General features: G+C 59.4%; 53 protein-coding genes and 1 tRNA gene (2 of these 54 cut by a window edge). 20 read left to right on the top strand and 34 right to left on the bottom strand.

From position 1 onward, the window contains the following. Positions 1–139: the start of a bactofilin family protein gene (locus ACN0WW_RS12400; protein WP_417612932.1), read on the bottom strand. 284 nt of this gene lie to the left of the window's left edge; 139 of the gene's 423 nt are visible here — the first part of the coding sequence; it begins with the start codon at positions 137–139; its stop codon lies beyond the left edge, outside the window. Continuing rightward, positions 132–1,316, bottom strand: a complete 1,185-nt coding sequence (locus ACN0WW_RS12395; RefSeq protein WP_417612930.1) for a peptidoglycan DD-metalloendopeptidase family protein — start codon at positions 1,314–1,316, stop codon at positions 132–134. Before ACN0WW_RS12395 ends, ACN0WW_RS12400 begins: the two co-directional genes overlap by 8 nt. 234 nt (positions 1,317–1,550) lie before the next feature. Here ACN0WW_RS12395 and ACN0WW_RS12390 point away from each other — a divergent pair, with 234 nt between their 5' ends. The 9 genes from ACN0WW_RS12390 (at position 1,551) to ACN0WW_RS12350 (ending at position 8,703) form a co-directional block, all read left to right on the top strand. After that, positions 1,551–2,804, top strand: a complete 1,254-nt coding sequence (locus ACN0WW_RS12390) for a glutamate-5-semialdehyde dehydrogenase (protein ID WP_417612928.1) — start codon at positions 1,551–1,553, stop codon at positions 2,802–2,804. A gap of 10 nt (positions 2,805–2,814) precedes the next feature. Then, positions 2,815–3,456, top strand: a complete 642-nt coding sequence (locus ACN0WW_RS12385) for a nicotinate-nucleotide adenylyltransferase (protein ID WP_417612926.1) — start codon at positions 2,815–2,817, stop codon at positions 3,454–3,456. A 92-nt stretch (positions 3,457–3,548) separates the two neighbouring features. Beyond that, a complete protein-coding gene (rsfS, locus tag ACN0WW_RS12380) occupies positions 3,549–3,872 on the top strand; it encodes a ribosome silencing factor (RefSeq protein WP_417613067.1) in 324 nt (107 codons plus the stop codon). Between the two features lie 12 nt (positions 3,873–3,884). Further along, the gene (locus ACN0WW_RS12375) at positions 3,885–4,307 is read left to right on the top strand and encodes a 23S rRNA (pseudouridine(1915)-N(3))-methyltransferase RlmH (protein ID WP_417612924.1); all 423 of its coding nucleotides are present in this window, start codon (positions 3,885–3,887) and stop codon (positions 4,305–4,307) included. 5 nt (positions 4,308–4,312) lie between these two features. After that, complete coding sequence (locus tag ACN0WW_RS12370; RefSeq protein WP_417612922.1) at positions 4,313–5,509, top strand: murein hydrolase activator EnvC family protein; 1,197 nt, start codon at positions 4,313–4,315, stop codon at positions 5,507–5,509. Positions 5,510–5,636: 127 nt separating this feature from the next. Next, on the top strand, positions 5,637–7,001 hold the full coding sequence (locus ACN0WW_RS12365) for a S41 family peptidase (protein ID WP_417612920.1): 1,365 nt from the start codon (positions 5,637–5,639) through the stop codon (positions 6,999–7,001). A 9-nt stretch (positions 7,002–7,010) separates the two neighbouring features. Next, a complete protein-coding gene (locus tag ACN0WW_RS12360) occupies positions 7,011–7,496 on the top strand; it encodes a disulfide bond formation protein B (RefSeq protein ID WP_417612918.1) in 486 nt (161 codons plus the stop codon). A gap of 37 nt (positions 7,497–7,533) precedes the next feature. Then, a complete protein-coding gene (locus ACN0WW_RS12355; RefSeq protein ID WP_417613065.1) occupies positions 7,534–8,028 on the top strand; it encodes a demethoxyubiquinone hydroxylase family protein in 495 nt (164 codons plus the stop codon). A gap of 54 nt (positions 8,029–8,082) precedes the next feature. After that, a complete protein-coding gene (locus ACN0WW_RS12350; protein WP_417612916.1) occupies positions 8,083–8,703 on the top strand; it encodes a hypothetical protein in 621 nt (206 codons plus the stop codon). A gap of 6 nt (positions 8,704–8,709) precedes the next feature. Here ACN0WW_RS12350 and ACN0WW_RS12345 read toward each other — a convergent pair whose 3' ends face one another. From ACN0WW_RS12345 to ACN0WW_RS12320, 6 genes are all read right to left on the bottom strand, one after another. Further along, entirely contained in the window at positions 8,710–9,129 is a 420-nt protein-coding gene (locus tag ACN0WW_RS12345) for a hypothetical protein (RefSeq protein WP_417612914.1), read from the bottom strand. Further along, positions 9,130–10,881, bottom strand: coding sequence for a DUF885 domain-containing protein (locus tag ACN0WW_RS12340; protein WP_417612912.1), 1,752 nt, complete (start codon positions 10,879–10,881; stop codon positions 9,130–9,132). 91 nt (positions 10,882–10,972) lie between these two features. Further along, positions 10,973–12,502, bottom strand: coding sequence for a PH domain-containing protein (locus tag ACN0WW_RS12335; RefSeq protein ID WP_417612910.1), 1,530 nt, complete (start codon positions 12,500–12,502; stop codon positions 10,973–10,975). Then, a complete protein-coding gene (locus ACN0WW_RS12330; RefSeq protein ID WP_417612908.1) occupies positions 12,499–13,044 on the bottom strand; it encodes a PH domain-containing protein in 546 nt (181 codons plus the stop codon). Before ACN0WW_RS12330 ends, ACN0WW_RS12335 begins: the two co-directional genes overlap by 4 nt. 47 nt (positions 13,045–13,091) lie before the next feature. Continuing rightward, complete coding sequence (locus ACN0WW_RS12325; RefSeq protein WP_417612906.1) at positions 13,092–14,096, bottom strand: NAD(P)H-dependent flavin oxidoreductase; 1,005 nt, start codon at positions 14,094–14,096, stop codon at positions 13,092–13,094. Positions 14,097–14,207: 111 nt separating this feature from the next. Then, a complete protein-coding gene (locus ACN0WW_RS12320) occupies positions 14,208–15,476 on the bottom strand; it encodes an aspartate kinase (RefSeq protein WP_417612904.1) in 1,269 nt (422 codons plus the stop codon). Between the two features lie 68 nt (positions 15,477–15,544). Here ACN0WW_RS12320 and ubiG point away from each other — a divergent pair, with 68 nt between their 5' ends. Further along, a complete protein-coding gene (ubiG, locus tag ACN0WW_RS12315; protein WP_417612902.1) occupies positions 15,545–16,276 on the top strand; it encodes a bifunctional 2-polyprenyl-6-hydroxyphenol methylase/3-demethylubiquinol 3-O-methyltransferase UbiG in 732 nt (243 codons plus the stop codon). A 260-nt stretch (positions 16,277–16,536) separates the two neighbouring features. Next, positions 16,537–17,136: a hypothetical protein gene (locus tag ACN0WW_RS12310; protein ID WP_417612900.1), complete on the top strand. Its 600-nt coding sequence runs from the start codon at positions 16,537–16,539 to the stop codon at positions 17,134–17,136. A gap of 386 nt (positions 17,137–17,522) precedes the next feature. Here ACN0WW_RS12310 and ACN0WW_RS12305 read toward each other — a convergent pair whose 3' ends face one another. The 5 genes from ACN0WW_RS12305 to ACN0WW_RS12285 form a co-directional block, all read right to left on the bottom strand. After that, on the bottom strand, positions 17,523–18,194 hold the full coding sequence (locus ACN0WW_RS12305; RefSeq protein WP_417612898.1) for a glutathione S-transferase family protein: 672 nt from the start codon (positions 18,192–18,194) through the stop codon (positions 17,523–17,525). Positions 18,195–18,319: 125 nt separating this feature from the next. Then, positions 18,320–18,655 (bottom strand): VOC family protein, encoded by a 336-nt coding sequence (locus ACN0WW_RS12300; protein WP_417612896.1) that lies wholly within the window; start codon positions 18,653–18,655, stop codon positions 18,320–18,322. Positions 18,656–18,737: 82 nt separating this feature from the next. Then, a complete protein-coding gene (gene gltB / locus ACN0WW_RS12295; RefSeq protein WP_417612894.1) occupies positions 18,738–23,264 on the bottom strand; it encodes a glutamate synthase large subunit in 4,527 nt (1,508 codons plus the stop codon). Then, on the bottom strand, positions 23,261–23,974 hold the full coding sequence (locus ACN0WW_RS12290; protein WP_417612892.1) for a DUF2059 domain-containing protein: 714 nt from the start codon (positions 23,972–23,974) through the stop codon (positions 23,261–23,263). The genes gltB and ACN0WW_RS12290 overlap by 4 nt, the downstream gene beginning before the upstream one ends. 22 nt (positions 23,975–23,996) lie before the next feature. Next, positions 23,997–25,451, bottom strand: coding sequence for an NAD(P)-dependent oxidoreductase (locus ACN0WW_RS12285; RefSeq protein WP_417612890.1), 1,455 nt, complete (start codon positions 25,449–25,451; stop codon positions 23,997–23,999). Between the two features lie 284 nt (positions 25,452–25,735). Here ACN0WW_RS12285 and ACN0WW_RS12280 point away from each other — a divergent pair, with 284 nt between their 5' ends. After that, entirely contained in the window at positions 25,736–26,530 is a 795-nt protein-coding gene (locus tag ACN0WW_RS12280; RefSeq protein ID WP_417612888.1) for an undecaprenyl-diphosphate phosphatase, read from the top strand. Positions 26,531–26,568: 38 nt separating this feature from the next. Here ACN0WW_RS12280 and ACN0WW_RS12275 read toward each other — a convergent pair whose 3' ends face one another. Then, positions 26,569–27,516, bottom strand: coding sequence for a complex I NDUFA9 subunit family protein (locus ACN0WW_RS12275; RefSeq protein WP_417612886.1), 948 nt, complete (start codon positions 27,514–27,516; stop codon positions 26,569–26,571). A gap of 241 nt (positions 27,517–27,757) precedes the next feature. On the opposite strand from ACN0WW_RS12275, the gene ACN0WW_RS12270 reads away from it, so the two are divergent. Then, positions 27,758–27,844, top strand: a tRNA-Leu gene (locus tag ACN0WW_RS12270). A 111-nt stretch (positions 27,845–27,955) separates the two neighbouring features. Here ACN0WW_RS12270 and ACN0WW_RS12265 read toward each other — a convergent pair. From ACN0WW_RS12265 to ACN0WW_RS12250, 4 genes are all read right to left on the bottom strand, one after another. Beyond that, positions 27,956–28,585 (bottom strand): isochorismatase family protein, encoded by a 630-nt coding sequence (locus ACN0WW_RS12265; protein ID WP_417612884.1) that lies wholly within the window; start codon positions 28,583–28,585, stop codon positions 27,956–27,958. A gap of 151 nt (positions 28,586–28,736) precedes the next feature. Next, a complete protein-coding gene (locus ACN0WW_RS12260) occupies positions 28,737–29,570 on the bottom strand; it encodes a hypothetical protein (RefSeq protein WP_417612882.1) in 834 nt (277 codons plus the stop codon). 3 nt (positions 29,571–29,573) lie between these two features. Next, entirely contained in the window at positions 29,574–30,881 is a 1,308-nt protein-coding gene (locus tag ACN0WW_RS12255; protein ID WP_417612880.1) for an FAD-dependent oxidoreductase, read from the bottom strand. After that, on the bottom strand, positions 30,881–31,678 hold the full coding sequence (locus ACN0WW_RS12250) for a thioesterase family protein (protein WP_417612878.1): 798 nt from the start codon (positions 31,676–31,678) through the stop codon (positions 30,881–30,883). Before ACN0WW_RS12250 ends, ACN0WW_RS12255 begins: the two co-directional genes overlap by 1 nt. A gap of 122 nt (positions 31,679–31,800) precedes the next feature. Between ACN0WW_RS12250 and ACN0WW_RS12245 the strand changes: the two genes are divergently transcribed. After that, positions 31,801–32,100, top strand: coding sequence for an integration host factor subunit alpha (locus ACN0WW_RS12245; RefSeq protein WP_417612876.1), 300 nt, complete (start codon positions 31,801–31,803; stop codon positions 32,098–32,100). Positions 32,101–32,128: 28 nt separating this feature from the next. After that, a complete protein-coding gene (locus tag ACN0WW_RS12240; protein ID WP_417612874.1) occupies positions 32,129–32,515 on the top strand; it encodes a MerR family transcriptional regulator in 387 nt (128 codons plus the stop codon). Positions 32,516–32,557: 42 nt separating this feature from the next. Here the strand turns inward: ACN0WW_RS12240 and ACN0WW_RS12235 are convergent, their stop codons facing one another. From ACN0WW_RS12235 to ACN0WW_RS12220, 4 genes are all read right to left on the bottom strand, one after another. Then, positions 32,558–32,941: a hypothetical protein gene (locus tag ACN0WW_RS12235; RefSeq protein WP_417612872.1), complete on the bottom strand. Its 384-nt coding sequence runs from the start codon at positions 32,939–32,941 to the stop codon at positions 32,558–32,560. A gap of 133 nt (positions 32,942–33,074) precedes the next feature. Next, positions 33,075–33,617, bottom strand: a complete 543-nt coding sequence (locus ACN0WW_RS12230; protein WP_417612870.1) for a SixA phosphatase family protein — start codon at positions 33,615–33,617, stop codon at positions 33,075–33,077. Continuing rightward, on the bottom strand, positions 33,614–36,352 hold the full coding sequence (locus tag ACN0WW_RS12225) for an ATP-dependent DNA helicase (RefSeq protein ID WP_417612868.1): 2,739 nt from the start codon (positions 36,350–36,352) through the stop codon (positions 33,614–33,616). The genes ACN0WW_RS12230 and ACN0WW_RS12225 overlap by 4 nt, the downstream gene beginning before the upstream one ends. A 16-nt stretch (positions 36,353–36,368) precedes the next feature. Then, the gene (locus ACN0WW_RS12220) at positions 36,369–36,947 is read right to left on the bottom strand and encodes an NnrU family protein (RefSeq protein WP_417612866.1); all 579 of its coding nucleotides are present in this window, start codon (positions 36,945–36,947) and stop codon (positions 36,369–36,371) included. A 90-nt stretch (positions 36,948–37,037) separates the two neighbouring features. On the opposite strand from ACN0WW_RS12220, the gene ACN0WW_RS12215 reads away from it, so the two are divergent. From ACN0WW_RS12215 to ACN0WW_RS12205, 3 genes are read left to right on the top strand one after another with little or no spacing between them, the layout of a single operon-like run. Continuing rightward, positions 37,038–38,618: a lysine--tRNA ligase gene (locus tag ACN0WW_RS12215; RefSeq protein ID WP_417612864.1), complete on the top strand. Its 1,581-nt coding sequence runs from the start codon at positions 37,038–37,040 to the stop codon at positions 38,616–38,618. Beyond that, on the top strand, positions 38,615–39,094 hold the full coding sequence (locus ACN0WW_RS12210; RefSeq protein ID WP_417612862.1) for an asparaginase domain-containing protein: 480 nt from the start codon (positions 38,615–38,617) through the stop codon (positions 39,092–39,094). Before ACN0WW_RS12215 ends, ACN0WW_RS12210 begins: the two co-directional genes overlap by 4 nt. A gap of 37 nt (positions 39,095–39,131) precedes the next feature. Continuing rightward, positions 39,132–39,671 (top strand): DUF1003 domain-containing protein, encoded by a 540-nt coding sequence (locus tag ACN0WW_RS12205; protein WP_417612860.1) that lies wholly within the window; start codon positions 39,132–39,134, stop codon positions 39,669–39,671. Here ACN0WW_RS12205 and ACN0WW_RS12200 read toward each other — a convergent pair. From ACN0WW_RS12200 to ACN0WW_RS12190, 3 genes are all read right to left on the bottom strand, one after another. Continuing rightward, positions 39,668–40,729, bottom strand: a complete 1,062-nt coding sequence (locus ACN0WW_RS12200; protein WP_417612858.1) for a fatty acid desaturase family protein — start codon at positions 40,727–40,729, stop codon at positions 39,668–39,670. The genes ACN0WW_RS12205 and ACN0WW_RS12200 overlap by 4 nt on opposite strands. Positions 40,730–40,905: 176 nt before the next feature. Beyond that, positions 40,906–42,063: an acetylornithine deacetylase gene (gene argE / locus ACN0WW_RS12195; protein ID WP_417612856.1), complete on the bottom strand. Its 1,158-nt coding sequence runs from the start codon at positions 42,061–42,063 to the stop codon at positions 40,906–40,908. Positions 42,064–42,263: 200 nt separating this feature from the next. Then, positions 42,264–42,881 carry an HdeD family acid-resistance protein gene (locus ACN0WW_RS12190; protein ID WP_417612854.1) on the bottom strand — a complete coding sequence of 206 codons (618 nt, stop codon included), beginning with the start codon at positions 42,879–42,881 and terminating at the stop codon, positions 42,264–42,266. Positions 42,882–43,459: 578 nt separating this feature from the next. Here ACN0WW_RS12190 and ACN0WW_RS12185 point away from each other — a divergent pair. Further along, complete coding sequence (locus tag ACN0WW_RS12185; protein WP_417612852.1) at positions 43,460–45,115, top strand: hypothetical protein; 1,656 nt, start codon at positions 43,460–43,462, stop codon at positions 45,113–45,115. Between the two features lie 314 nt (positions 45,116–45,429). Here ACN0WW_RS12185 and ACN0WW_RS12180 read toward each other — a convergent pair whose 3' ends face one another. From ACN0WW_RS12180 to ACN0WW_RS12170, 3 genes are all read right to left on the bottom strand, one after another. Continuing rightward, complete coding sequence (locus ACN0WW_RS12180) at positions 45,430–47,262, bottom strand: DUF885 domain-containing protein (protein WP_417612850.1); 1,833 nt, start codon at positions 47,260–47,262, stop codon at positions 45,430–45,432. Between the two features lie 125 nt (positions 47,263–47,387). Beyond that, positions 47,388–48,089, bottom strand: a complete 702-nt coding sequence (locus ACN0WW_RS12175; RefSeq protein ID WP_417612848.1) for a prolyl hydroxylase family protein — start codon at positions 48,087–48,089, stop codon at positions 47,388–47,390. A gap of 9 nt (positions 48,090–48,098) precedes the next feature. After that, a complete protein-coding gene (locus ACN0WW_RS12170) occupies positions 48,099–49,379 on the bottom strand; it encodes an amidohydrolase family protein (RefSeq protein WP_417612846.1) in 1,281 nt (426 codons plus the stop codon). A gap of 262 nt (positions 49,380–49,641) precedes the next feature. On the opposite strand from ACN0WW_RS12170, the gene ACN0WW_RS12165 reads away from it, so the two are divergent. Beyond that, positions 49,642–50,268 (top strand): YceI family protein, encoded by a 627-nt coding sequence (locus ACN0WW_RS12165; RefSeq protein WP_417612844.1) that lies wholly within the window; start codon positions 49,642–49,644, stop codon positions 50,266–50,268. A gap of 129 nt (positions 50,269–50,397) precedes the next feature. On the opposite strand, the gene ACN0WW_RS12160 is transcribed toward ACN0WW_RS12165, so the two are convergent. The 6 genes from ACN0WW_RS12160 to aroQ all read right to left on the bottom strand — a co-directional run. Continuing rightward, the gene (locus tag ACN0WW_RS12160) at positions 50,398–52,290 is read right to left on the bottom strand and encodes a c-type cytochrome (protein ID WP_417612842.1); all 1,893 of its coding nucleotides are present in this window, start codon (positions 52,288–52,290) and stop codon (positions 50,398–50,400) included. A gap of 327 nt (positions 52,291–52,617) precedes the next feature. Further along, positions 52,618–53,493 carry a formate/nitrite transporter family protein gene (locus tag ACN0WW_RS12155; RefSeq protein ID WP_417612840.1) on the bottom strand — a complete coding sequence of 292 codons (876 nt, stop codon included), beginning with the start codon at positions 53,491–53,493 and terminating at the stop codon, positions 52,618–52,620. Positions 53,494–53,664: 171 nt separating this feature from the next. Next, positions 53,665–54,606, bottom strand: a complete 942-nt coding sequence (locus tag ACN0WW_RS12150; RefSeq protein ID WP_417612838.1) for an RcnB family protein — start codon at positions 54,604–54,606, stop codon at positions 53,665–53,667. Between the two features lie 335 nt (positions 54,607–54,941). Further along, positions 54,942–56,297, bottom strand: coding sequence for an acetyl-CoA carboxylase biotin carboxylase subunit (gene accC, locus ACN0WW_RS12145; protein WP_417612836.1), 1,356 nt, complete (start codon positions 56,295–56,297; stop codon positions 54,942–54,944). A 10-nt stretch (positions 56,298–56,307) separates the two neighbouring features. Continuing rightward, positions 56,308–56,790: an acetyl-CoA carboxylase biotin carboxyl carrier protein gene (gene accB, locus ACN0WW_RS12140; RefSeq protein ID WP_417612834.1), complete on the bottom strand. Its 483-nt coding sequence runs from the start codon at positions 56,788–56,790 to the stop codon at positions 56,308–56,310. Between the two features lie 20 nt (positions 56,791–56,810). After that, positions 56,811–56,876: the end of a type II 3-dehydroquinate dehydratase gene (aroQ, locus tag ACN0WW_RS12135; RefSeq protein WP_417612832.1), read on the bottom strand. Its footprint extends 372 nt past the window's final position; the window shows 66 of its 438 coding nt (coding positions 373–438); the start codon falls outside the window, past its right edge; the stop codon is at positions 56,811–56,813.

Raw genomic sequence — 56,876 nt, 5'->3', positions numbered from 1 at the left:
CCAGGGACAGGCATTTGACGTCACCGATCACTTCGCCGTCGATATGCAGATCGACTTTCGATTCGATATTGCCGGTGATGACAATGCCGTCACCGATGATCGAGAAACTGGATCCGCTGGTGCCGCTGCTTCTAGCCACGGTCGGCGCCTGACTCGGTGCGATTTGGTGATTTGGCACGTTGTCGCGCGATGGCTTTGATCTTGAGAACATCTGTGTTCGCCTCCAAAAATGGCCGGGGGTTGATGGCGCGTCCGTTGAGCCGCACTTCGAAATGCAAATGCGTGCCCGTCGAGCGACCGGTACTGCCCATCGCTCCCAATTGTATGCCCTGTTCGATTTTTTGCCCCTTAGTCACGCCGATCCGGGAAAGATGCGCGTAACGCGTCATCAATCCGTTGCCATGTGTGATTTCGACGGTTTTGCCATAGCCGGATTTCCATCCCGCATGCGTCACCTTGCCGCCGGCAGCCGCGAGAATTGGCTGGCCCAGCGGTCCTTTGAAATCGATGCCGCTGTGCATCGCACCGCCGCCGGTGAACGGGTCACGGCGATAGCCGAAGCTGCTCGAAATCATGCCAGTGCTGGAGGGTTTGCCGGACGGGATCGCGATCAAAGTCCGTTCCAGCGAATCCATCTGTTGCAGCGCCAGGTTAAGTCGTTCGAACGTGGGGTGGAGCTTTTTGTTCTTGTCTTTGAAGAGAGGAATCAACGGGCCGCCCATGGCATCGGTAGAACTTTTGCTCAGCTTGTCGGGATTGAGTCCGAATTTGCGAATCGCTTCCGCCGCCTGTTCGGTGCGTTGCTTGGCCGCCTGGGTAAGGCGCTGGGCAAAACGGATCTGTCGTGCTTCAAGTTTTGCGAGATGGGCCGCTTCCGGAAAGGCGGTGCTGATCTTGCGTGTGTTTTCCGATAATTTTTCTTCGCTCTGCTTCTGGTCGTCCAAGGCCGGTTGCTCACCGATAAACTGCTCGGTCATCTGGTCGAGCACGTCCTGACGCTGTTCAAGATCGGCAGCGACGTCGTCAATTGAAGCCTTGTAACTGGTGACCCGGCTTTCGGCGCTGTGGAGTTCCGCCTCTTTCTGGGCAAGCGCGGTGCGCTCTCCGCTGACAGTCAGCTGGTTGACCATCATTGCCAATGTGATCACCAACCATATGGCGAGTGCCGCCGCGGCCGAGTAAAACACGCGTTTCTGCAATGTCGCTGATATGGTGAGAAAACGGACCTGTCCGTGCGATCGCATGAAGAACTCGCGATCGGTAAACATATGGTCCAGCCGGGCTTTCAGCCCTTGTCTGGTATTGTGTTTGTGCATGACCCGCCGTTGTAATTCGTAATCCCCGGAACCCGGTAGCAGAGGGGGCCTCCCCAAGCGAATCGCAAACGGGTGACTCGTGACGAGTCGAACGAGTCGTGCGATGAGTTGCGCCGTGCGATGGAACTCATTGCGCATTTTGGCGTTTCGGCGGCGTAACGGGCTGCCATTTCGAGCCAAGAGATGTCGAGATTATGGGTTAAATTGGTTCTGCAGCCATGCTAGCAGCCGCCTATGACAGATTCTGCAAAACTAATTACCGACATGGGGCGCAAGGCGCGCTCTGCCTTTTCCCAACTGACTGGAGTGAGCGATTCGCAAAAGTCTGCCGCTCTGGCCGCGGCCGCACGCCATCTGCGCGCCAGCCAAGACACGATCATCGCCGCCAATCAGCGCGACATGGACAGTGCGCGCGAACGCGGCCTCAGCGATTCGATGCTCGACCGTCTGATGATCGATGCGGATCGACTGGAAGCCATTGCCTCAGCGGTCGATGATGTCGCGGTGCTGCCCGATCCGGTCGGACAGTTGATTGACCGCACCGAACGCCCGAACGGCCTGGTCATGGAACGCATACGGGTGCCGCTCGGCGTCATCGGCATCATCTATGAAAGCCGGCCCAATGTTACTGCCGACGCCGCTGCCCTGGCGCTGCGGTCGGGCAATGCGGTAATCCTGCGTGGCGGATCGGAAGCGATCCAGAGCAATGGTGCGATCTATGACGCGATGGTCGCAGGCGTGGTCGAAGCAGGATTGCCTGCGGACGCTATCCAGCTGGTGCAGACCACGGACCGGGCCGCGGTCGGGGCGATGCTGAAGGCCAGCGGGCTGATCGATATCATCATTCCGCGCGGCGGCAAGTCGCTGGTCAAGCGGGTCCAGGACGAAGCGCGCGTGCCGGTGCTGGCGCATCTCGACGGCATTTGTCACACCTATATCGCCAAGGACGCCGACCCCGACAAGGCGCTGGCGATTGCGGTTAACGCCAAGATGCGCAGGACCGGGATCTGCGGCGCAATGGAAACACTGCTGATCGATCAGGACTATCCTGCGCCCGGCCCTCTTGTTCGCGCGTTGCTGGAAGCGGGCTGCGAACTGCGCGGCGATGATTCGGTGCTGGAGCTGGACGAGCGGGTCGTTTCTGCTGACGCGGCCGACTGGGATACCGAATATCTTGCCCCCATTTTGTCCGTGAAGATGGTGAATGGTGCCGATGAGGCGCTGGCCCATATCGCTGATCACGGCTCGCACCATACCGACGTGATTGTCACCGAAGACGCGGAGATGGCAGAAGATTTCATCCTGCGTGCTGACAGCGCAATCGTGATGCACAATGCCTCGAGCCAGTTTGCCGATGGCGGACAATTCGGACTCGGTGCTGAAATCGGAATCTCCACCGGTCGCCTGCATGCACGTGGCCCGGTGGCGCTGGAAGGACTGACCACCTATAAATGGGTGGTGCGCGGCACCGGGCAAACACGCCCTTGAGCCGGACCCGGTGAAAACGACCGGCCTGCTGGGCGGCTCCTTCAACCCGGCGCACGGAGCGCATCGCTCGATCAGCCTGTTTGCGATGGAGCAGCTTGAGCTCGACGAATTCTGGTGGCTGGTTTCGCCGGGCAATCCGCTGAAAGAAGGTGCCAAGGACATGGCGCCCTTGCACGCCCGTCTGGCGTCCGCCCAAGAGATGGCGCGCCGCAGCAAGATCCAGCCGACGGCGATCGAACGGGATTTCGGTACGCGCTACACCTATGACAGCTTGCGCAAACTGGTCCGGCGCTATCCGAAACGGCAATTTGTCTGGATCATGGGGGCCGACAATCTGGCCCAATTTCACCGCTGGAAAGACTGGCGAAAGATAGCCCGATTATTGCCGATTGCAGTTATATCACGACCCGGCTATGATGACGATGCTTTTGCGGCTCCCGCAATGGCCTGGCTTCGGCGCTTCGTCCACCCCGCGAGCCAGCGTGGTAACTGGACCAGCTGGAGTACGCCGGCGCTGACATTCTTGCGCTATCGTCCCGACCCTCGCTCAGCCACCGCGATCCGGATGGCTCGGCCCCATTGGCATCAGCAATATGATGATCGCCGCGTCAGGGACGCGGTGACCCGTCGGCTGATTGGCCCAGAAGATTAGGATATACGTTGACGAAACCGAAGGTAAAAGCTTTGAAATCGGCCACTTCTGAGGAAGGGAAGGCCGAGTCTGACGCACTCCACGCGCTGGTCATGAAATCGCTTGACGATGATCAGGCGCAGGACGTCGTCTCGATCCCGCTGGCAGGCAAAAGCAATATTGCAGACCATATGGTAATCGCCGAGGGGCGTTCGACCCGGCAGGTTGCAGCCATTGCGCAGAAACTGGCTGAGCGGATCAAGCAAGCCGGTGGCACAGCCAGGGTCGAAGGTCTGGCCAATGCCGACTGGGTGTTGATCGATGCCGGTGATGTTATCGTGCATCTATTCCGGCCGGAAGTGCGCAGCTTCTATAATCTGGAACGGATGTGGGCTGTCGACGAGGAAGGCGAAGCGCCGGAAGTCGTCGAAGCCTGATATCGCCGGGCGATGAGACTGCATATTGTCGCCCGCGGCAAAATCGGCCGGAGCCCGGAGGCGGAGCTGGTTGACCGCTATATCAAGCGGATAGGCTGGGAGGTAAAGATCAGCGAACTCCCGGATCAGGGCGGAAAATCCCCCAAGCTGCAAGGTGTGACCAAGATAATCGCGATGGACGAAGCTGGCGAAAACTGGACATCGAGCAAATTTGCCAAATTACTGTCCAACTGGCGTGACGATGGTGTGCGCGAGGCGCGATTCCTGATCGGGGCTGCAGATGGCCTCAGTGCGGAAGAGCGGGCCAGCGCCGATCATTTCTTTTCCTTTGGCAAGGCCACCTGGCCGCACATGATGGCACGGGCGATGCTCGCCGAGCAATTGTTCCGCGCGACATCGATCATCGCCGGCCATCCCTATCACAGGGAAGGGTGAGCTTCATGGTTCGCTCTGTTCTTGCGCTGATCATGGCTGCCGGTTTGACAATTGCCGGAACCGCATTGCTCTCTGCGCAGACCAAGGGACCAACGCTTGCAGAACAGAAACGCAGCCTGATTACGGCGCGCGAACAATCCGAACGGGCCCGTCAGCGCAGCCTGGCCTTGCGGCGGCAGGCAGAAGCGGCCAACAATGATGCCGACCGGATCGCCAGCGAAGCGGCGGCACTTGCGGCCCGTATCCAGGCAGCAGAAGCCGATATCAAGGCCGCCCGGACCCGCATCGCTATCGTGAGCCAGCTGCAACGGCGGCAAAGAGAGCGGCTGGCGGAAAAACAGGGGCCGATGATCAGGCTGACGGCGGCGCTGCAGATGATGACCCGCAAGCCGACTGCTCTCGCGCTGGTCGAGCCGCGGTCGCTCGATGAGCTTATTTATATGCGTTCGATCCTGTCTGCCGTGATGCCGGAAATCGAACGGCGGACCGCGAGCCTGCGCGACGAAGTCCGCCAGGGAGAGCAGTTGCGGGAGCAGGCGGCACAGGCGGTCGCGTCGCTTGACCAGAGCCAGCGCCGGCTGACCGAGCAAAGAAAGCAATTGGCCAGAATGGAAGCGAGCGAACGGATCAACGCCGAGCAATTTTCCAACGATGCCGGGCTCGAGCAGGAGCAGGCGCTGGCACTTGGCGAAGAGGCGCGCGACATATTGGATCTGATGGACCAGATTCGTGAAAGCGGTGCCGTCCGCGAATCGCTCGCTGCACTGGATGGCCCGATGCTGAGGCCCGGGCAGGGGGCGGAGCCAACAGCTGCTGAGCCGCAGCAGGCTGAAGATGTCGCCACCGCCTATCGCTTGCCGGTGATTGGCGAGATTGTAACTGGCCTGGGGGAAATATCCGATAGCGGCTATCGCTCGCGCGGGCTGACCCTCTCCGTGGATCCCGGCGCGCAGATTGTCGCCCCGGCCGCCGGTCGGGTAGCCTATTCCGGGCGGTATCGCGGCTATGGCAATATCCTGATCATCGAACATGCCGCTGGCTGGACCAGTCTGATTACCAATATGGCGACCAGCAGTGTCGCGGTCGGCGACCAGGTGGTGCAGGGCGCGCCGGTCGGTCAATCGGGAGCCGACGATCCCAAGGTGACCGTCGAACTGCGCCGCAATGGCAGGCCAATCGACATTGCCGCCCTGATCGGCTGAATCGGGCTAAAAAGAGTCAAAAATCGTTGTTCGTCGATCGCGTGCGTCATTATTGGTTAAGCTGCTTGGCTTTACAGATGATTCCAGACTATATTTGGCACCGATCTATACCGACAGGACAGAATTGATGAAAAAGCCCGTACTGCAAGCCGCCGCCCTTGTTTTGACCGTCGCGCTTTTGCCCGCCACAACTTCGGCGATCTCCGCAGTGGATGCCAACACCTACCGTGAGATGGAGCAATTCATGAACGTGTTTGAACGGGTGCGGAATGACTATGTGGATCAGGTGGACGATGCAGATCTGATCAAGGGCGCGATTGAAGGCATGCTCGGCAGCCTCGATCCCCACAGCAGCTTTCTCGATGCGCGCGATTTTGAAAATCTGCGGACCCAGACCGACGGCAATTATGGTGGCCTTGGCCTTTCGGTGACGCTCGAAGACGGTGCTGTCAAAGTGATCGCGCCGTTCAAGGATACACCGGCGGACAAGGCAGGCGTAAAAGCCGGCGATTTCATCACCCATATTGATGGTGAGCTGATCTATGGCGGCACGCTCGACGAGGCGGTCGAAGAGATGCGCGGCAAGCCCGGTGAGCCGATCACCATTACCATCGTCCGCCCCGGTCGTGACAAGCCGTTCGATCTTTCGATGAAACGTGCGATCATCGACCTCAAGCCAGTGACCTGGGAGGTCAAGGACCAGATTGGTGTGATCAGCATCAACAGCTTCTCGAATGACACGGGTGCCGATGTCGCCGCTGCGATCACCGGCATCGACAAGGCGCTGGGCAAGAAACCCCTCGGCTATGTGCTGGATCTGCGGTCGAACCCCGGCGGTCTGCTCGATGAAGCGGTTTCCGTATCTGATGTATTCCTGTCCCGCGGTGAAATTGTGTCGCAGCGTGGCCGTGAAAAATCCGACATTGAGCGCTATTTTGCGAAAAGCGGTGATGCCGCGGCCGGGCTGCCGGTCATTGTCCTGATTGACGCGGGTTCGGCATCGGCATCCGAAATTGTCGCGGGCGCTTTGCAGGACCATCATCGCGGACTGGTGATGGGCGAGCGCAGCTTTGGCAAGGGTTCGGTGCAGACATTGCTGCCCCTGTCCAACGACAGCGCTCTGCGCCTGACGACCGCGCGCTATTATACGCCATCGGGCAAGTCGGTGCAGGAAGGCGGCATCGAGCCCGACATCATGGTGCCGCAATTGTCCGATCCTGATTACAAGACCCGGCCCCGGTTCCGGGAGTCCGACCTGCGGCGTCATCTGGTCAACGAGATCAAGCTGAAAGACGACGTGCTGGAGGAAGACGGAAAGGATGATCCACGCTTCCAGCAGACCGCTGAAGAGCTGAAGGAGCAGGGCGTCGATGATTTCCAGCTGCATTATGCGCTGCAGACCATTGGACGGCTTGGCCCGGACGGATTGAAAATGGCGATGAACAAGGCGGCGAAAAAGAACGCCAAGAAAACCGTGGTGGCGAAAAACTAGGGGCCTCTGATGGCAGCATTTCGCAGCGCCACCTGGCTGGCCTTTCTGCTTCCCGTATCGTTGCTTGGCGGCGCGCTGATCGGCCAATATGGCTTTGGGCTCTATCCTTGTGAAATGTGCATGTGGCAAAGATGGCCGCATCTTGTCGCGATCATATTGGCCTTTGCGGCTTTGCTGTTTCGCACGACAAGATGGGCAATGCCGCTGGTCGTCGCAGCGGCGCTGGCGATATTGGTCAGTGGTCTGATCGGCGGTTTCCATGCCGGTGTCGAATATGACTGGTGGGAAGGGCTGACGTCCTGTGCCACCAATATGCCGGCCGGCGGCGATATGCTGGATTCCATCATGAACGCGCCGCTGGTGCGCTGCGACGTCGCGCCATGGTCGTTGTTTGGCATTTCACTGGCCGGTTTCAATTTCCTCTTTTCCGTTGGCGGTGCTATCCTCATCGCCATCTTGCTGGCAAAGAGCCGAAGGAGCGCAGTTAGTGGCTGAAACAAAACTGGGACGAACGAAAGCCGATATCGCCTCGATGATACGCGTCAATCAGGCGGGCGAATATGGCGCTGCGCAAATCTACAAGGGGCAGCTTGCCGTGATGGGTGATGATGCTCCGCATAGCAGCGCGATCCACCACATGGCCGATCAGGAGCAGCGGCATCTGGATGCTTTCGATCAGATGATCGTGGAGCGCGGCGTTCGGCCGACGGCGTTGCAACCGTTCTGGAAAATGGCCGGCTATGCGCTGGGCGCGACGACCGCAGCCATGGGGCCGCGCGCTGCTATGGCATGTACGGCGGCAGTCGAAACCGAAATCGACCGCCATTATCAGGAACAGCTCGATGCCCTCGAATCGGAGGATGATCCCGAACTGACCGGTATGATTGCGGAGTTTCGCGAGGAGGAATTGGAGCATAAGGCAACGGCCATCGCATCGGGTGCGGAAGAGACGCCAGGCTATCCGGTGTTGAGCGCAGCGATCCGGTTGGGCTGCCGGGTTGCAATTGGATTGTCGAAACGAATTTAGGAAGCGTGATCCGCTTCAGCGCCGGTTCACGCCGGTCAGGACATAGGAACTGTTATGATGAAGAAATTTGTTATTTCCGCTGCGGCACTGTCAGGCGCGGGTTTGCTGGCCTTTCCGGCACAGGCGCAGGATCAGGCCGGTGATCGGGTCAATCAGCTGGTCATTTACGGGGACGACCCCTGTCCGCCGAGCACGGATAACGAGATTGTCGTCTGCGCCCGCAAGGACGAAAATGAACGCTATCGCATTCCCGAAACCCTGCGCGGGGGCGAACTGGGCGAAGCCAAGAACCAGGCCTGGTCGGAAAGGGTCAAATCCTACGAATATGTCGGAAAATCCGGAACGAGCAGCTGCTCGCCGACTGGTGCCGGCGGATTCACTGGCTGTACGCAGGAGTTGTTGCGTCAGGCCTATGCCGAAAAGGGTATTGATGACACGGTCAACTGGGGACAGCTGATCGAGGAAGAGCGCCAGAAACGCCTGTCGCGGATTGATGCGGAGGCCGATGCGGTAGAAGAGCGCGTCCTGGAAATCGAAGCCGACCGCGAAGCCCGCGAAGAGGCAGCGGAAGCGGCCCGTGAACGGCTGGATGCCGCGGATGCCGAGGAAGATGCGACCAATGATCTTGCCGTCCCGCCGGGAGCGGATGAGACGCCCGGCCCCGACGACGACTGAACGGAATCAGTCGGTTGATTCGAGCAACGTGTCGATGCTGTCGTCGATCTTGAAACTTGTGATGATCCATCCCGAAGACTTTTTGTAGAATGTCAGCTGCAGTCGTGTGGCATATTCATTCTGATAAATGATGTAGCTCTTCTCGACATAGCGTTGGGATGCAGATTTTGTCCGAACAAGGTCCCAGCCTTCAACCGGTCCATATAGATCCAGCAATGTCGCCAGATTGCTCTTTATCTGGGCGGCGAGCGTAGGGGTGTTGTTGAGCAGCGGGGATGCGGTGACCAGTTTGCTAAATTCGTCTGTATCGCCCTGCTTGTATGCCATCAGAACGTCATTGGCCAAAGCTTCCGGTGTGGCCTGCGCCAGCGAAGGTGTCGCCGTCGCGACGCTGATCGCCAGTAAAATTGCCTGAACTGAGCGCATCTATTTCTTCCCTTCAATCCAGCGGTTCACCTGGGCTTCCAGCATATCCAGCGGCACTGCGCCCTGACCCAGCACGACATCGTGAAATTCGCGCAAGTCAAACTTGTCGCCGAGCTCTTCGGTCGCCTTTGCGCGCAGCTCGCGGATTTTCAGTTCGCCCATCTTGTAGGCCAGTGCCTGGGCCGGCCAGCTGATATAGCGATTGACCTCGGCCTCGATATTGGCGGCGCTGAGCGCGGTATTGTCGGTCATGAAATCGATCGCTTGCTGCTTGCTCCAGCCCTTGCTGTGGATGCCGGTGTCGACCACCAGCCGGCAGGCGCGCCACATTTCGTAGGAGAGGCGGCCCATATTCTTGGCCGGCGTATCATAAAGATCCATCTCGATGCCGAGCCGCTCCGAATAGAGGCCCCAGCCTTCGACAAAGGCGGTGAAGAACGCGCCATATTTGCGGAAGTCCGGCATATCCAGTTCCTGCTGCAGCGCGATCTGCTGGTGATGGCCGGGCACGGCCTCATGCACGCTCAGGGCCGGGATTTCCCAGAACGGGCGCTGGTCCAGCTTGGATGTGTTGACATAATAGAAGCCGGCGATGCCGACATCGGGTGAGCCGGGATTATAATAAGCGGTGGTCGTGCCTTCTGCGGTTTCGGCCGGAATTTCCTTGATACCATAAGGCAGCCGCGCCAGCTTGCCGATGATCGAGGGCATTTTGCCATCGATCGTCTTGTTCACCCGGGCGACCTTTTCCATCAGCTCTTCCGGCGTTTTCGCATAATATTGCGGATCGGTGCGCAGATGCTCGATAAACGCCTCGCGCGTGTCATAGCCCGCCTCTTTGGCGACCTCGACCATCTCGGCGCGGATCCGTTTCACTTCGCTCAGGCCTATTTTGTGAATTTCGTCTGCGGTCTTGTCGGTGGTCGTCATCTGGCGGATGCGGAAATTATAATATTCTGCACCGCCTGGCTGCACCGATATGCCGGGTGCCTTGGCGCATTTCGGCGCATATTCTTTGGTATACCAGTCGAGATGCTTCTTCAGGGCCGGATTGATCAGCGCGCCAATGGTCATCATCGCGCTGCCTGCCAGGGCTTCAAATTCCTCCGGATCCATGCCCTCCGGCACTTTCCGCTTGAACGGCTCGAAAAAGCGGGATTCGCGAGGGTCCTCGGTGATCAGGCCGGAGATGCTGGTTTCATAGCCTTCCATCGACACACAGGGCTGGACATAGCCTCCGGCCAAGGCCTGGTTGGCCACTGCGATCGATTGATCGTTGACCCGCGCATATTGTTTCAGCCGATTGACGTAGGTCTGATAGTCCTGGGTGTTGCGGAACGGTAGGTTGTTTTGCATGCTGGCAAAACTCTGGTGCCAGCCGCCGCGATTGGTGAAATTGATCGTCCGCTGGCCATAACCGTTGGCTTCGATCTGCTCTGCCAGTGTCCGCCGCAAGATGCCATAGTTGGTCTTGTCTTCCTCGCTGAGCGTCTTGGTATCGATTGCGTCCAGTCGCGCTAGCCACTGTTTTGCTTTTGCCACGCGAGCGTCTTCGGCTTGCAGGCTGGCGTCGGTCACTCGGCCGATCGGGTCGTCGACTCCGAGCGAGGAGGCAAATTCGGGATATTGCTCCAGCTGATAGGCCCAATATTGGTCAACAATATCCTTGAGAGCGCTGTTGTCCTGCGCCGCCACCGGCGTTGCGAACGCCATCATCACTGCCGTTCCCGCAGCCCAATTCATCTTGCGCATATATTGCCCCTTTTTTTCGTTTTCACATCACCCGACGACGATGGCCATTCTCCAAGTGCCAAGCCTAATCGGTCCGCAACGCTCAAGCAACTCATTCTGCGGAAGCCGTCTGATCATCCTTTTGGTGGATTAGCTGCCGCCGCAGATCCATCGCCTCGGCAAATCCAATGGTCTGGATCATCACCGGCCGAATTGCGGATCCACCCGCGATACCGATGCTCACCGTCGCGAGATTCAGCGGGTGATCGAGCGGTGACTGGCTGACATCAACGGTCTGGATCTTGCGCCGCGGCAGAATCGTCAGCCGCCGTCGCCACCATCCGGTCTGGATGAACAATTGGCGATCGGTGAGCGCATATTGATGATGGCGCCATTCCAGAAACAGCAGCGGGCACAGCGGCAGGATCAGCAGTGCGATCGCAAAAAAGCCGCGATGCAGAAGCAACCCGGCAGCCAATGCGATCGCCGCAAACAGCAGCGATAGAAGGATCGCGCGCCGCCACCAGAAAGCGGCATTGACCGGTTGAAAAGCCAGATCGGAAGAGGGCGCGTGGATCGCTGATGCTGTCAGGATCGGGTCGATCTCCGACAGCCTGGCGCATGGCGCGGCGCTATGGTCAGTTTCGCCATGGGCATCCGCCGCCAGGGATATGAATTTCAGGTGGTGCCAGCCAAAGCGTTGCCGCACCGGACCGGTTTGCACGATCGCGGCCTGAACACGGTGGATAGGCATGACCATGTCAGTGAGCGTGAACAGTCCGCGCCGCCGCCGGAAACCGGGCTGGCCGCTCACGACCTTGTCCAGGCGAAAGCCATATTCGCGCACGAAGGTCCGGACGATCCCGCTGACCAGGCCGACGACGACCAGCGCGAGAATGGCGGCAATCGCACCGCCGATTCGTGCCCATGAACTATATCCATTGATGAAGTCTGTTCCTCGCAAAGCGTCCAGCCATTTGCCCGGGTCGAAAAAACCGTCGGGCAGCAGGAAGTCGAGATTCTGGGCGACAGCGCCAAGGATCGCCAGCAACACGAAGGAAAAGTTGAACAGGCCGGCGATCAAAATCCGGCGATTGTCCATCGCAAACAGGGGCGGTGCCTCTGCCGCATCAGGATCATGGGCCTGCTCGATATCGTCGGCCTTCAGCCCGTCTTTATAATCGCGGATCGTGTCGCGCAGCGTCTCCGCGTCGGCTCGCGCCAGTGCATCGAGTTTGCCATCTTCGCCGCCGCCGGAACCGGTTTCCAGCGCGACCGTGGCGAGACCGAGCAAGCGGCTGATGAGCTTCTGTTCAAGGCTGACATCCTGAATCCGGTCGAACGGAATCGAGCGGTTGTTGCGGTTGAGCAGGCCGCTCTTGATCCGGATTTCCTTCGCGGTAACCTGATAGGTGAAGCGCGACCAGATCAGCGTGGTCACTCCGACCACCAAGGTGATCAAAGCGGCGGCAGCCAGCCCGGTGTAAAGGATATTGCGGTCGAACAGGCTGAAATGCAGCACGAAAATCGCGAACAGATTCTGGCCCAGTGTGCCGATGGATTTCAGCACGATGCTGAGCGGGTGCAGGTGCTGGAACGGGGCGCTTGCTCGTGGCACCGGGTCGGCGAACGGGTCGGTCATATCATGTCTTGGCGGATATGGCCCTTGATCGTCTCGCGCATATCCTCGGCATCGGCGGTCGCGAGGCCGGGCAGGGTGACGATGCTGTTGTGGGTCCCGGCGGTGTGCACGATCAGGGTCGACAGGCCGAACAGGCGTTGCAAAGGCCCCTGTGCGACGTCGATATGCTGGATCCGGTTGAACGGGACAATCGTGTCGGTGCGCCAGAGAAAGCCGCGCAGCACCCGCAATTGCTCGTCGCCCATGTCATAGCCCCAGCGGCGGTAGATGCGGCCGGGCAGCAGGAAGATCTGGATCAGGGCGATCAGCGCAGCGGGTATCAGCACAAGGCCTGGCGCTGTTCCAAGCTGCACCCGCAGCGCGATTTCCGCTGCCAGTGCAAGTCCGAGCAAGACCAGCGAACGAAGGATCATATTGATCCGGATCAGTCTTTTCTGCGGGGGATGGAGCGGCGTCAGGCCCTGGTTATAGCTGTTTGCCGGCGCTGCTCCCAAAGCCGTCGACGGATCAGCAATGGAAGAAGTGGAAGCATGTTCGGTCATTTCGCCGCTATGCCCAAGGCGCTGTGGTTGGGCAAGGCGGTTGGCCGCTATCGGGCGAGCGCCGCTTCCGCCTGATCCATCAGGGATTTGATAATTTCGGCCACGGATTCTTCCGCCTTGACCATGCCGACTGACTGTCCGGCCATGACACTTCCATGCTCAATATCACCATCTATGACCGCTTTTCGTAACGCGCCTGCCCAATAATGTTCAATTTGCAGCTGCGCTTCGGCCATTTCTATCTCGCCGGCATCGAGCAGTTTGGCGACCTCGATCTGCTTGCGGGTAAAGGCCTCGGTACCCTTGTTCTTGAGCGCGCGTACCGGGATCACCGGCAGGCGCGGATCGACCTGGACGCTGGTGATCGCGTCGCGGGCGTTGCCGCGGATGAAGGCTTTCTTGAAATCGCGATGGGCGATCGATTCATGCGCGCAGACAAAGCGGGTGCCGAGCTGGACGCCGCTCGCGCCCATTTCGAGATAGGCGGCGATCATCTCGCCGGTGCCGATACCGCCGGCCACAAAGACGGGTACCTGATCGGCAATCTCCGGCAGGATTTCCTGGGCCAGCACCGAGGTCGAGACCGGGCCGATATGACCGCCCGCTTCCATGCCCTCGATGACGATGGCATCGACGCCCGAGCGGATGAATTTCTTGGCCAGCGCCATGGCGGGCGCAAAGCAGATCACCTTGGCACCGGTTTCCTTGATCGCTTCCAGGCTGCCCTTCGGCGGAAGGCCGCCAGCGAGCACAACATGCGTCACGTCATGTTTGCCGCAGATCGCAATGAGATCCATCAGATCGGGATGCATGGTGATCAGATTGACTCCGAACGGCTTGTCGGTGCGCTTCTTTGTCTCGGCAATTTCGGTGTCGAGCAAGTCCGGCGTCATCGCCCCGCAGGCAATCACGCCGAAGCCGCCGGCATTGGAAATCGCGCTGACCAGATGGCGCTCCGACACCCAGGACATCGCCCCGCACATGATCGCGGTTTCGCAGCCGAGAAAATCGGTGCCGCGTTGCATGAGATGGGACAGTTGGGACTGGGTCATTGCTTTTCTTTCTAAAGCCCTGCTCCCTTCCGGGAGAGGGTTGGGAGAGGGGGATGGTCACCTTGACTCCCCCGCCCTTGGCCCCTCCGCTGAACGGGAGGGAAAGTGTGATCAGGCCGCGTCTTCCGCATCGAGACCATAAGCCGTGTGCAGCACGCGCAGCGCCAGTTCGGTATAATCTTCCTCGATCAGCACGCTGACCTTGATTTCCGAGGTGGTGATCGCCTGAATATTGACGCCGCGATCGGCGAGCGCCTTGAACATCGTCGAGGCGATGCCGGCGTGGCTCTTCATGCCAACACCGACCACCGAAATTTTCGCGACATTGCTGTCGGGGATCAGGCGGTTGAAGCCGATACTCTCTTTTGCGCTGTCCAGCACCTGCATCGCATGGTCGAGATCGGGGCTAGGCACGGTGAAGGTGACGTCGGTTTCGCCTTTCTCGCGTCCGACGTTCTGGATGATCATGTCGACATTGATCGCGGCGTCGGCGAGCGGCGCAAAGATATTGGCGACCGCGCCGGGCTTGTCGGGCACGCGGGTCAGCGTGATCTTCGATTCATTCTTGTCATGGGCGATGCCGGTAATCAGTTGGCCTTCCATTTCGTCAATCTCCATTTCGTCTTCGCTCACGATCATCGTGCCGGGCAGGTCGTCTGCGGTCCAGTTGGTGTTCTCATCGGTGAAGGATGACAGCACCTGGATGCGCACGCCTTCTTTCATCGCCAGCCCGACCGAGCGGGTCTGCAACACTTTCGCACCGACACTGGCCAGCTCGAGCATTTCCTCGAAGGTCACGGTCTTCAGCTTGCGGGCGCGGGTCACAATGCGGGGATCGCTGGTATAGACGCCATCAACGTCGGTATAGATATCGCAGCGATCGGCCTTGACCGCTGCGGCGATGGCAACGGCGCTGGTATCGGACCCGCCGCGGCCCAGCGTCGTGACCCGGCCGTCTTCGCTAATGCCCTGAAAGCCCGGAATGATGGCGATCTCGCCGCTTTGCATGGCGGTGGTCAGTGCCTCTGCGTCGATTCTATCGATCCTTGCCTTGCTATGCGCCTCAATCGTGCGGATCGGCATTTGCCAGCCGAGCCAGCTGCGGGCTTTGGCACCGAGCGACTGCAAGGCGATGGCGAGCAGCCCGGAGGTCACCTGTTCGCCTGAGGCAACAACCACGTCATATTCTGCCGGATCATAGAGCGAACTGGCTTCGCGGCAGAAATTGACCAGCCGGTCGGTATCGCCGGCCATGGCAGACACAACCACCGCCACTTCATGACCGGCGTCGGACTGCTGCTTGACGATCTGCGCCACCCGGCGAATGCGTTCGATTCCGGCCATTGAGGTGCCGCCAAATTTCATCACGATACGTGCCATACTGCTGTCGGTAAAACTTTCGATAAAAAGGGCCTGAACAGGATTGAAAAGCCTGATAAAGAGGGGGCATGACAAAGGCAAGTAGCAGCACGATCAAGCCCGAAGAAGCCGCACATTTTGGTGCGATGGCAGCGGACTGGTGGGATCCGAAGGGATCGTCGGCGATGCTGCACCGGCTGAATCCGGTGCGTCTGGCCTATATCAGGGATGCCATTGACCTGCATTTCCACGGAGACAGCAGCCTGTTAAAACCGCTAGCTGGCAAGCGGGCGCTTGATGTCGGCTGCGGTGCGGGGCTGCTCTGCGAGCCGCTGGCGCGACTGGGCGCAAGCGTGACCGGTCTCGACGCCGCGCCGGAAAATATAGCGGCGGCGCAGGCCCATGCCCAACCGCAAGGGCTGGATATTGATTATCGCAATGAAGCGATAGAGGATTTTGCGGGCCGGGGTTTTGATCTGGTTACCTCTCTCGAAGTGATTGAGCATGTCGATGATCCGCAGAGCTTTGTCGCCGGACTGGCCCGCGCGATGGCGGATGATGGTCTGATGATATTGTCGACGCCCAATCGCACTGCGCTTTCGAAGCTGATGCTGGTGGAGCTGGCCGAGCTGACTGGCCGGATCCCGCGCGGCACCCATCACCACGAGCAGTTTATCACGCCGGATGAACTGGAAAAGATGCTGGGCGAGGCGGGACTGCAGGTGATCGATACCAGCGGCCTGTCTTATAGTCCGACCAGCGGCTTTTCCGTGTCCGACAATCTCGCGCTCAACTATCTGATGACGGTGGTGCGGGCTTGAAGCTTCAACCAAAAAGCCGTGATGGATTTGTGACTCTCCCAAAAAATTTGGTGTTGTAGAGCGGGAGATCAGGACACGTGGTGTCGCGGGGGGCAAGCACCAGAGGGAGACGACGAAGCTCTCATGAAGAGCTGCCTCAGCTAAATGTTAAGTGGTTTAATGGTATGCCCTTTTGGAAGTCGGATAATGCATATAGATATTGATTTAGCTTTTTGCTATATTGTATTGTAACGCAACAATATGAAAACAATGGCCCGGCAGTGATCAAAAATATTTCTTTGATATCGGGATTAATAGCCGCATTTGCACTCTTATATTTTGTAGTTTTTTTCGTTTTTGTGGAACCTCTTTTAAGCGATGATAATTTCGATTATTGGTCAATGCGTATCGCCATTTTTGGGATTTTTCTATCAATAGTAGGGTTCGGAGTCACTATATCTCAACTGGTAAGAGCAGCGTCGTCGGCTCGGGCTGCGGAGGCCGCAATAGGTAAGCTGAAAGGAGAGCTCGCATCTTTTGATGTTTCCGGACAGTTACGTGAAGGCAGAATTATCGCAGAGCAGACCAAGACTGGTTTATTGGGTAAGAATTGGCAGTACGGTTTATCAAATTGTGAGCGGGTCCGAACGATTTTGGCGGCGCTCGCGGTTACGCGCCAGCATTTGAAGTCGACTCAAAGGGAAGAAGCGAAGGATCACTTGGCAATTGTCCAAGACGCATGCCAAAATCTAGAGTCGAAAATTACCGACGATTCGTTTGATTTTGACGTCACAGTGCTTAATTCAAAACTTCGTGATATAGAGGTTTTCTTATTGAATTTGGAATCTGGGATAAGGGATAAAGCCGGTGTCGATAGCTGAGCCTCAATTGATTGAACTATTGGACAAATTGCTTGCGAACACGAAGAGTAGGAAGCTGCTTTGGGCGGAATCATCTGCTTATGGTCGGTTCCAGGCAAGGTCTGGTGATTTTGTTATCTATTTGGAGGGCGATCCGAATAGCTTTGAATCAAACAATACACTGACGACTGCGGCAACTTTCGGCGCCACTTCCAATGTCAGTCTGACTATAAAAAAATTGAATGGAAAAACCATTCATCAAATCGACCAGAAAAACACTTCGCTCTCATCGATATTGGGAAGGTCGTCTTCATCCCCTCAACTCATGAGAAAAATTAGTGAATTATATTCTCTAATATCAAGTCGAGACGACGATATAGATGAGTTACTGAAGTCTCTAGGCTAGTTCAAAAGTCGACTTTTTCATAATGCGCCGGCGGGGCAATCACTTCCATGCGTTCGGACAATAGAGGCCGGAAAGACGGTCGCGATTTGAACATCGCGTACCAGGCTTTGGTCTGGTCATGTCCGGCCCAGTCGATGGCTCCGAGATAGTCCGCGACCGAAATCTGCGCGGCGGCGGCAAGGTCGGCGAGGCTCATGGTCGCGCCGGCCAGCCAGCTGCGGTGGTCGATCAGATAGTCGATATAGTCGAGATGCTGGTTCGCCCGGCGCATTGCCTCGCGCAGCACCTTGGCGTCCGGCGGTTCGCGCCGGACCAGCCTCTTGTGCATCCGCTCGTGCAGCATCGGGGCAGTGACATCACCGTAAAATTGCTCGTCAAACCAGGCAACGAGTCGCCGGATCTCGGCCCGGTTGACCGCCGTGCCGTTGATCATCGGCACCTTTTCGACGGTTTCCTCGATATATTCGCAAATCGCCACGCTATCGATCAGGCAGACATCATTCTTGGTGTTTTTCATCACCGGTGTGCGGCCGGTCGGGTTCATCGACAGAAATTCGTCGCGCTGATTCCAGGGTGATTCGCGGACCAGTTCATAGCCCACGGATTTTTCGCCCAGCAGCAAGCGGACTTTGCGGGAAAACGGACATAGGGGGAACTGATACAACTGCCACATACAGCTCGTGTTAGTCGCGAATGAGATTTTGTGGAAGCGCTTTGATGCAGGACCGACCGATTGCTGGGCGACGGATCAATATGCTGTCCGGTGCCCTGGATCGGGGGCCTGTATCGGGATGAATGCTAGTCCGGCTGATAGATGCCCAGCCGGTTGCCCGCGGGATCGAGGCATTCGAACCGCCGTCCGCCGGGGTAGGCGAATATTTCGTTGACGATGAGACCACCGGCCGCCCTGACCTGCTCCAGAGAGGCTTCCAGATCATCGGTCTCGAACGTCGGCATCGGGGGAACCGGTTCGTTGCCAGCGGCCAGCCCGATATCTACCGGCCCGCCTTCGATTGCAGCATATTCCGGCCCATAATCGGTGAAGGCAAAGCCAAAGGCCTGCTCGTAAAAGGCCTTGCTGGCGGGCAGGTCGCTGGCTTTCATTTCGAGATAATTCGGGATGATCTTTGGCATGCTCGCATTCCTTGCTTGGCACCGACTCGGGACCCGGCGAGCATAGTGCGACAAAAGATCAAAACAAGAACATTTGGCCGGCTTATTCGGCTGCCGCGATCACCTCACTATCTGATAGCGGCTGCTCAATCCGGTTGACCATCTCCTTCGGGCAGACCTGCCAGAAGCGCCCGCGCCAGCGGTCCCAGTCGCGCAGGATCGATTCGGACCATTTGCTGTCGGTGGTCTGCTGATGCCGCTCGATCAGCGACAGCAGGTGGCCTTCCCAATAAGCGCTGTCGAGGCGTTGCCAGATGATGCTGTCGCCATTGGCCATTTTCTCGAAATCACCCTCTGTGTCGAGGACGAAGGCCATGCCGCCGGTCATGCCGGCTCCGAAATTGCTGCCCACCGGTCCCAGAATTACGGCATTGCCACCGGTCATATATTCGCAGCCATTGGCGCCGCAGCCCTCGACCACGACATCGGCTCCGCTGTTACGGACGGCGAACCGTTCGCCGGCCTGTCCGGCGGCATAGAGCTGCCCGGCGGTCGCGCCATAGAGCACGGTATTGCCGATGATCGTATTGTCCTGGCTGACCAGCGGCGAACTGACCATCGGCCGGACAATGATCTTGCCGCCGCACAGGCCTTTGCCGACATAGTCGTTGGAATCGCCGAACACTTCCAGCGTGATCCCCTGGCAGAGGAACGCGCCGAGCGACTGGCCGGCGGACCCGCGCAGACGGATATGGACATGGTCCTCGTTCAGCGTGCTCATGCCATATTTGGCGGTGATCTCGGCGGAGAAGCGGGTGCCGACAGCGCGGTGGGTGTTGCGCACGGTATAGGTGAGCTGCATCTTCTCGCGCCGCTCGAACACCGGTTTGGCATCGTCGATCATCTCGGCGTCGAGACTGTCCGGGACCTCGTTGCGCGGCGTGTCGATATGGAAGCTGCGCTCGCTGTCTCTTGCGTCGACCTTGGCGAGGATCGGGTTGAGGTCGAGATCGTCGAGATGTTCGGCGCCGCGGCTGACCTGGCGCAGCAATTCGGTGCGACCGATAATCTCGCCGAGCGAGCGGTAACCGAGCCGGGCCAGGATTTCGCGCACTTCCTCGGCCATATAGGTCATCAGGTTGATCACCTTTTCCGGCGTGCCGGTGAATTTTTCGCGCAGCCGCTCGTCCTGCACGCAGACCCCGACCGGGCAGGTGTTGCTGTGGCACTGGCGGACCATGATGCAGCCCATCGCGACTAGGCTGAGCGTGCCGATGCCAAATTCCTCGGCGCCGAGAATGGCGGCGATGACAATGTCGCGCCCGGTCTTGAGGCCGCCATCGGTGCGCAGCTTGACCCGGTGGCGCAGGCCATTGAGAGTCAGCACCTGATTGGCTTCGGTCAGCCCCATTTCCCAGGGCGTGCCGGCGAATTTGATCGAGGTCTGCGGCGACGCGCCGGTGCCGCCGGTGTTGCCGGAGATCAGGATGACATCGGCATGGGCCTTGGCGACGCCAGCGGCGATCGTGCCGATGCCGGCCGAGGACACCAGCTTTACGCAGACCCGGGCGCGCGGATTGATCTGCTTGAGATCGTAGATTAGCTGCGCGAGATCCTCGATCGAATAGATATCATGATGCGGTGGCGGCGAGATCAGGGTGACGCCGGGAGTCGAATGGCGCAGCTTGGCAATGAATTCGGTGACCTTGAAGCCGGGCAGCTGGCCGCCCTCGCCGGGCTTGGCGCCCTGGGCAACCTTGATTTCAAGCTCCTCGCAGGCCCCGAGATATTCCGAGGTCACGCCAAAGCGGCCGGACGCGACCTGCTTGATCGGGCTCGAGGCATTGTCGCCATTTTCAAAGGGGGTGTAGCGCCGCTTTTCCTCGCCGCCTTCGCCGGAAACCGACTTGGCGCCAATCCGGTTCATCGCGATGGCCAGCGTCTCATGCGCTTCCGGGCTGAGCGCGCCGAGGCTCATGCCCGGCGTGTTGAAGCGCTTGCGCACTTCGGTGATCGCCTCGACCTCGTCGATCGGCACCGGCTGCGGGGCATAGTTGAATTCCATCAGGTCGCGCAGATAGATCGGCTCCAGCTCGCGGACCGCCTGCGAGAACTGGAGATAGGTGGAATAGCTGTCCTGCGCGACCGCGGTCTGCAGCAGGTGCATCAGATGGGCGCTATAGGCATGCGCCTCGCCGCCATCGCGCTGCTTGTAGAAACCACCAACCGGCAGTCGCACCACCGCTGGCTCAAAGGCCGCGGCATGCTTGTCCTGGGCATTGATGAACAGGGACGCATAGCCTTCGCCGGATATCTTGGTCGGCATGCCGGGGAACAGGTCGTTGCACAAGGCGCGGGACAGGCCGACGGCTTCGAAATTATAGCCGCCGCGATAGCTGGAAATGACCGCGATGCCCATTTTCGACATGATCTTGAGTAGGCCGTCATCGACCGCTTTCTTGTGCCGGGCGAGACATTCATCGAGGGTCAGGTCGCCGAACAGACCGCGGGCGTGGCGGTCGGCGATCGCGGCTTCCGCCATATAGGCATTGACCGTGGTCGCGCCGACGCCGATCAGCACGGCATAGCAATGGGTGTCGAGACATTCCGCGGCGCGGACGTTGACCGAAGCGTAAGAGCGCAGGCCCTTGCGGACCAGATGGGTGTGCACCGCCGCGGTCGCGATCACCATCGAGATCGCCATCCGGTCCTCGTCGATATCCTCGTCGGTAAGGAAAATCTCGGTCTTGCCGGCGCGCACCGCCTGCTCCGCCTCTGCCCGGATCCGGGCCAGCGAATCGCGCAGCTCGATGGCGCCGCCGCTGATGCTCATCGTGCAATCGATTTCGGCCACCGCGTCGCCAAAGCCCAGTTTCAGCCGCTCCCACAGGGCGCAGCTGAGCACCGGACTTTCCAGCACCATGACGTCTTCATTCTGGCTGTCCTGCTCCAGAATATTGGCGAGATTGGAAAAGCGCGTGCGCAGGCTCATTACATGGCGCTCGCGCAGGCTGTCGATCGGCGGATTGGTCACCTGGGAAAAATTCTGCTTGAAGAAATGGCTGATCTGGCGCGGCTTCACGCTGATCACCGCCAGCGGCGTGTCGTCGCCCATCGAACCGACCGCTTCCTTGGCATCCTCGACCATCGGCGCGAGGATCATTTCCATATCCTCGAGCGTATGGCCGGCGGCGGTCTGCCGGCGGATCAGTTCTTCCCTGGAGAAGCCCATGCCCGAATTTTCAGGCGCGGGCGGCAGGTCGTCGACGCTCTGGAATCCCTTGACCAGATCGGCATAGGGTTCCTCGGCGGCGATCCGGTCCTTGAGTTCGCGGTCCTTGAACAGCAGCCCGGCGTCAAGGTCGACGGCGATCATCTGTCCGGGGCCCAGCCGGCCTTTCTCGACCACCTGGCTTTCCGGCACGACGACCATGCCGGATTCACTGCCGATGATCAGCAGATTATCCGCCGTCCGCGAATAGCGCAAAGGACGCAGCGCGTTGCGGTCGACACCGGCGACCGCCCAGTGACCATCGGTCATCGCCAGCGCCGCCGGCCCATCCCAGGGTTCCATCACGCTCGCCATATATTCGTACATCGCCTGATGAGCGGGATCGATGTCCGGGTTATTCTGCCACGCCTCGGGCACCAGCATGATCTTTGCGGTTGGCGCATCGCGGCCGGACCGGCAGATGGTCTCGAATACCGCATCCAGCGCAGCCGTGTCAGAGGATCCCGCCGGGATCACCGGCTTGATGTCCTCGCTATGATCACCGAAGGCCAGACTGGCCATCTTGATCTCGTGGCTCTTCATCCAGTTCTTGTTGCCGCGGATCGTATTGATCTCGCCATTATGCGCGAGGCAGCGGAACGGTTGCGCGAGCCACCATTGCGGGAAGGTGTTGGTCGAATAGCGCTGATGGAAAATCGCCACCCGGCTTTCGAACCGTTCGTCGAGCAGGTCGGGGTAGAAGACCGACAGCGATTGCGCGAGAAACAGGCCCTTGTAGATGATCGACCGGCAGGACAGGCTGCAGATATAGAAATCCTGGATCTGGGCTGCGATCACCTTTTTCTCGATCCGGCGGCGGATAAGATAGAGATTCTTCTCGAATTCGCGCGCGTCCTGCTTGTCCGGCATCGGCCCTGCAATCATGATCTGCTCGATCTCGGGGCGGGTGTTCTGGGCTTTCTGCCCAATCACTGAAACGTCCACCGGCACCTGACGCCAGCCGTAGATGGTATAGCCGGATTCGATGATTTCCGCCTCAACGATCGCCCGACAGGCTTCCTGCGCGTTGAGATCGGTGCGCGGCAGAAAGATCATGCCCACGGCCAGCCGGTTGGGGCGGACCTTGTGACCGCTGTCGGCAATCGCATCATCAAAGAAGCGTTCGGGCAGGTCGACGTGCAGGCCGGCACCATCACCGGTCTTGCCATCGGCATCGACCGCACCCCGGTGCCAGACCGCTTTCAGCGCATCAATGGCGGAGGCGACGACGCGCCGCGACGGCTTGCCGTCAGTCGCTGCGACCAGCCCGACACCGCAGGCATCGCCTTCAAATTCCGGCCGGTACATGCCTTCGCGGGCGAGGCGTTCATGTTCGGGGGTGGGATATTGCCGGGTCATTGGCTGTCCTGCTCCGCCTCTTCCTGCTCTTCCCCGGTGTCATGTTTGAGCGGCGGCGGCAGATGGGCGGTTGCCTCCTCCACCTTCTTCACGATCCTTGGCATCGCCTGCATCATCTCCGGCACCATGCCCATCATCGATTGCATCATTTCCGGATCGACAAACACCATCATATAGTCCCGGGCAAAGGCGCCGCCGGTGTCGGTGGCGAAAAAGCGGTTCATTTCGGCAAGCTGTGATGCCGTGAACTTGCGGGCGTATATTTTGGTAAGCGCCTCGCGGATTGCGGGCTCCATCGCCGTCATCACGTCGACCATTTCGTCCATCATGACCGTGGTGGATATTCTCATGCGCTCTTCAAAATAGGGATCGCGCGCCCTCATCATGTCATTGATTGAGGTGTCGCCCATGTCCTCAATGGTCTCATCATCAAGGCCATAGCCTTTCATCGTCTCGCCCATCGGGCGATCAAAGGTCTGCGACAATATGCTGTCCATCAGCTTGTCCATCGTGCCCTTCATCATCCGCTGGTAGGTTCCCAGCGGGAACAGATAGTCGACCGTGGTCCGGGCGGCGGCGAGGCGGGCGGGATCCGTCACCGTCGCTTCGACAGCTTCGGCTGGCTTTGCCGATTCTTGGGCGGCGGACGGAGCCGCCGTTGCCAGCGCTGTACTGGCCGTCAATATGGTCACGATTGTCTTGATCTTCATGGTCTCACTCCGATTGGCGGGCCTAGGCCGCCACCTTCTCTGTCAGCTTTTTCTCTTTCAAAAACCGGTGCATATGTTCTGTGACATCGCGCCCGTCACGGATTCCCCAGACGACCAGACTGGCGCCGCGGACAATGTCGCCGGCGGCGAACACGCCTTCGAGATTGGTCATCATCGACTTGTGGTCGACGCGCAATGTGCCCCAGCGCGTGACCGCCAGATCGGGAGATCCGAACAGGCCGGGCAGGTCTTCGGCGTCAAAGCCCAGCGCCTTGATCACCAGATCGGCATCGACGGTGAAGTCGCTGTCGGGCTCCACTTCCGGGGAGCGGCGACCGCTGGCGTCGGGCGCGCCAAGCCGCATGCGGTTTGCCTTGACCGCCGTAACCTGATCGGTGCCCTCGACCGCCTTGGGTGCCGACAGCCAGACAAATTCAACGCCCTCTTCCTCGGCGTTGCGGACTTCATTTTGCGAGCCCGGCATATTGGCGCGGTCGCGGCGATAGAGGCATTTCACCGATTTCGCGCCCTGCCGGATCGACGTCCGCACGCAGTCCATCGCGGTATCACCGCCGCCGATGACCACGACATTCTTGCCCTTGGCATTGAAGCGACCATTGTCAAAATCGGGGACGCTGTCGCCAAAGCTTTTGCGGTTGGAAGCGATCAGGAAATCCAGCGCGTCCTCGACCCCCGGCGCGCCGACGCCCGGCATCTGGATCGCCCGCGGCTGATAGACGCCGGTCGCGATCAGGATCGCGTCGTGCCGGTCGCGCAGGTCGTCCAGCGTCGCGTCTGTGCCGACTTCAAAGCTCTCGTGGAAGTGGATGCCGCCATCCTTCAGCCGCTGCACCCGCCGCATGATCACATGCTTTTCCAGCTTGAAGCCCGGAATACCGTAGGTCAGCAGACCGCCGGCGCGATCATGGCGATCATAGACATGGACGTCATAGCCGGCGACGCGCAGATATTCGGCGGCGGTCAGCCCGGCAGGACCGGCACCGATGATGCCGACGGACTGGCCTTTTGACCGGCCCGGTTGCAAGGGTTCGACCCAGCCTTCTTCCCAGGCAGTGTCGGTGACATATTTTTCGACGGCCCCGATGGTCACGGCGCCATGACCGGAAAATTCGATCACGCAATTGCCTTCGCACAAGCGGTCCTGCGGACAGATGCGGCCACAGATTTCCGGCATGGTCGAGGTCAGGTTGGACATCTCATAGGCTTCGCGCAACCGGCCTTCGGCGGTCAGGCGCAGCCAGTCGGGAATATGATTGTGCAGCGGGCAATGGACTGAACAATAAGGCACACCGCATTGCGAGCAGCGCGCGGCCTGTTCCGCTGCCTTTTCCGGCGCATATTTATCAGCGATTTCCTGAAAGTCTTCGGCGCGCAGGATGGGCGCGCGTTTTTCCGGATAGGCCTGGCCCTCCTCGACGAATTTCAGCATTTCCAATTTCTGCGGGCTTTTTGCCATGCCAGACGCTCGTTTCCTGCAATGAAAGATTGTGACCAACCGCCCGCCTCGACGGGCTGAACCACCGAAATAGCCAAATGGTCCGCGCGAGTCACGCATAAATTCCAATATAGGTCAGTTATAGTGACCTAATATCGGGAATTCGACATCGAGAAGGCGTGAGACCATGTGGCTCTGTCAATAATATGATCCATATCGGACCTATATTTTTTCGCGACAATCGTTTTGGGAGGCGCTATTGCCCAGCAGATCAACAGACGGCCACGTCAACATACGGAACGCCCATGACTTTCATCCAAATGCTGCTCCTCGCAATTGTGCAGGGCGTCACCGAGTTTTTGCCGATTTCCTCTTCCGGCCATCTGATCCTGCTGCCCGTGTTCACCGGCTTTGCCGATCAGGGGCCGATGATCGATATTGCGGTCCATGTCGGATCGCTGCTGGCGATCATCACCTATTTTTTCAAGGATGTCTGGGCGCTGGGCCGCGGCGGTCTGGCGACGATCGGCATTGGTCAGGCACCGGCGGAACGGCGTCTGTTCTGGTGGATCATCATTGGCACGATCCCGGCGGTCGTGGTCGGCCTGTTCCTGAAGACCGGCGGCTATCTTGACGGTTTCCGCAGCACCACGCTGGTGGCGGTTAACCTCATCATCTACGGCGTCTTGCTGGGCATCGCCGATCGTGTGGGGCGGCAGGTCAAGACCTTTGAAGACATGACGCTCAAGGACGGTCTTCTGGTCGGCCTGGCCCAGGCGCTGGCACTGATTCCCGGCACCAGCCGGTCCGGCGTGACGATGACCGCGGCCCGTTTTCTCGGCTATAGCCGGGTGGAAGCGGCGCGCTTTTCGTTCCTGTTGTCGATCCCGGCTGTTGCTGGTGCGGGCATCCTGATCGTCCCCGACCTGATGGGCGCGAGTACCGAGCTGCTGAAGGAAGCGCTGATCACCGGCGTGATGACCTTCCTGGCCGCGCTGGCCACCATGACCTTCCTGATGCAATTTTTGCGCAAGGCATCAATGATGGTCTTTGTCATCTACCGGGTGGCGATGGGGATCGGCTTGCTGGTCTTTTTCTAGGCCAGCCCGCTGCCCCTTCGCCCCGGTCTAGCCGGTCGCTAGCGTGCCTTGGTGCCGGCGCCAAAGCGGCCATGCGCCGTGTATTTTTCCATCCAGCCACTGGCCACCGCAGCAAGCGGTGTCGGTTCGACGCCAAATGCCTCGATGGTTCTGGCGTCCGGTGCGACAATATTGTCCTTCTGCAGCATCTTGTACTGGTCGGCGGTGATTGGCGCGCCGGGGAGCGGGCCGAGAACAGTCGCCATGGCCTTGGCCGCAAAATCCGGCACTTCGACAAAGCTCCGGTCGCGACCGGTCAGCTTGGCAATCCGCCGGTTGACGTCGCCCATGCTCAGGACTTCCGGGCCGCCCAGTTCGAACGTCTGGCCGGCATAGCGCTCGTCATGACTCAGCGCCTCGGCCGCTACGTCGGCCACGTCGCCGACAAATACCGGCTGGAACCGGGTCTCGCTGCCGATCACCGGCACCACCGGCAACATCGCGATCATGCCGGCAAAGCGGTTGATGAACTGATCCTCGCGGCCAAAGATGATCGAGGGCCGGAGGATGATGGCGTTCGCAAAGGCTTGTAGGACGGCCTTTTCCCCGTCGCCCTTGCTCCGCCCGTAGCGCGATGGCGAATCGCTGTCGGCACCGATCGCCGACAGATGCAGCAGCGCCTGGCATCCCGCCGCGGCGGCAGCTTCAGCGACATTGCGCGCACCATCGACATGGACTCGCTCGAAGTCGCCTTTCAGCACGCCAACCAGATTGATCACCGCATCACAGCCATGCACTGCCCGCGCGACGCTGTCCGCTTTGGTGACGTCCGCGCTGACAAACTGGGTCTGCCCGAGATTGCCCAGCGGTTTGATATGCATCGCATTTTTAATATTGCGCTCGGCAATACGCAAACGCGCACCGCGCTCCAGCAGCGCCTGCGAAATGTAGCGGCCTACAAAACCGCCGCCGCCAAATATGCAAATCAATCGTCCGTCGAGATCCATGTCTTTCTTCCGTGCACTGGTTTCTGCTTAGCCTCTGCCCCAGCGCGGCGGACGACGCAACAGTGGATTCCGCCCTCTGGCCAGCATTTTTCGACCCGCATGGCTGCGTCGGGACGGCTGCTGCAGGCTGGCCGTTCGCGCGATCGCGGTTTTCCTGATATGAATCATTGACAGCAGAACCACCAAGCGGCTAATCGCCCGCCTCTATCAAGCGGCTTTGACAGTATCGCTGCTTGCATGGGCCCAGATGGCGGAATTGGTAGACGCGCTAGCTTCAGGTGCTAGTATTCGCAAGGATGTGGAGGTTCGAGTCCTCTTCTGGGCACCATTAACTCATGGCAAAGTATCCTGAAACGGTCGATAAAACGCCAGAGATATGACATTGTTAAGCCTCACCCGCCCAGGAATATGTCAGGGGGGTCAGGCAACCATCACCCCGCTAGTTCAGCTGCTGCAGAAACTCGATCGTCTCTTGCTCGCTGACCACGTCGGCATATTTTGCGTTCATATCGAACAAATTGGCCTTATGCGGTTCGTCATGCCGGTCGCCGCAGGCTTCGGCGACGACGGCCGTGCGGAAGCCGTGCGACATCGCGTCGACGCAGCTTGCGCGCACGCATCCGCTGGTGGTGAGGCCCGTCAGCAGCACGCTGTCCACGCCCATTGCCGTGAGGGTGGAGGCGAGCGAGGTGCCGAAAAAAGCGCTGGGATATTGTTTCATGATGACCAGTTCGTCATCCTGGGGTTCCAGTCCTGCGGCGAAGGCGCCCATTGGGTTGCCCTCGATAAAATAGCGCAGCGGTGCAGCCTTTTCGAAGAAGCGGCCGCCGTCGATGGCGCTGGGATGATAGGATACGCCCGTCAAAATCACCGGAACTTTTGCTGCCCGCGCTGCTTCCCTGACGCGCAGGGCCGAGGCGAGTCCATCGTCTACCTCGGCATATAGATCGCATTCGGGATCAAAATATCCCTGGCAGAAATCGATGAGAATCAGGGCCGGTCGCTCGCCAAAGCCGACTTTGACATCAAAGGCCTTGCGATAATTTTCGAGCAGATCGTCTTCGCTCATCGGGCAATTTTCCTTTCGTGGCCGAGCACCCTGTGTCGCCGGGATTGGGGCCATCTCTTTCGGGTTGACAATAGTGGGCAGGATGGCTGGCCGGATGGAGTTGCGCAAGCCATTGCGTGAAAAATCTGGCCGCGGGCAAGGGGCGTCGGGTTCAGCGAGCTTTCCTGGCGCTGACCAAGCAATAGCGCAAAATCGACCGGCGATAGGCCCATGCCAGAAACCATCCCGTGACCCGATATTTGATCAGGCTTGACCATGGCAGAGTTGCGCTCGACGCGGCGCGCTCGCGACCGAGCTTTCGCATGGCGTGTGCAAAGCCCGGCATGACATGGTCACTGATGTCGATGATCCGGACATCCTCAAAGCCACTGTCCTGCAATTCGCGCAGATAGCGGTCCCGGTGCACCATATTGTCTTCCGCAATATGCGAACGGTGCAGCATCCAGCCCAGCATCCGATGAGCCCAAGAGCCCGTGTCATGCTGCTCTGCCAGCATGAAGTCGCTGAGCGCAAGCTTTCCTGCACAAGACAAATGGTGTTGCGCCAGTCGAAAGAAAGCCAGTCTGCTGGGGAAATGATAGGCGCAATCCAGCGCCAGAACATGGGTGGGTCTGGCACCGTCGAGCGTGGTGCTCCAGAGATCCGGATCGTTGATGTCACCTTCCACGATGGCGCTGGCCTCGGCCTCGAAACCTGCGTTGCTCAGCTTCGCCTTGGCAAAGCGGGTCTGGCTGTGGGACAGGTTTATGCCGTGAAGCCCGGCAATGTGGAAATGTTCTAACCAGACCAGCAATTGATCGCCGCAGCCGAAGCCGGCGTCAAACACTATCGCGTGCCGGTCGAGCCCAGACTGTTCGCCCAGCATCAGGGCCAGTGCGCGGCACGCATCGGAATAGTTGTCTGCATTCTGCCAGTAGCCGAGATTGCCCCAGGACTGGCCTTCGCTGTTGAGGGCCAGTTCGGCCAGATCGTGAAATTCCGCCATGGCTCAGCCGGCGGCGGCGCCGGTTTTCCAGGGGATCCCGGCACCCATATGCTCTGCCACGGCCACCGAAGAATCCACCGCAGCCTCAAGCAGCGGAATTTTTTCCGCCATATAGGATCCGCAGAGCCAGAGCCGATTGCCCGGTGCGCTCTGATTTTCACGCAACGCGGTTACCGCCTTGCGGCTGTCGCGGGTGACGGTTGGCCGCGTGAAATCGACTCTTGCCAATTCCCGGTTCGGGGCGATCCTGCGCATCGGGTTCCAGGTCTGGAAAACCGTTTCCTGACCGGATAGACGGTCAATCGCCTTGGTCAGATCAACCGAGACTTCGGCTCTGCTGCTACCCTTGGGAACATGATAGCTGACCGGCGACAGGTCTGCTGCCGGAGCCGGTAGAATGGTGGTATCGGTGTGGACGCTCATGCTCGATCGCTCGAACGGAATACGCTCCAGCAATGCCCGGCGATCATCAAAACCGGATATCATGGCTGCCGCTTGCTGCGCCTGAGCCGCAACAACCACCTGGTCGAAGAGATGATCGGCGCCGGCCTGTGTCACCACGCGCAACTGTTCGCCAGCGGGCTCGATCAGGGCGATCGGGCTGTTGGTTTGCAGATCTACATCGACCAGCATCCGCGGCACGATATCGTCCACGCCCTTCGCGGCGCTCATGATGCCGAGCTGGTGGATCCCGCAGGTCAGATATTCGAGCATGATATCAGCCGGATAGTCACGCACCGCCTGATAGTCGCAGGTGCAGGTGACCGACATCATCGGCAGCAGGACGGTATCGACAAAATCGCTGTCGGCACCGGACTGCTTCAGATAGTCACCGAAGGTTAGGGAGGCCAGGTCAGACCGCTTGCTATCCCGCTTGGCGCGGGCGAAAAACCGGCCGCTTTGCAAGCCGATCGACCAGGCGGACGGGCTCAGCCAGCTGCGTCCTTTCAGATAAGAGACCTGTGACTCGCCCCAGTGCAGATTGCCGTAATGCAGCAGGACACGACCCGTTTCATCGGCGAATATACCGCTATGGTCGCTGGTGATCATTTCCACGCCGATATGATCGTAGAGTGCGAACAGATTTTCGTAATAGCCGCGGCAGAAAATGCGCAGCGGGATGTCGATCCGGCGGGTGATGCCATGGCTGGTATAATCGACGCTGTGCGCGCCCATGCCGGCGCGGGCCTGGCTCTCAAAAACCGTGACCTGATATTTGTCCTTTAACAGATAGGCAGCAGACAGTCCGGCAATACCCGTGCCGATAACGGCGAGACTGGGTTTATGCCGGGTGTTTGTGCCGGTTCCCATCAGGCGTAATAGGCCACGCTTTGCATCGCGGTTGCCATCAGTTCCCGGCGGCTGTTCCAGATACTCATATATTGGCTGCTCGCCCCGTGATCGGCGTGATGGGTATGGGAATCGATCAGCCACCAGCCGTCGTCGGTGCTGATCTCTTCAGCGATGACATTGACCTGCCAGTTCATCGAACTGACCATGGCGTTTTTGTCGAGCAATCCCATCACCGAGGGCGGCAGGCTGTCGCACATGCAGAGGATTTCAGCCACCGGGTCCAGACCGTCACGCTGTTTCAGCCGCATCCAGCGGGTCAGACGGTTGGTCTTGGTGCTGGTGTCAATCCGTTTGCCGACATATTCCATATTCGAGGTGAAAAATTGCGGCGGACCACTGTGCAAATCCGAACCGCCCGGCAGTTCGGGAAAGTCCGGCTCGGCAATGTCCGATGTCCTTACTTCCGTGGTGCGGGGGGCAGCAAATATGAAATTGCAATGCAGCCCAAGGCCCTTGTCGCCAAAGATTTCCGATTGCACAAAGGCCGTGCTCTTGCCGCGGCGCAGCATGGTGGCTTCCGCCGTCAAGGTTCCGAACAGCGGGCCGGTGAAAGCAATTTGCGCCGAGCGCAGCGGCGGCAGATCATCCTCGATATGGCTGGCAGCATGATAGGCCAGCGCACCGGAAAGGCCGCCAAAGGCAGTGCGTCCCTGGGTCCAACTTTGCGGCAGATTAACGGGATGATCGGGTCCGCCTGCTCCACATTGGTCAAGCAGATCGGAAAGAGCGACGGGCTGATATTCTGTTTCTGTCATCCATTCCGCTTATCGGGCTAGTCGGCTGAAATCTACTGATAAGTTTGCGGCCGACATTTACAAAAGCAACTATCTGCTATATGGCTTTGTTGTTTTTCAATCTCTTAATGGGAGATATTGCGATGAGCTATAGCAACACCCTGACGCGCGCCGACCTTGCCGATACAATGAACCGGCAAGTGGGGCTTTCCCGTGCCGATAGCGCGGTCATGGTGGAATCGATCCTCAACCATATGATCGATGCGCTTGTCGAAGGCGAAAATGTGAAGATTTCGGGCTTCGGAACATTCGTTTTGCGCGATAAGGGAGAGCGCACCGGCCGCAACCCGAAGACCGGGATCGAAGTGCCGATTGCGCCGCGCCGGGTGTTGACGTTCCGCGCCAGTCAAACGATGCGTGACAGGATTATCGCCGCAGGTTAATGGACCCGGCGAACCGGGAGAGTAGAGTATGACCAAGGATCAAGGGGCTTTTCGCACCATCGGAGAGCTGTCGAAAGAACTCGGCATCAAGCCCCATATCTTGCGTTACTGGGAAGAGCAGTTTGCGGCTCTGAGCCCGCTCAAGCGAGCTGGCGCCCGCCGCCACTACCGGCCTGAAGATGTCGAGATCGTCAAGACGATCAACCGCTTGCTCAATGAAGAAGGCTATACGATCAAGGGCGCGCGGAAATTTCTGGCTGCCCGGAACAAGGGGCCAGAGATGGTTCAGGATGCTCCGCAGCCGGACGGCGCAGCGCTGCCCTCGTCCGGAAATCGGGATAAGGATAAGAGTTTGATTGTAGCCGAACTCAAATCGATCCGTAATCGGCTGTCTGACGCGCTCGGCGCCGCTTAGCTCTGGGGCAACGGGGATCGGGCCAGCCGTCGCAGGCGACGCTCACTCTTCACTGTTATCGATATCGCGCTCTGCGAACCATTTGCGCAGGTCTGCTGCCTGACAGCCGGTAAAGCCGTTGGTGCCCACTGCAGAACAGCTGTTGGGGCGTTCCAGCCGCGCTTGATCTTCGTGATTCTGAAACTGCGTCGTCCAGGCCATGGGATAATGCGTCTCTTCTTCCTTCTCCTTCTCGCGAAGGGCCTTTGGTATCCGGTATCGCTCCTCTTCCGGCCGGTGCGCGCATACGACAATTTCGCCCTCGGTCGACGCCGGGCATTCGTCGTCGCCATACGTTACGAGAACCGACCATCGTTCGGGTTCGCCAGCGGCGGTGCCGGTTTTTTCGGCACTGGCAGGTGACAGAATCCCGAAGAGACTTGCCATGATGGTGAACCAGAAACGGGCGGGGAAATATTTGATAGCAGCGATCCTTGATCCATGGGCGCGAACTTTAGTGTCTTCGCTACAGCCAGCCGCATTTCCCTGACCTGAATTGGACCGCGTTGGACAAAATCGCCTAGTCGTAATTCGGCCCCAGTTCCGGATCGAGGTCACGTGGCCGGGTCAGGCGGTCGAGTGTCGCGCAATTTTCCGTGATTTGATCCCAGCTATCAATGGCCAGCGTCATCTCGGCGAGGGTGGCCGTCGGATATTTCGTCTCGACCTCCTGACGCGCCGGGGAGGTGCCATCGTCAGGCACGAGGTCGAAGATCAGATCTTCCAGTCCGGGATTATGGCCGACCATCAGGATATGATCGGCCTCAGCCTCGGCACCGCGCAACACGTCGAGCAACGTTGCTGATGAAGCGAGATAAATCTTGCGGTCCCAGGTCGGCTCCATAACCAAACCGCTGGCCTCTTCAACATTCTCCAATGTTTCAATGACCCGCACGGCGGGCGAAGCGAGAATCTGATCGAAGCGCAGTCCTTTGCGCTTGATAAAGCTGCCCATTACCGCTGCGGCGCGTTTGCCCTTTGTGTTGAGAGGCCGGTCGAAATCGCGATCAACCGGATCGTCCCAGCTGGATTTGGCATGGCGCAAGAGTGTGAGTTTTTTCATTGCGGTTTGTCATGCATCAAACTTGTTTCAGTTGGAAGACCGGATTCTATCATTTCAGATTTGGCCCTGCGGATCTCCGCCAGTGCCTGCTCGAGCGGCATGCGCTCGATCGGCGTGCCTTCGGGAAAGGCGGTGAGCAGGCGCGACGGAAATGCCGATGACAGAATGACAAAATGCCCATGGTCGTCGGCGCGGCGGATGATCCGGCCAAAAGCCTGAGCCAGTCTTGCTCGAATGATCCGGTCATCATAGGCGCTGCCGCCACCGGCCAGCCGGCGGGCACGATGGAGAATGTTGGGGCGCGGCCATGGCACCGACTCCATCACTACCAGCCGCAGGCTCTGGCCTGGGACGTCGACGCCGTCGCGCAGCGCATCGGTACCGAGCAGGCTGGCCTTGGGGTCGTCGCGGAAGATATCGACCAGTGTGCCGGTGTCGATCGGATCGACATGCTGAGCGTAGATCGGCAGCCCGCTTTGCGCCATCCGGTCGGCGATCCGCGCATAGACGGTGCGCAGGCGGCGGATCGCGGTGAACAGGCCGAGCGTGCCACCACCGGATGCCTCGATCAACTGCGCATAGGCGCCGGCCAGTCCGGCCATATCACCACGCTTCACATCGGTGACGATGATGACCTTGGCCTGATTGACATAGTCGAACGGGCTCGCAACCTCGAATTCCTGCGGGGCGTGCTCCAGATGGACTGCGCCACTGCGGGCCCGAGCGGTTTCCCAGTCACCGCCGCCTTTCAATGTCGCCGAGGTGATCATCACGCCGTGGGCGGGTTTGGTCACGACTTCGGTTACCGGAATGGTCGGATCGAGCCAATGGCGGCAAATGCCGATATCATATTCGCGCCCCTCGAACCGGTCGATCATCAGCCAGTCGACAAAATCGGGGTCGGCGGGTCCGCCAATGCGGGACAATAGCGATAGCCAGCCTGACAGCGTATCGCAGCGCCAGCCGAGGCTCGACAGCGCTCCTTCCATGCGCGCTCTGGCCTGAGCATCCATCCAGTCCGGCCCTTCCTCGATCAGATGCTCGATTCGCTGACCCAGACGCACCAATGGCCGGAGCAGGGCGTCCATCGCTTCGGCAGCGGTGGCGACCGCATCAATCATCGGCCCTTCGACATCGGACAGTTCGGTTTCGAGGCCATAGCCGGCATCGGCGCTCTGACTTTCATCGCGGGCAAAAACCATGGCGCGAACTTCCAGTAACAGCGCCTCGATCGGGCCAAAGGGTTCCCCTTCACTCAGCCTCTGCAGCCAGCCATCTCCGGGCAGCGCCTCTGCTGCCAGACGCGCGCTTTCGATCGCCCGGCCGCCTTCCTCATCATAGGAAGCAAGATCGGCGAGGCGCGCAGCGAGTCCGCGTCGTCGGCCGCGACTCTTCGTTTCCGGACCGATCACCCAGCGCCGTATCTCGATTGCTTCCTGCCCGGAAAGCCGCGCGGCAAACATTGAATCGGCCGCATCGAACAGATGATGGCCTTCGTCAAAAATCAGGCGGGTGGGGCGGTTCTGCTGTTCGCGTCCCCGTGCTGCATTGACCATGACCAGAGCATGGTTGGCGATCACGATATCAGCCTGCTGGCTGGCTCTGGCGGCTTTCTCGATAAAGCATTTTCGGTAATGCGGGCAGCCGGCATAGACGCATTCGCCGCGCCGGTCGGTCAGCGCGGTTGCACCATTGCGCCGGAACAAAGTCGTCAGCCAGCCGGGCAGATCGCCGCCAATCATGTCACCGTCTTTGGTATAGGCGGCCCAGCGCGCGACCAGATGAGCCAGAATTGCCGCCCGTCCGCTAAACCCACCCTGCAAGGCATCCTCCAGATTGAGCAGACAGAGATAATTTTCTCGCCCCTTGCGCACCACGACCTTCTTGCGAAATGTCACTTCGTCCGGGTAGATGCGACGGGTTTCCCGATCCAGCTGGCGTTGCAGCGCCTTGGTAAAGGTTGAGATCCATACTGCGCCGCCGGCCTGACTGGACCAGAGCGAGGCGGGCGCGAGATAGCCGAGCGTCTTGCCGATACCCGTGCCCGCTTCGGCGAGCAGCATATTGGGCGCGCCTTTTACCTTCCGCGGATTGAAGATCTGGGTCACCGCTGCGGCATAGTCCTTCTGGCCCTTGCGATCCTCCGCGCCTTTCCCGGTCAGCGCATTGAGCGTAGTCAGCGTATCGTCCCGGTCCAATGTGACGGATTTGGGCGCCGGACGCGGCGGCTCCTCTTCCCATTCTTCGAGTTTGGAGAACAGCCAGCGTTCCGCCTCGACCGGCTTCTCCAGTCTTTTGCCTACTTCCGCTGCCCAAGGCCAGCGCAGCCGATACAGCGCCTGCGCGCTGCTCCAGGCGCCTTCCCGCTCTTTCCAGAACGGCGCTTCCAGTCCGTCGAGCAAGAGGCTCGCCGCCTGTCGGTAGAGATTGGCAATATCAGCCTCTTGATCCGGCGGGATCAGGCCCAGTGTTTTGGCGATGCCAGCTGGCGTCGGGACGATAAACTGGGCCGGATGAATGAAGGCAAAGAGCTCGAGCAGGTCCAGGCCGGAGAGATCGGGATAGCCGAGCCTTTGCCCCAACAGGGGCGCGTTGAGCAGGATATGCGGCGTTTCCGCAACCCGTCCAATTGCCTCGCCCTTGCCGATTGCGCGGGTTTCGCCATCGCTCGAACAGATCCAGATGCCGCTATGACTGGCGTGCAGTGCAGGATAGGGAAGCGAGGGTTCGGTCAAGACGGTAGCGTCGCTATCAGACCGCTGTTGAACCGATGAGTGGTACGCCCGCAAAATATTGATGCGTGGCGAACAAGATCGCATAGAGAACCAATACTATGATGATGCTGAGCACTTCCCGGCCCGGTGTCGCTACTTCTGCCGGTTTGACCCAGGCACCTTCGTTACGCGAAACAGTGATGATCGAAATCAGCGCCCAAACACCGAGTCCGCCAAACAGTACCAGCGACTTGTTATCGCCATTGGCGAGCAAATGGCCAATCGCCCAGATCAAAACGCCGGTGAGCATCGGATGCCGGATCCACTGCTTGACCCTCGACTTGCCCTGCGCGACGCCGATCAGATAGATGGCGAAGATCATCAGCAGCATGTTCAGGTGGCGACCCCAGACCGGCGGGTCATAGACAAATTCCGCCGGTGTCGTGCGCCAGCCGTAGATCATCAGGCCGACCGCTGCCAGAAGCAGCAAGGCCGCCAGCCCCTTGTGCGGTCCTTCGCCGATTGCCCCCTGAATCGAGGCGCGCAGACCCGGCGTGACCGATTTCATCAGATGAACGATGCTCCACAAGAGCACCCCTGCGACCAAATATGTCATCACCAATCTCCTGCTTTTGTCCTGTTCTAACTTGCTATACAGGCTAAGGCCACTATTTGCGCAGCATAGGCAGAAAAACAGGACAAATTTGTGACCGACTATCGTGAAGCAGCAGAGAATTCCAAAGCGTGGCCGTTTGAGGAAGCCCGCAAGCTGCTCAAACGCTATCGCGGCGAGCGGGGCGCGCCTGCGCCCAAGCCCGGCGGCGAGCCGATGCTGTTCGAAACCGGCTATGGTCCATCGGGCCTGCCGCATATCGGCACGTTCAACGAAGTATTGCGCACGACCATGGTGCGCCATGCCTACGAAACGCTGACCGGCAATCCGACCCGGCTGATCGCGTTCAGCGATGATATGGACGGTTTTCGCAAGGTGCCGACCAATGTTCCCAATCAGGAGATGCTGGCAGAGCATCTGCACAAGCCGCTGACGCAGGTGCCGGATCCGTTCGGGAAGTTCGAGAGCTTCGCCGCGCACAACAACGCGATGCTGCGCGATTTTCTCGACCAGTTTGGTTTTGACTATGAATTCATGTCGTCGACCGAACAATATCGGAGCGGAGCCTTTGACGAGACGCTGAAGCTGGTGCTGGCGCGCAACCAGCAGATTCTCGATATCATGCTGCCGACGCTGGGCAAGGAACGCCAGGCGACCTATTCGCCAATCCTGCCGATCAGTCCGAAAACCGGCCATGTGCTACAGGTGCCGGTGGAAGTCGTGGACGCCGAGGCCGGGATCGTCCGGTTCGAGGACCAGGGCGAGACGATTGAGCACAATATTCTGTCCGGCGGTGCCAAGCTGCAGTGGAAGGTCGACTGGGCGATGCGCTGGACCGCACTCGGCGTGGATTATGAAATGTACGGCAAGGATCTGACCGACAGCGGCGTTCAGTCGGGCAAGATCGCCAAGGTTCTGGGTGCGCGCAAGCCGGAAGGCTTGATCTACGAGATGTTTCTCGACGAGAAGGGCGAGAAGATTTCCAAGTCGAAAGGCAATGGCCTCAGTCTGGAAGAATGGCTGCGTTACGGGTCCGAGAACAGTCTGGCCTTCTATATCTTCCGCGAACCAAAGTCGGCCAAGCAATTGCACATGGGTGTCATCCCCAAGGCGGTCGATGAATATTTCCAGTTTCGCGCCAACTGGCACGATCAGGACGCCAGCAAGCGGCTCGGCAACGCGGTGCATCACGTGCACAATGGTGATGTCCCGACCGACACGATACCGGTCACCTTCGGCCTGCTGCTGAATCTGGTTGGCGTCATGGGCGATGCGGATCGCGAGCAGATCTGGGGCTATTTGCGGCAATATGCGCCGGACGCCACGCCGGAGCGCTACCCCGATCTCGACGAGCTGATCGGCAATGCAATGGCCTATCACAGGGACTTCATCGCCCCGACCCTGCACCGGCGCAAGCCGGAAGGCGTCGAAGTGGCGGCGCTTGAGCGACTGGACAGTGAACTGGGCGCGCTGCCCGAAGATGCAGCGGCCGAGGATATTCAGACCATCGTCTATACGATCGGCAAGGAAGGCGGCTTCGACAATCTGCGCGACTGGTTCAAGGCGCTGTACGAGACCTTGCTGGGATCGTCGCAGGGCCCGCGGATGGGCAGCTTTATCGCGCTCTACGGGATCGCCAACACCCGCAAGCTGATAGCTGACGCGCTCGCATGATCGATATCTTCACCACCGGCGGCACGATCGACAAGGTCTATTTCGATGCCCTGTCGGAATATCAGATCGGTGCGACGGCGTTGCCGGATATCCTGTCCGAGAATAATGTCTTTGTGCCGCACCGGGTGACGCAGCTGATGCGCAAGGACAGTCTTGAGCTGACCGATGCCGACCGGGCGGCCGTCCATGAAGCGGTGGCGGCGAGCGATGCCGACAAGATATTGGTAACGCACGGCACCGACACGATGGTGCAGACCGCGCGGGTGCTATCTGACATCGCCGGCAAGACGATCGTGCTGACCGGCGCGATGCAGCCGGCCACGCTGCGCAACAGCGATGCCGAGTTCAATGTCGGTTTTGCCCTCGCGGCGACCCAGACGCTGCCACCCGGCGTTTATATCGCGATGAACGGTGAAGTGTTCGATCCGGAAAAGGTCCACAAGGACCGGTCGGCGCACCGGTTCATCCGCGATTAGGGCAGGCTTTTCATAGCGCGACGGAGGGGAAGGTTCCATGCAGAAGCGGACAGTCGAGCAACTTAGCGAGCAATTGCTGCACAAGCCGGTCGGAGCGCTTTCGCCGGAAGAACGGGGTGTGCTCGAGGCGATTGTCTCCCGCCAGATTGTGGCCGATGACGTTGGCGAACTGGCCGAGGAACGGGCCAGTTTCGGCGAGCGCCTGTCGGACCGCGTAGCGGCGGTTGGCGGGTCCTGGGGCTTTATCATTGCCTTTTCGGTGGTGCTGTTCGCCTGGATGCTGCTCAACTCGAAGATATTGGGCAAGTTCGATGCCGGCTTTGATCCCTATCCCTTCATCTTTCTCAACCTGATGCTGTCGACGCTGGCGGCGGTGCAGGCCCCGATCATCATGATGAGCCAGAACCGGGCCTCCAACAAGGACCGGATCGCCGCAGCGCATGACTATGAGGTCAATCTGCGCGCCGAGATCGATATCATCCGGCTGCACGAGAAAATCGACTTGCTGATGATCGAGAAGATGGCGAAGCTGGAAGCAGACCTCGGCGAGATCAAGGCCGCGGTCGGGAAGGCCTAGGCCGCAACCGGCGTCGTAACCGTCCGCAAGACGTCCGCATAGCTGTTGGCAATAGTCATCCGCGGGCCATAGCCCTTGGCAATCAGCAGCTCGTGCGCCTTTGGCAGATTATAGCAGGGCACACCCATGAACAGATGATGCTCGCTGTGATAATTGACCCAGTAGGGTGCCAGCGTCATCCGCATCAGCATATCGGCCTTCGTGGTTCGGGCATGGCTGAACGGGTCCTCGCTGCCGGTTGTGGTGCAGGCATGTTCGGCGATATTGCGGATCCTGAGGATAAGCTGGAAGGTGGTTGCCAGTGCGGCGAGCCAGATCAGGAACGGGACAATGCCCAGCGTCGCCAGACTGACCAGCAGCACGATCAGCTGGACCAGCAGGAAGCGGCCGACGGTCCGGGTGGTCCGTTTCGCGCCTTCCAGATCGATTACCGGAGCGGCCACGCCCGCTGCGCCATTGCGGTTGAGCGGCGTGCCGGCCGAATGGTCACGCTTGGCCGAGGGCGCGCTATCCTGTGCACCGGACAGCATCGCCTGCAGACCTTTCCAGGCCACCGCGAACTGGTTGCCGCGCTGTTTGAGAAAGGTCTGGCCGGTGAGATCACGGATGACCTTGCGTTTCATGCTCGCCTTGCTGGTCGGGAAGGCGGCGGACAGGCCAAGGTCCGGGTCTTCCGTCTGCTGCGTGAAGCGATGGTGGGTCAGATGATAGGCGCGATAGCTGTGCAGGTCGCTGCCGGTCGCCGCGCCGGTCAGCCACTGGCCAGCGAAATTGTTGATCTTGCGTTTCGGGTGGAGCAGGCCGTGGGCCGCCTCGTGCATCAGGATTGACAGTCCCAGCTGCCGACCGCCGACCAGCACCAGTGCGATCGGGGTGGCGATCAGCCCGGCGAGCCAGTGCCATTGCCAGAGCAGAGCGGTGCCGCCGGTGACCAGCGCCACCATCAGCCAGCCGTGCGCCGTCAGCCACAGGCCGTGCCAGCGCGACACGCGAGTCAGCGCCGCCCATTCGTCGCGGGCGAAAATCTCGTTGGGTTTGGCAGCTTTTACAGCGGGCATGATGCGATCCTTTTCTCCCCGCAATATAGCTGTTTTTAGCGGGTTTTACAAATATTGGCGATGCCGTAGCGTTAGCCCGGATGGTCCGCGATTCGTTCGTGGCGAGCCTGTCAAACCGCGAGTCCGCGCACTCGTCCTTCGACAGGCTCAGGACGACCGGGAGCCTGGTTGATCGCTCAGGCCAATTCCTTCGCCAGCCGGATCATGAACCGCGCGCCGCGTTCCAATTGCTCGACCGCCAGATATTCATCGGGCTGGTGCGCCTGTTCGATCGATCCGGGGCCGCAGATCACGGTGGCGAAACCGGACTGCTGAAACTGTCCGGCCTCTGCTGCATAAGAGACTACGCCGGCCGGGCTGTTGTCGCCGGTTAGCCGCCGGACGAATGCTTCAGCTTCCTGTGACCCTTTCGGTGTCATCGGCGGCGCGTTCGATAATTGGGTGACGGTGACACCGGCTGCGGGGAAGGCCTGCTTCATTTCGGCATCGAGCGCGGCGATTTTCGCCTTGAACGGCGCGAGTATCGTTTCAGGATCGTCGTTGGGTGGGCAGCGCAGATCGAAAACAAACCGGGCGCGCCGGGCAAGAATATTGGCCGCCGTGCCGCCTTCCATTCGGCCAATGGTCAGCGTTGCATGCGGCGGGATGAAGGGCGAGGCCGGGTCGGCATTTTCCCACAGACCCCGCGCCAGCTCGGCAAGATCGTGCATCAGCTCGACTGCCACCATGTTGGCGGACAGGCCGAGATGGGTCAGGCTGCTGTGCGCTTCGTGGCCGAGCACCTCGACTTCATGCACGGTGATGCCCTTGTGCCCGGTGATCACCTTCATCATCGTCGGCTCACCGATAATCGCAAGCGCCGGTTGCGGCAGCTTCGCCGCCATTTCTTCAATCATCGCCGGCGCGCCAAGACAGCCGACTTCCTCATCATAGCTGAAGGCCAGATGCACCGGCTTTGCGCCCTGCTTGAACAAGGGCACCCCGGCCAGCGCCAGCGCCAGAAAGCCCTTCATATCGCAGGTCCCGCGGCCATGCAGCAGACCGTCTTTTTCGGTCACCGTCCACGGATCGCTGTGCCAGTTCTGGCCATCGACCGGCACCACATCGCTATGGCCGGACAGGATGATGCCGCCTTCAACATCCGGTCCGACCGTGGCGTAGAGATTGGCCTTGGACCCGTCGGCACTGACGACGCGCGTCGAGGCAACGCCGTGCTCGGCAAGATAATCCTCGACCCAGGCGATCAGCTCAAGATTGCTGTTCCGCGAGGTGGTGTCGAAGGCGATCAGTTTAGCGAGAATCTCGCGGGCGGCGGGGAGAAGACTATCGGTCATCGGGCGATGAACTTTACAAAGTTTACAGGGTTAAGAGAAAGAAAGCCGACTGGCCCCAAATCGGCAAAAATTGGCGGATTTTGGCGAGTGTATTTTGCTTTGGTCATGGCCGGGGATTATCACAGTCGACGCTATGTAGGACAGCGAATTGTGCAACGGCTCAAAGCCCGCTACCTCTCCATATCCGTAGGTCGCGCGGACTACCCTCCATTACCAATCCGTTCGCCGTGATGCTTCTTGAGCTTGAACGCAAGCCAGCCGAGCATGAATCCGAAGGCGAGGGCGAACAGACCGATCAGCCAGCCAACCGACACTATGGTGGCCGCCGGATCGGCATACATGATATAAATCATCGCCGCGCCGAACAGGATCGAAATCGCGCCGCTCAGCATCATCAGCCATTCCTGGTCGATTTCCTTGCGCAAGCGGATCGCGGCACCGATTTCCAGACCGCCGGTCAATATCGCCCAGATCGCGATCATCGCGACCGTGACAAAAGCATAGCTGACGGTCATCATCAGCGGCATCAGGACGAAAAGGACAGCGATAGCCAGACCGGCAATCCCGCGCAGGATCAGCCAGCCCCAGCGATCGGTCTTTTCTTTCGCCCCCTTGACTGCGGCGATAATCGCCATGATTCCATCCAAGCCCGCGATGACGGCGAAGAAAAAGGTGAAGGCGACGAGCGCCGAAAAGGGATAGAGAATGGCGATTACGCCAAGCGCGATCCATAACAGGGACCGGATCAGAAAGGCGGTCCAGTTGTGCGCCGGCAAAAGCAGGCGGTCGAATGTCTGGCTTGGTGTTTTTTCGGTCATGATCGCTGCTCTCTGGTCCTGGGGTCAAACGGGTTGGTGGAGGAACCGACCGGAACGGCCAGCTCCCTAAATGTTAATGGCGGCTGCCGCCGTCGATCGGTATTCTATGGCCCAAACCAGCCTCTACCGAACAGGGAATGGTCACGGTCACCCTGCCAGCTCGAGGGGATCAGATTACGCATATTCATATCTTATCTCCTGAACGAACGCCCGGGCGGAACATATCATTAAAGGTGGTTTTGGGACAGGAAATTTCAAGATCGAACGGGCAAGAAATTAGGGCAAATTTCAAGGAGAGCGACCGTTGGGCGAGCCGCGCTGGAAGAGAAAAGAGAGGGAGCCGTCACGGCCGGTATGGACTCGGCCGCAAGCATTGGTGCGTCACCCTATTTTCGTCATCCTGAACTCGTTTCAGGACCCCTTGATGGCGCGCACTGCCGATGGAGATCCTGAAACAAGTTCAGGATGACGAGAGTGGGTCGCATCCTTGTCCCTCTCGGGAGAGGGAATTTGACCGAACCACGACACAGCAAATAACAGTTGCGCTAAACTGATGGTGCCGAGATAGTCGAAAACTAATGGTGCAGATCGAAAACCGCGAACAATTTGCAGAATGGCTGAAAGACAAGCCAGCCCAATGGGCGCAGGCGCTGGCCCTCCGCTCGGCGTTGCGGGCGCTGCCTTTTGCGCTGGACCCGGACATGTTCCAGGAACGCGCGACCCCGCCGATCTTGACGGCGGCGGTGATTCGGGGGATAATCGTATCATGGGCCGCGGGCAGTTGTCCGGCCCATGATATGGCCACCGCCGCCACCGCCACCGCCGCCACCGCCGCCACCGCCGCCATCCGTGCCGTCCGTGCCACCTCCGCCGCCACCGCCGCCACCATCCGTGCCATCCGTGCCGCCGACGCCGCCGACGCCGCCGACGCCGCCGACGCCGCCACCTTCGCCGCCACCTTCGCCGCCACCGCCGCCGCCCATGCCACCTTCGCCGCCGACGCCGCCACCGCCACCGCCTTCTGGCAGCAACTGGAAGAGGATTGCGTTATTTTGCGCCTCGCCACGGGCGATAATGCTCAGGCGCAATCGCTGGCTCTGCTGGGCCAACCTTTGTGGGTTGAAAAGCAAATGCCGGATGCGGTTAGTGACAGCTGGGGTCGTGCTGATTCCTATCTCGACAGTCAGGACCTCGGCTTCTGGTGCCGCTGGTACCAGCGGCGGCTGGCGGAAGAGGCCAGCGGATTTGCTTTGCCGCCCGAACAGGATTTGATCGTTCAGGGACGGTTGCTTGAGCAAACCGATGAATGGTGGACCGGCGGGCAGGAACGTCCCGATATGGCGCTGTTCCGCAAGGTCACACGGGAGATTGAGGGGTGGGTTGCGCAGCAACGGCAACTTCTGCAATCCGCCGAAGAGATTATAAATAAGCACCAAGCACTCAACAAGATTATCGAATCCAGCAGTCCGGAGTTTAGGTCTACACCCGACGGCAAAATCGACGCCGGCCCTAACCCCAAATTTGATGTTCCCACACTCGATCATGATCTCACCGAATTGCCGGCAATCCTGCGCGGTTTGATCCAGACGATTGTGGCAAGCTTGCCACAAAATACTCCGCCTGTGGTTGGGCAATCATTGGCGGGTTATGAACAGCATTTGGTGGAACGTGGCGCGCAACCGATTCTTGGATTGATAAAACCATGGATGGATGCGGCAAGGGCTGAATTTGGCAGTAACGATGCCAGTCTTTGGGGTAAAGGTCTGGAAAGCTTGTTTCTCTCCATGTTTGAAAAGCATGAGCTTTTTATCGAGCATTTTCCGCTGGATGAGGAACGGGAAAAAGCGATCGCTTTGCTCCCCTTTGACGAAATTAAGTCTCTGAGTGCCGATGTCGTAGAAGCGTTACACAATATCGTTGAAGCGCTCGGGGCCTTGAAAGACGGCGGTCAAACAACGGAGGATACGGACAAGGTTGCCGATGCGGTTAAACAGCAAAATGAAGACTTCATGTCTCTTGCGATTCCTTCTCCGTCAATCTTGTCAGATGACATTGAAGAAGACTCGGGAAATACACCTCGTAAAAGACTGTTTGCGTCTCGTTTGAGTATCGCTGAGCGGCTTTACGCCGCCACAGGTACGACGGTGGCTATTGCTTCAACGCCAACAGGCCAAGCAGCAATGCAATATTTGGCAAGTGCGCTCGATGTGCTCCGAGGTCTCTTTGGCTTTTAACCAATGTCGTGCCCTCTCGAAGGCTGAGGCTTGATACAGATTCTTGTCTTCCGAGATCAATCGTCGTGAATGCGCAGCCTGCGCTCGTATGCCTGGCGGGTGGGGCAGGTTAGTCCACAAACCCCCTTCTCCCGTGAGGGAGAAGAATACGGTGCCTTATCGCTTTAGCGATTAGGCAGAGTTGGATGAGGGTGTTCTGCCGGTAATGGCGCGTACCAATCGAAGTGCAGTACACCCTCATCCAGCTGCGACTAGACAGCAAGCTGCCAAGTCTGCGCATCCTTCTCCCGTGCGGGAGAAGGAGCGCTCAAGCCTTATTGCTGCGAAGCAACCCAGTCGCGGATTTTCGTTTCCAGCACCGTCATCGGCAGCGCGCCGGTGTTCAGGACCTGATCGTGGAATTCGCGGACGTCGAACTTGTCGCCGAGCGCGTCTTGCGCTTCCTTCTTGAGCCGCTGAATGGTCAGCGCGCCGATCTTGTAAGCGAGGGCCTGTGAAGGGATCGCGATATAGCGTTCGACTTCGGCGGTCGCATCGGTTTTGCCCATGCTGCTGTTGTCGAGCATATATTGGATCGCCTGATCGCGGGTCCAGCCCTTGCTGTGCAGGCCGGTATCGACGACCAGCCGCATGGCCCGCAGCATTTCGTCATCGAGATGGCCAAAGCGCTGATAGGGATCGGTGTAGAGACCCATCGGGTAGCCGAGCTTCTCGGCGTAGAGCGCCCAGCCCTCGACAAAAGCGGTGTTGCCGCCGAAGCGCATGAAGTTTGGCAGGTCGGTATTTTCCTGGGCCAGCGAGATCTGGAAATGATGGCCCGGTGCGCCTTCGTGCAGATAGAGAGTGGTGATGCCCGACGTGCTGCGCGATGGCAGATCATAGGCGTTGAAATAGAAGATGCCGGGACGCGAGCCATCGGGCGTGCCGCTCTGGTAGGAGCCGCCGGCCTGGAATTTTTCGATCGATTCATCATAGGGCCGGATTTCGAGCGGCGATTTTGGTACGATCTTGAACTGCTCGCCGATCTTCGCATCGACCTTCTTGCCGATGTCATAATAGGCCTGCGTCAGACCTTCGCGGGATTCGGGATGGAATTTCGGGTCGGTGCGGAGATATTCGAAAAATTCGGACAGGGTGCCGTCATAGCCGACCTCGTCCTTGATCGCTTCCATCTCGGTCTTGATCCGGGCCACTTCGCTGAGCCCGAGATTGTGGATATAGTCGGCCTTGAGCGGCAGGGTCGTCGTGTTCTCGATCAGATTTTGATAGAGAATGTCGCCGCCCTTCATCGCGCTGAGCCCGACGCCTTCACGAGCGACCGGCAGATATTCATTTTTCAGGAAATCGTGCATCCGCTGATAGGCCGCGAAAATATCGGTGGTCGCCGCCGCATATTCCTTGGTCAGGCGTGCCTTATCGGCGTCGCTGAAATCTTCCGGGAAGTTTTTCGTCGGGGCCATGAATGGGCTGTTGTCGAGACCGAGGGCAATCTGGGTGGCGAGCTGTTCGATAACGTTGTTGATCGTCAATTTGGTTTCGACCACGCCGCTTTCCATGCCTTCCCGGAACCGGTCGATCGAACGATCGCTGATTTCGATAAACTGCTTGTGGCGTTTGAGATTGTCTTCGTAATTTTTGACGGTTTTGAACGGGGCCGCCCCCTTGCCCGACGCGAAGTCCGGATAGAAGGTGTGGAAGCCGCTGAAATGATTGACCGGGCGGACCACGGTCAGCGCCATGATTTCGTCGGAATAGCCCTTCAGCGCCTGCTGCTTGTCGCGCTTGAACACGTCATAGGCAATCTTGTCGGTGGCGCTTAATTTGCTGCGGTCAATTTTCTCCAGGGCCGCCAGTTCAGCACTTTCGGCGGCTTTTTCCCCGGCGAAATATTCGTCGCTGATATAATCGCCGAGCTGGTCGGCATAGCGTTCATCGCCGCGGAACAGCGCGCCGATCGGATTGCGCCTGAGGTTTTCCTCATCGCTCTTGGCGAACAATGCCTTCAACTTTTCGCCCTCGGTCATCTCCGCGTCTGCGTGATGGTCCATGGTCGCTGCGCTGGTTGCGGTCAGCGGCTGGGCCATGGCGATGCTGCCGTTGGCGAGCAGACTGGTGCCGAGAAGGAGAGCGAGAGAGGGCTTGATCATAGATTGTTCCTATCGAAAAACTGTTATGTCCAGCTAACACGGCAAAGTTTCACTCGCAACGAATTCTCCGGGCCGCTGATGTCGTTGGTCGAAGCTGGTTGTGCGTTGATCCGGGGGCGACCGGCTCAACCCTCATCCCTACCCTGCCACTGGTTCAGGCGGAACCATTTGGTGATGATATATTTGGTGCCCTGTTCGACCGGTTTTCCCGCGTGCAGGCTGTTGATATTCGGGGTCCCGTCGGGGGTCATGTTGTTCCAGATCAGCAGCATGCCGCGGCGCGGTTCGACCTGATATTCCAGCTGCGGGAAAGCGGTCGCGCCGCCGCTCTCCGGTTCGTTGAGATAGGCCATGGCGGTCCAGCTGCGCTGTCCGCCGTTGGGGCCTTCATGTTGCCAATATTTCTCGCTTTCGTGGAAATAGTCGTGATGATCCTTGAACTGCTGACCCGGCTGGTATCGCTGGCCTTGCAGGATTTCGCTGTTCGCCCGCGGCAGGCCCATCAGGTCGCAGATCGACTGATCGATACGCCGGATATCGGGGTCGGTGGGATCGACATTGCAGCTGTAGCTGGTCCGGTAGCCTGCTTTCTTGTTGCCTTCATAGAGCGTTGATGGCTGGCTGTCGCTGTCGATCATGGCGATCAGCAGATCGCAATCGGCGTCGCTGAGAAAATTCTGGTGGACATAGAGCTGGACGAAGGGGCTTTCCAGCCACTGCACCCGGGGATGGGCGTTCAGCGTGTCTGTGACATGCCGCCCGATTGCCGCCAGCCGCCGGGGGCTGGCGTAACGCTCGGACTGCTTTTTCGAAAACCCCTTGGCCATGGACGGCGCCTAGTCGATGACGCGACCGCGCACCATCACCCAGTCGACATCTTCGAGCTTGCGGACATCATCCAGCGGATTGCCGTCGAGCGCGATCAGGTCGGCCGAATAGCCGACCGCGATCCGGCCAATTTCATTGTCCATGTCGAGCATCTTGGCGGCGACAGTGGTGGCACTGGCGACGGCTTCGCGCGGGGTCAGGCCGGCATCGACCATCAGCTGCAGCTCTTCGGCATTGCGGCCATGGTTGAACACGCCCGCATCGGTACCGAAGGCGACCGGGACGCCCATCTGCTTCGCCATGCTGACCGCTTTGCCGACCTTGCCCATAGTCATCCGGATCTTCTCCTCGACCACCGGCGTGTAAATTCCCTTGCCGAGCCGCTCGCTGACGCCCTTGAACGCCATCAGTGTCGGGACCATCGCGGTGCCGTTGGCCTTCATGACCTTCAGCGCAGCCTCATCGGCGAAGGTGCCATGTTCGATCGTGTCGATGCCCGCGCGCGCCGCGGCCTCGATGCCGCGTGCGCCATGGGCGTGGGCCATGACTTTCAGGCCGAGCGAATGGGCGGTGTCAGCGATCGACTGCATCTCCTCGCTGGTGAACTGCGCATCGAGCCCGCGGCCCTGCTGCGACAGCACGCCGCCGGTAGCGGTGATCTTGATGATGTCGGAACCGGCACGCGAGGCCTTGCGGACCTTGGCGGCGCATTCGACCGCGCCGGTGCAGCTGTAGCCGCTGGTCAGCAGGTCGTTCACATCTTCGGTAAAGCCGGACACGTCACCATGGCCGCCGACAATCGCGAGGGCCGGCCCTGCGGCGATGATGCGCGGACCCGGAATGATCCCCTCGGCGGTGCCGCGGCGCAGCGAGAAGGCGCTATATTGCGAGGACCCCGCTTCCCGCACGGTGGTGAACCCGGCTTTTGCGGTGACCAGCGCATTTTTTGCACCGACAACCACGCCCCATTCGGCGGGCTCAGTGGTTTCCTTCCAGAAATCGCCACCCGGATCGCCGGTCAGATGGACGTGCAGGTCGATGAGGCCGGGCATGACCGTCTTGGTGCTGAGATCGATGATGGTGGCGCCCGGGTCGTCTACCGGCTCGGAACCGCGCCTTATGTCGGCGATCTTGCCATCGCGGACGATGATCGTCGCCGGTCCGCTGGGGGCAGAGGCCGCATCGGTCAGCAGATTGCCAACGCGGATGATCTGGTCCTGTGCTATGGCATTGGTTGATACCATCCCCAGTGCCAGCGTGGATATGGTCAGGCTGAGCGCGCGTATCATCGAATGTCTCCTATCATTGCGGTGCGCTTTTGCTTGGAGCTGCGGAAAGTTGCAACAGGAAAGGGTGATGCGGTGTCCCTCCCGTTCGGGTTGGGCGCTCGGTCTCCGGCTGCGGGAGCCGGATTTGGTCGCGCATTGCATGGCAGAGCTCGCCCCCCCGAATTGACAAGACCGGCTGTTTCAACGAAGATTTGGTTGATGACAGCTTCCAGCCATATCAACTCCTGATCGGGCTGGTCTGTGTATCTTTAGGAGATTTATCATGCGCCTCCCCCTTGCCTTGCTTGCCCTTGCTGCAACCGCGCCTCTGCTCGCGCAGTCCGCCCCCGAAGTGCCAGGACAGATGGATGCAACCCGCGTCGTCGCCGGCAGCTATTCTGCGGACCCGTCCCATTCGCTGATCGCGTGGGAAGTGAACCATTTCGGCTTCAGCGATTATATCGGCCTGTTCGGCGATGTGTCAGGTACACTCAAACTGGACCCCGCGAACCCGTCTGCGGCCAAAGTTGATGTCACGATTCCGGTCGGCAAGGTGACCACTGCCAGCGCCGGGCTGACGGACCATCTTTTGCGCCCCGGCGAGGATGGCGCGAAGCCCGATTTCTTCGGCCCTGAGCCAGCCGACGCCCGCTTTGTGTCGACCAGCGTCGATGTCAGCGGCAATGCCGCCACGATCGAGGGCGACCTGACATTGAATGGCATCACCAAGCCGGTCACGCTGGATGCCGAATTTACGGGCGCGGGAAACAATCCCTTCAACAAGAAGCTGACCGTCGGCATTTCCGCGACCACAATGATCAAGCGCAGCGATTTCGGCATTGATACCGCTCTGCCGCTGGTCTCGGACGCCGTTCAGCTTGAAATTCACGTCGCTTTTGAAAAGGACTGATCGCAAGCATGGCCGGTGCAGGTCTGGTTGGCATTCCCGCCAGCCAGCCTGTGCTGAAGCAGGTTCTGCTTGCGCGCCAAAAGCTGCCGCTGGCCATAGTCCGGTCGCCTTGCGGCTGCCGAATCCCGCCTAGTTTTTTGCCTGCATGGTCCGCTGAGCGAAGTAGTTTGCCAGGCCGCGCCTCTCTTCTGTGGTGAGTTTGCGGGCGATGCCGGCCATCGGTCCCAGAGTCCGTTTGTGGCGGGCGATCTCGTCAGATTTCGCCCAGCGTTCCAGCCTGCCGGCAAGATAGGCCGCATTTTGTCCGTCCAGAGTTGGAATCAAGGCGACGGTCTTTACCGATTTGCTGCTGTGGCAGGACAGGCACGCAGGCAAATTACGCGATTTGTCACCGTGCTGGGCGAGCTTGGCAGCGCTGGCGACGGTGGTGGATGATTTCAGCGATCGATTGGCTGCTTTGGAAGGGACGGGCGGCAAAGCGGACAGGTAACGGGCGATTCCGACAAGGTCATCGGTGGAAAGTTTGCTTGCCACCAGCTGCATTTTTTCGCTGTCCCGGTGATCCAGCCGGAAACTTGCCAGTTGCTGGATAAGATAGGGCTCGGACTGAAGGGTGATATTGGGAATGTCTTTCTCAGCCGAGCCGGCGAGCTTGTCGCCGTGGCAGGTTGTGCAAACATCGCTCATGAATCGTTTCAGCGGTTTGTCTTCGATCCGCATGGTTGCCGGATTTGTCGATGCACCGCGTGGTACGTTGGGAGTAAGGGTGCTCCCCATCGGCAGGCTTGCGAAATAGCCTGCGATGCCACCATAGCCGGATTCTGAGAGATTGTCGGCGATATAGGGCATCGGATGCCAGCTGCTGAACCCTTGCGACGGATTTTCCGGCTCGGAAAACCCGAACAATCGGGTGCGCAGGAAGCCTTCATTCTGACCGATTATATCCGGCGCGCCGGTGATCTTGCGCCTGTCGGATGAGCCGTGGCATGTCGCACAGGCCGGAACGCCGCGTCCGACCATGCCATTGACCGCGAGCGACTTGCCAAGCTCCATAGACTTTGGTTTCGCCACAATCGGCACGTTGGAGGGCTTCGGCCCTTTCTGCGAGAAATATTGCGCCAGGGCCTTGATCTGCGGCTCCGACAGCGCGGTCGCAGCCACAGCCATATAGCCGCTGTGGCGCGACCCGTTGGCGTAATTACGCAAATGCTGCTCGATCATCTGTTGCGGGAGCAGGGTAAGATTTGGTGCGTTCCCGCGGACAACCGCGCCAGTGCCGTCGGCACCGTGGCAGGCGACGCAGGACGAAAGCGGACGATTGTCGAAACCGAAGGGGCGCCAGCCGATCGATGGCGACGCATAGGCATATTCCTTTAGCGGAGGCGCCATTGCATGCAGTTTGAGTGCCTCATGATGCCCGCGCTCCTGCCACGCGATCGATGGCGTTTCAGCGGCGTCCGCCAACGGACCACTGACCAGAGTGCGATATTCGTCGGTCGACATATCGGGCAGTTTCCGGAGGAACCGGACCATCGGCCAAATTTCCGAGAACCCGCTGTCCGATGGCCAGGATGGCATCGCGCTGAAGCGCACGCCATCGCGGACGATTACAAACAGCTCGGCATCGGAAAACTGATCGACCACCGCAGGCAGATATTGCGGCCGCGGGCGCATCGACAGGGCCTGCGGGCTTTGACCGAGTCCCGGTGCGCCATGGCAGCTGGAGCAAACCTGCTGATAATGCTGAGCCCCGAGCAATTCCTGACCGGGGAACGGCTGCGCAGCTGTCTTGTCGATCCACCGCGCTTCGCTGGCGACGGAATTTTTGAAGGTGGTGTGAAGCATGAATGTCGTGATCGGGTTATGCGGGGGGCGGGCCGAGACGACGATGGATCCGGTCATTACCGCGAAAGCGGCTATGGCGGCGATCAGAAAGGCCAGGGCGAAAAGCGCGATTAAACTGGTCGCAATACCCTTTTTGAACGGAGGCAGATTACGGTAGCGTTTTACAGGAGATAGCATCCAAATGGTCCCTCATTAAAGGGGTGGCTTCGCCTAATCGGTCAAGCAATCGCAGCTTCAATTGAGACACTACACCCGCGGAATTATGACAGTAATAAGACATTGAGAGGACTGCAAGAATTTACATAGGCATGTTATCTTTTTAGACAGTAGCGGCGGTGGCTGTTTAGCATCGCGAGATGACCTGTACTAGAGCCTGGGCAACAACTGAACCGGTATTCATGTGATCGGGCGCTGCTGTGCGACGGATTTTGGAGCGAGACAAGGAGCAAGGAGGTCTTTCGACCAAGAGCTCCACCGTGATTTCTTTGACTGTTCTGCTCCCGCTCAGTCATCCGAATTTTCCGCGATTTCGTTATGTACCTGAGCGTGCGCGAGCAGAGCGAAGATCAATGTGCCACCGATAACATTGCCGGCCAGCGCGGGCAGGATGAAACCGAACAGGGCAAAGCCGAGACTGGCTTCACCAGAGAGCCATAGCAGCCAGGCCTCACCGGAGCCGGCGACCACGTGGCTGAACCCGCCCAGTCCCACGAAATAGGTGAAGAAGAATATGATCCAGAATTCCTGTTTGCGCCCGACCGGCAATGACCATGCAACGGCGGCCAGTAGGAAGCCGGCGGGAATCCCCCCGCGCAAAGTCTCCATGGGGCTGTGATCCAGCAATTTGCGCGACAGCTCAATCATCGCGTCGACATGGTCGGCGAAGCCTATGGCATTCACGCTCAGCAGCGCCGTGATCAGCAAGCTGCCAATGAGATTGGCAATCAGCACAATCGCCCACAGACGGGCGATGCGGCCCAAATTTTCCCAGGTCGGATTGGTGGCAACCGGCAGCGCGGCAGACAATGTGCTTTCGGTGAACAACTGGAGTCTTCCCAGGATGATGATCAGGAAACCCAATGTATAGCCGATGGAAGATATCGCCGGTCGCCACGGTGTATCGGGAAGCGCCTGTTCCAGCAACGCCTCTCCCAGTATCGATGTATTGATAGCAATGCCCGCCGCCAGCCCGGACCAGAACAGCGAGGACGCCGGTCGCCGCAGTTCGTCATGACCTTCGCGGCGAACGACTTCATGAACGACATTGGAATCAATGGACGCCCGGTCCTTTGCCTGATGCTCTTCTTCGTTGCTCAGCTCGACCTGAGGCTCATCATCCGGATCAGATTTGTCTGCCGCGCTTTCTGACTTTTCGTTCACAAACACCTCCCCGCAACCAATGCCTATTTACGCATTGCCGATAAACAAGGTTGCTTGCGGCCGCAAATTAGTCCGCGTCGCGCGGAAACGACATTGGGTCGAGTGCGCGCGACGCAAAAAAACCCGCCGCCTTTTCAGGCAGCGGGTTGTTCGTATCCCGGGCTTCCGGCTTTACCAGAAGAAGTCGTAGATCACGTCGATGACTTCGCCGTTGTAGATGTCGATTAGCAGGACATCATCATAATAGCGGACCCAGCGCGTTCCGGGATAGGCCGCGGGCAGGCGGTAGTAGCTCGGATTGTTGATCCAGTAGCGCGAGCCATAGAACGCCGATCCCAGAGAGATTCCGATGCTCAGGCGGCGATAGCGATAATCCCGATAGGGGGCATAGTAGCGCCCCAACCGATAATAGCTGCGGTTGGCATTGCGGTAACGCCGCCAGTCATAGCGCCGGTCATTGCGCCAGCTCCGGTTCCAGTTGCGGACGCCGCGGTTGTAATTGCGGTTGCTGCTATAGCGGCGCTGATCCCGATAGCGCCGGTCTATCCGGCCATCCCGGTTGCGGTCCACCCGCCGATCGACGCGGCCATTATTGTTGCGATCATAGCGCCGGTCGATTCGACCGTCGCGATTACGGTCCCAGCGGCGATCGACCCGGCCATCGCGATTCCGGTCGCCGCGCCGGATATCCCGACGCCGTTCGGCGTTTCTGTTGCGATCCCAGCGCCGGTCGACATTTCTGCTGGCGTTACGTTCCGCACGCTGGCGGCGCTCGGCCGCGAGGTTGACATTGCGATCTGCGCGGCGATCTGCGCGGCGGTCCGCGCGAGCCGCTGGCCGGGAAGGCGCGACGCGTTCCGTCCGCACCCTTCGCTCGACCCGCGCCTGGCCGCGGTTGTTACGGTTTCCGGGGCGCTGGGCCTGGCGCAGTCCACTACCCCGATTTGCGCGGCGTTCGTTGCGGGCATCACGCTGCAGGGCAGCGGCACCGGTCAGATCGGTTTTGACCAATCCGGGCGCATTGTTGAGGTTGGGGGCAATCTCGGCTGCGGATGCGGCGGCGGGCGTCAACATCGTGGCAGCCATCAGGCCGGGGATAAGAAATATACGCATGGCTTACTCCTGTTGCTGGCGACTCCATCTGCCGCATCTGTGCAACCGGTGATAGTTTATTAACCCTGTCGGAGGCCTGAACTGACTTGTTATGTTCAGGAAAGGTGGAAGTTATCTGAACATTGATGTTCAGATAACTTCCACCCCGGACTTGATCCGGGGTGCATCTCGGAAGAGTGGAAGCGGGGGCGATATTGGCTGTTCGTGGCGAGCGGCACGGCTAAACGCAGTCATTGCGTTTCAGGAGCGTTCAGGAGATGGCCCCCCGCCTACGCGGGGGAACCAGACCGGTTTTGCTATCTAATAGAGGAACCCACGCCTTTGCAGGTGCAAGGTTAATCCTTCAAATTATCCTTCTCGAGCCACTCCTCGAGCCACTTGATCGTATATTCGCCAGACTGGAAGCCCGCGTCGTGGACCAGCTTCTGGTGCAGCGGGATCGTGGTCTGGACGCCTTCGATGACAAATTCGTCCAGGGCGCGCGCGAGGCGCATCATGCAGCCGTCGCGGGTGCGGCCATAGACGATCAGCTTGGCGATCATGCTGTCATAATAAGGCGGAATCGAATAGCCGGCATAGAGACCGCTATCGACACGGACATGCATGCCGCCCGGCGGATGATAGCCGGTTACCTTGCCGGGGGAGGGCGCCCAAGTTTTCGGATTTTCGGCGTTGATCCGGCATTCGATGGCGTGGCCCTTGAACTCCAGCTCTTCCTGCGCGACCGAAAGATCACGGCCATCGGCGATCCGGATCTGTTCGCGGACCAGATCGAAGCCGGTGATCATTTCGGTTACCGGATGTTCGACCTGCAGCCGGGTGTTCATTTCGATGAAGTAGAATTCTTCGTTCTCGTAGAGAAACTCGATGGTGCCGGCGCCGCGATATTGCATGCCCTTCATCGCATCGACACAGACCTTGCCCATCCGTTCGCGCTGTTCGGCGCTGATGACGGGCGAGGGGGCTTCCTCGAGCACTTTCTGGTGGCGCCGTTGCAGCGAACAGTCGCGCTCGCCGAGATGGATCGCGTTGCCGCGGCCATCGCCGAACACCTGGAATTCGATATGGCGCGGGTCGCCGAGATATTTTTCGATATAGACGGTGGCGTCGCCGAACGCCGCTTTGGCCTCCGTGCCGGCCTGTTTCATCTGGGTTTCCAGCTCGGTCTCGCTGTTGACGACCTTCATGCCGCGACCACCGCCGCCAGATGCGGCCTTGATGATCACCGGATAGCCGACATCCTTCGCCACTCGTTTGGCTTCTTCAATTTCGCTGACCGCGCCATCGCTGCCGGGGACCAGCGGGATGCCGAGATCGCCCGCGGTTTTCTTGGCCGCGACCTTGTCGCCCATGATCTTGATATGTTCGGGCTTCGGGCCGATCCACTTGATGTCATGCGCTTCGACCACTTCGGCGAAGTGCGCATTCTCGGACAGGAAACCATAGCCGGGATGGATCGCATCGGCGCCGCTGATTTCCGCCGCGGAAATAATCGCCGGGATCGACAGATAGCTGTCAGCGGCAGCCGGCGGACCAATACAGACGGCCTGATCGGCAAGCCGCACGTGCATCGCGTCTGAATCGGCCGTGCTGTGGACGGCCACGGTTTCGATGCCAAGCTCCTTGGCGGCGCGCAATATCCGGAGTGCAATTTCGCCGCGATTGGCGATCAGGATTTTTTCAATGGTCACGCCGCGAACCTCAAGCGATCACAACCAGAGGCTGGTCAAATTCAATCGGCTGGCCGTTTTCGACCAGGATCGCCTTGACCGTGCCGGATTTTTCGGAGGTAATCGGGTTCATCACCTTCATCGCCTCGACGATCAACAATGTATCGCCTTCGGAAACCTTGGCACCAACGCTGATGAAATTGTCTGCGCCGGGTTCGGGGGCAAGATAGGCGGTGCCGACCATTGGCGATTTTTGCGCGCCGACATGATCATCGGCTGGCGCTGGCGCGGCTTCGGCTGCCGGAGCGGGGGCAGCAGGTGCCGGGGCCGGAGCCGGGGCAGACGCAACCGGTGCTGAAACATAGGTTCCGCCACCGCGGGCGACCTTGATCTTGCGGTCACCGTCTTCGACCTCAATTTCTGTCAGGTCGGCTTTCTCGAGAATGGCCGCGAGATCGCGCACCAGTTTGATATCTACGTTCATGCCTTCACCCGTTTCTTTTTTTGCAGGCATATTCTGTCCTTATGCTGACGTTAAAATTTGCTGGCAGCGTCCAGCGCCAGTTGATAGCCTAAAGCACCAAAGCCGCAAATCGTTCC

It is taken from the genome of Parasphingorhabdus sp., assembly GCF_048269865.1.
Lineage (GTDB): Bacteria > Pseudomonadota > Alphaproteobacteria > Sphingomonadales > Sphingomonadaceae > Parasphingorhabdus.
The sequence above is the reverse complement of the archived record's forward strand: the minus strand, read 5'-3'. Positions and strand labels throughout refer to the sequence as shown.

Bases quoted from the DNA above. Each gene is read 5' to 3' on its own strand.
- ACN0WW_RS12275 (WP_417612886.1), bottom strand. From the start codon at position 27,516: ATGGATCTCGACGGACGATTGATTTGCATATTTGGCGGCGGCGGTTTT.
- argE (WP_417612856.1), bottom strand. From the start codon at position 42,063: ATGACCGATAGTCTTCTCCCCGCCGCCCGCGAGATTCTCGCTAAACTG.
- ACN0WW_RS12150 (WP_417612838.1), bottom strand. From the start codon at position 54,606: ATGCGTATATTTCTTATCCCCGGCCTGATGGCTGCCACGATGTTGACG.
- ACN0WW_RS12330 (WP_417612908.1), bottom strand. From the start codon at position 13,044: ATGACCGAACATGCTTCCACTTCTTCCATTGCTGATCCGTCGACGGCT.
- ACN0WW_RS12350 (WP_417612916.1), top strand. From the start codon at position 8,083: ATGATGAAGAAATTTGTTATTTCCGCTGCGGCACTGTCAGGCGCGGGT.
- ubiG (WP_417612902.1), top strand. From the start codon at position 15,545: ATGACAAAGGCAAGTAGCAGCACGATCAAGCCCGAAGAAGCCGCACAT.
- ACN0WW_RS12235 (WP_417612872.1), bottom strand. From the start codon at position 32,941: ATGGCAAGTCTCTTCGGGATTCTGTCACCTGCCAGTGCCGAAAAAACC.
- ACN0WW_RS12345 (WP_417612914.1), bottom strand. From the start codon at position 9,129: ATGCGCTCAGTTCAGGCAATTTTACTGGCGATCAGCGTCGCGACGGCG.
- gltB (WP_417612894.1), bottom strand. From the start codon at position 23,264: ATGACCCGGCAATATCCCACCCCCGAACATGAACGCCTCGCCCGCGAA.
- ACN0WW_RS12285 (WP_417612890.1), bottom strand. From the start codon at position 25,451: ATGGCAAAAAGCCCGCAGAAATTGGAAATGCTGAAATTCGTCGAGGAG.
- ACN0WW_RS12170 (WP_417612846.1), bottom strand. From the start codon at position 49,379: ATGATACGCGCGCTCAGCCTGACCATATCCACGCTGGCACTGGGGATG.
- ACN0WW_RS12180 (WP_417612850.1), bottom strand. From the start codon at position 47,262: ATGATCAAGCCCTCTCTCGCTCTCCTTCTCGGCACCAGTCTGCTCGCC.
- ACN0WW_RS12325 (WP_417612906.1), bottom strand. From the start codon at position 14,096: ATGACCCAGTCCCAACTGTCCCATCTCATGCAACGCGGCACCGATTTT.
- ACN0WW_RS12165 (WP_417612844.1), top strand. From the start codon at position 49,642: ATGCGCCTCCCCCTTGCCTTGCTTGCCCTTGCTGCAACCGCGCCTCTG.
- accB (WP_417612834.1), bottom strand. From the start codon at position 56,790: ATGCCTGCAAAAAAAGAAACGGGTGAAGGCATGAACGTAGATATCAAA.
- ACN0WW_RS12240 (WP_417612874.1), top strand. From the start codon at position 32,129: ATGACCAAGGATCAAGGGGCTTTTCGCACCATCGGAGAGCTGTCGAAA.
- ACN0WW_RS12290 (WP_417612892.1), bottom strand. From the start codon at position 23,974: ATGAAGATCAAGACAATCGTGACCATATTGACGGCCAGTACAGCGCTG.
- ACN0WW_RS12190 (WP_417612854.1), bottom strand. From the start codon at position 42,881: ATGACCGAAAAAACACCAAGCCAGACATTCGACCGCCTGCTTTTGCCG.
- ACN0WW_RS12160 (WP_417612842.1), bottom strand. From the start codon at position 52,290: ATGCTATCTCCTGTAAAACGCTACCGTAATCTGCCTCCGTTCAAAAAG.
- ACN0WW_RS12395 (WP_417612930.1), bottom strand. From the start codon at position 1,316: ATGCACAAACACAATACCAGACAAGGGCTGAAAGCCCGGCTGGACCAT.
- ACN0WW_RS12205 (WP_417612860.1), top strand. From the start codon at position 39,132: ATGCAGAAGCGGACAGTCGAGCAACTTAGCGAGCAATTGCTGCACAAG.
- ACN0WW_RS12340 (WP_417612912.1), bottom strand. From the start codon at position 10,881: ATGCGCAAGATGAATTGGGCTGCGGGAACGGCAGTGATGATGGCGTTC.
- ACN0WW_RS12300 (WP_417612896.1), bottom strand. From the start codon at position 18,655: ATGCCAAAGATCATCCCGAATTATCTCGAAATGAAAGCCAGCGACCTG.
- ACN0WW_RS12245 (WP_417612876.1), top strand. From the start codon at position 31,801: ATGAGCTATAGCAACACCCTGACGCGCGCCGACCTTGCCGATACAATG.
- ACN0WW_RS12355 (WP_417613065.1), top strand. From the start codon at position 7,534: ATGATACGCGTCAATCAGGCGGGCGAATATGGCGCTGCGCAAATCTAC.
- ACN0WW_RS12175 (WP_417612848.1), bottom strand. From the start codon at position 48,089: ATGGCCAAGGGGTTTTCGAAAAAGCAGTCCGAGCGTTACGCCAGCCCC.
- ACN0WW_RS12265 (WP_417612884.1), bottom strand. From the start codon at position 28,585: ATGAGCGAAGACGATCTGCTCGAAAATTATCGCAAGGCCTTTGATGTC.
- ACN0WW_RS12220 (WP_417612866.1), bottom strand. From the start codon at position 36,947: ATGACATATTTGGTCGCAGGGGTGCTCTTGTGGAGCATCGTTCATCTG.
- ACN0WW_RS12375 (WP_417612924.1), top strand. From the start codon at position 3,885: ATGAGACTGCATATTGTCGCCCGCGGCAAAATCGGCCGGAGCCCGGAG.
- ACN0WW_RS12185 (WP_417612852.1), top strand. From the start codon at position 43,460: ATGGTGCAGATCGAAAACCGCGAACAATTTGCAGAATGGCTGAAAGAC.
- ACN0WW_RS12335 (WP_417612910.1), bottom strand. From the start codon at position 12,502: ATGACCGACCCGTTCGCCGACCCGGTGCCACGAGCAAGCGCCCCGTTC.
- ACN0WW_RS12305 (WP_417612898.1), bottom strand. From the start codon at position 18,194: ATGTGGCAGTTGTATCAGTTCCCCCTATGTCCGTTTTCCCGCAAAGTC.
- ACN0WW_RS12370 (WP_417612922.1), top strand. From the start codon at position 4,313: ATGGTTCGCTCTGTTCTTGCGCTGATCATGGCTGCCGGTTTGACAATT.
- ACN0WW_RS12360 (WP_417612918.1), top strand. From the start codon at position 7,011: ATGGCAGCATTTCGCAGCGCCACCTGGCTGGCCTTTCTGCTTCCCGTA.
- ACN0WW_RS12280 (WP_417612888.1), top strand. From the start codon at position 25,736: ATGACTTTCATCCAAATGCTGCTCCTCGCAATTGTGCAGGGCGTCACC.
- rsfS (WP_417613067.1), top strand. From the start codon at position 3,549: ATGAAATCGCTTGACGATGATCAGGCGCAGGACGTCGTCTCGATCCCG.
- ACN0WW_RS12365 (WP_417612920.1), top strand. From the start codon at position 5,637: ATGAAAAAGCCCGTACTGCAAGCCGCCGCCCTTGTTTTGACCGTCGCG.
- ACN0WW_RS12255 (WP_417612880.1), bottom strand. From the start codon at position 30,881: ATGGGAACCGGCACAAACACCCGGCATAAACCCAGTCTCGCCGTTATC.
- ACN0WW_RS12210 (WP_417612862.1), top strand. From the start codon at position 38,615: ATGATCGATATCTTCACCACCGGCGGCACGATCGACAAGGTCTATTTC.
- ACN0WW_RS12200 (WP_417612858.1), bottom strand. From the start codon at position 40,729: ATGCCCGCTGTAAAAGCTGCCAAACCCAACGAGATTTTCGCCCGCGAC.
- ACN0WW_RS12260 (WP_417612882.1), bottom strand. From the start codon at position 29,570: ATGGCGGAATTTCACGATCTGGCCGAACTGGCCCTCAACAGCGAAGGC.
- ACN0WW_RS12250 (WP_417612878.1), bottom strand. From the start codon at position 31,678: ATGACAGAAACAGAATATCAGCCCGTCGCTCTTTCCGATCTGCTTGAC.
- ACN0WW_RS12390 (WP_417612928.1), top strand. From the start codon at position 1,551: ATGACAGATTCTGCAAAACTAATTACCGACATGGGGCGCAAGGCGCGC.
- ACN0WW_RS12230 (WP_417612870.1), bottom strand. From the start codon at position 33,617: ATGAAAAAACTCACACTCTTGCGCCATGCCAAATCCAGCTGGGACGAT.
- ACN0WW_RS12320 (WP_417612904.1), bottom strand. From the start codon at position 15,476: ATGGCACGTATCGTGATGAAATTTGGCGGCACCTCAATGGCCGGAATC.